The 57,671-nt window shown below is 70.7% G+C and carries 43 protein-coding genes, 2 tRNA genes and 1 other RNA gene (1 of these 46 cut by a window edge); 37 read left to right on the top strand and 9 right to left on the bottom strand.

The window, feature by feature from the left end:
* The first annotated feature begins 131 nt into the window (after positions 1-131).
* The 6 genes from BIV01_RS09185 (at position 132) to BIV01_RS09210 (ending at position 8,373) form a co-directional block, all read left to right on the top strand.
* Positions 132-2,357: an adenylate/guanylate cyclase domain-containing protein gene (locus BIV01_RS09185; protein ID WP_083413905.1), complete on the top strand. Its 2,226-nt coding sequence runs from the start codon at positions 132-134 to the stop codon at positions 2,355-2,357.
* On the top strand, positions 2,354-3,787 hold the full coding sequence (locus BIV01_RS09190; RefSeq protein WP_070418391.1) for a mechanosensitive ion channel domain-containing protein: 1,434 nt from the start codon (positions 2,354-2,356) through the stop codon (positions 3,785-3,787). Before BIV01_RS09185 ends, BIV01_RS09190 begins: the two co-directional genes overlap by 4 nt.
* Before the next feature lie 10 nt (positions 3,788-3,797).
* Positions 3,798-5,162: a cystathionine beta-synthase gene (locus BIV01_RS09195; RefSeq protein WP_071302614.1), complete on the top strand. Its 1,365-nt coding sequence runs from the start codon at positions 3,798-3,800 to the stop codon at positions 5,160-5,162.
* Positions 5,163-5,209: 47 nt separating this feature from the next.
* Complete coding sequence (locus BIV01_RS09200) at positions 5,210-6,355, top strand: cystathionine gamma-synthase (protein WP_071302615.1); 1,146 nt, start codon at positions 5,210-5,212, stop codon at positions 6,353-6,355.
* Between the two features lie 73 nt (positions 6,356-6,428).
* Positions 6,429-7,817: an MFS transporter gene (locus BIV01_RS09205; protein ID WP_092386387.1), complete on the top strand. Its 1,389-nt coding sequence runs from the start codon at positions 6,429-6,431 to the stop codon at positions 7,815-7,817.
* Between the two features lie 10 nt (positions 7,818-7,827).
* A complete protein-coding gene (locus BIV01_RS09210; RefSeq protein WP_175473677.1) occupies positions 7,828-8,373 on the top strand; it encodes a sugar ABC transporter substrate-binding protein in 546 nt (181 codons plus the stop codon).
* 13 nt (positions 8,374-8,386) lie between these two features.
* Here the strand turns inward: BIV01_RS09210 and BIV01_RS09215 are convergent, their stop codons facing one another.
* Positions 8,387-8,968: a TetR/AcrR family transcriptional regulator gene (locus BIV01_RS09215; RefSeq protein ID WP_070418395.1), complete on the bottom strand. Its 582-nt coding sequence runs from the start codon at positions 8,966-8,968 to the stop codon at positions 8,387-8,389.
* Positions 8,969-9,239: 271 nt separating this feature from the next.
* Here BIV01_RS09215 and BIV01_RS09220 point away from each other — a divergent pair, with 271 nt between their 5' ends.
* Complete coding sequence (locus BIV01_RS09220; RefSeq protein ID WP_071302655.1) at positions 9,240-10,496, top strand: multidrug effflux MFS transporter; 1,257 nt, start codon at positions 9,240-9,242, stop codon at positions 10,494-10,496.
* A 62-nt stretch (positions 10,497-10,558) separates the two neighbouring features.
* On the top strand, positions 10,559-12,529 hold the full coding sequence (locus BIV01_RS09225; protein ID WP_071302656.1) for a helicase HerA-like domain-containing protein: 1,971 nt from the start codon (positions 10,559-10,561) through the stop codon (positions 12,527-12,529).
* Between the two features lie 3 nt (positions 12,530-12,532).
* Here BIV01_RS09225 and BIV01_RS09230 read toward each other — a convergent pair whose 3' ends face one another.
* Together BIV01_RS09230 and BIV01_RS09235 are read right to left on the bottom strand one after the other, a co-directional pair.
* On the bottom strand, positions 12,533-13,174 hold the full coding sequence (locus BIV01_RS09230) for a hypothetical protein (protein ID WP_071302616.1): 642 nt from the start codon (positions 13,172-13,174) through the stop codon (positions 12,533-12,535).
* Positions 13,175-13,483: 309 nt separating this feature from the next.
* Positions 13,484-13,571: transfer RNA gene (locus tag BIV01_RS09235), tRNA-Ser, on the bottom strand.
* Positions 13,572-13,691: 120 nt separating this feature from the next.
* Here BIV01_RS09235 and pta point away from each other — a divergent pair.
* Together pta and BIV01_RS09245 are read left to right on the top strand one after the other, a co-directional pair.
* A complete protein-coding gene (gene pta / locus BIV01_RS09240; protein ID WP_071302617.1) occupies positions 13,692-15,800 on the top strand; it encodes a phosphate acetyltransferase in 2,109 nt (702 codons plus the stop codon).
* A 52-nt stretch (positions 15,801-15,852) separates the two neighbouring features.
* Positions 15,853-17,049 (top strand): acetate/propionate family kinase, encoded by a 1,197-nt coding sequence (locus BIV01_RS09245; RefSeq protein WP_071302618.1) that lies wholly within the window; start codon positions 15,853-15,855, stop codon positions 17,047-17,049.
* 100 nt (positions 17,050-17,149) lie between these two features.
* Here the strand turns inward: BIV01_RS09245 and BIV01_RS09250 are convergent, their stop codons facing one another.
* A complete protein-coding gene (locus BIV01_RS09250; protein ID WP_071302619.1) occupies positions 17,150-17,824 on the bottom strand; it encodes an SDR family oxidoreductase in 675 nt (224 codons plus the stop codon).
* Positions 17,825-17,861: 37 nt separating this feature from the next.
* On the opposite strand from BIV01_RS09250, the gene ffs reads away from it, so the two are divergent.
* The 13 genes from ffs to BIV01_RS09315 all read left to right on the top strand — a co-directional run bounded on the left by ffs (position 17,862) and on the right by BIV01_RS09315 (position 39,695).
* Positions 17,862-17,958, top strand: an RNA gene (gene ffs, locus BIV01_RS09255) — signal recognition particle sRNA small type.
* Between the two features lie 310 nt (positions 17,959-18,268).
* Positions 18,269-25,690 (top strand): choice-of-anchor G family protein, encoded by a 7,422-nt coding sequence (locus BIV01_RS09260; protein WP_175473678.1) that lies wholly within the window; start codon positions 18,269-18,271, stop codon positions 25,688-25,690.
* Between the two features lie 142 nt (positions 25,691-25,832).
* Positions 25,833-28,721 carry a DNA polymerase III subunit gamma and tau gene (locus BIV01_RS09265; protein WP_071302621.1) on the top strand — a complete coding sequence of 963 codons (2,889 nt, stop codon included), beginning with the start codon at positions 25,833-25,835 and terminating at the stop codon, positions 28,719-28,721.
* Positions 28,721-29,320, top strand: coding sequence for a recombination mediator RecR (gene recR / locus BIV01_RS09270; RefSeq protein WP_070418402.1), 600 nt, complete (start codon positions 28,721-28,723; stop codon positions 29,318-29,320). The genes BIV01_RS09265 and recR overlap by 1 nt, the downstream gene beginning before the upstream one ends.
* Before the next feature lie 131 nt (positions 29,321-29,451).
* A complete protein-coding gene (locus BIV01_RS09275) occupies positions 29,452-30,717 on the top strand; it encodes an aspartate kinase (protein WP_070418403.1) in 1,266 nt (421 codons plus the stop codon).
* A 17-nt stretch (positions 30,718-30,734) separates the two neighbouring features.
* Complete coding sequence (locus tag BIV01_RS09280) at positions 30,735-31,787, top strand: aspartate-semialdehyde dehydrogenase (protein ID WP_071302622.1); 1,053 nt, start codon at positions 30,735-30,737, stop codon at positions 31,785-31,787.
* Positions 31,788-31,880: 93 nt separating this feature from the next.
* A complete protein-coding gene (locus BIV01_RS09285) occupies positions 31,881-33,368 on the top strand; it encodes a malate:quinone oxidoreductase (RefSeq protein WP_139199280.1) in 1,488 nt (495 codons plus the stop codon).
* Positions 33,369-33,414: 46 nt separating this feature from the next.
* Positions 33,415-34,578, top strand: a complete 1,164-nt coding sequence (locus tag BIV01_RS09290) for an Rv2578c family radical SAM protein (protein WP_071302623.1) — start codon at positions 33,415-33,417, stop codon at positions 34,576-34,578.
* Positions 34,579-34,748: 170 nt separating this feature from the next.
* Positions 34,749-35,972 carry a sensor histidine kinase gene (locus BIV01_RS09295; RefSeq protein WP_070418406.1) on the top strand — a complete coding sequence of 408 codons (1,224 nt, stop codon included), beginning with the start codon at positions 34,749-34,751 and terminating at the stop codon, positions 35,970-35,972.
* Positions 35,969-37,207 carry a hypothetical protein gene (locus tag BIV01_RS09300; protein WP_071302624.1) on the top strand — a complete coding sequence of 413 codons (1,239 nt, stop codon included), beginning with the start codon at positions 35,969-35,971 and terminating at the stop codon, positions 37,205-37,207. Before BIV01_RS09295 ends, BIV01_RS09300 begins: the two co-directional genes overlap by 4 nt.
* Complete coding sequence (locus BIV01_RS09305; protein WP_229086463.1) at positions 37,194-37,895, top strand: response regulator transcription factor; 702 nt, start codon at positions 37,194-37,196, stop codon at positions 37,893-37,895. The genes BIV01_RS09300 and BIV01_RS09305 overlap by 14 nt, the downstream gene beginning before the upstream one ends.
* Entirely contained in the window at positions 37,895-38,521 is a 627-nt protein-coding gene (locus tag BIV01_RS09310; protein WP_071295952.1) for a thymidine kinase, read from the top strand. The genes BIV01_RS09305 and BIV01_RS09310 overlap by 1 nt, the downstream gene beginning before the upstream one ends.
* A gap of 130 nt (positions 38,522-38,651) precedes the next feature.
* Positions 38,652-39,695 carry an LLM class flavin-dependent oxidoreductase gene (locus BIV01_RS09315; protein WP_071302625.1) on the top strand — a complete coding sequence of 348 codons (1,044 nt, stop codon included), beginning with the start codon at positions 38,652-38,654 and terminating at the stop codon, positions 39,693-39,695.
* A 179-nt stretch (positions 39,696-39,874) separates the two neighbouring features.
* Here BIV01_RS09315 and BIV01_RS09320 read toward each other — a convergent pair.
* From BIV01_RS09320 to BIV01_RS09330, 3 genes are all read right to left on the bottom strand, one after another.
* Positions 39,875-39,948, bottom strand: a tRNA-Pro gene (locus BIV01_RS09320).
* A 94-nt stretch (positions 39,949-40,042) separates the two neighbouring features.
* Entirely contained in the window at positions 40,043-40,999 is a 957-nt protein-coding gene (locus tag BIV01_RS09325; protein ID WP_070418410.1) for a metallophosphoesterase, read from the bottom strand.
* Positions 40,996-43,557 carry a transglycosylase domain-containing protein gene (locus BIV01_RS09330; RefSeq protein WP_071302626.1) on the bottom strand — a complete coding sequence of 854 codons (2,562 nt, stop codon included), beginning with the start codon at positions 43,555-43,557 and terminating at the stop codon, positions 40,996-40,998. Before BIV01_RS09330 ends, BIV01_RS09325 begins: the two co-directional genes overlap by 4 nt.
* A 50-nt stretch (positions 43,558-43,607) precedes the next feature.
* Between BIV01_RS09330 and BIV01_RS19745 the strand changes: the two genes are divergently transcribed.
* Entirely contained in the window at positions 43,608-43,766 is a 159-nt protein-coding gene (locus BIV01_RS19745; RefSeq protein ID WP_022907077.1) for a hypothetical protein, read from the top strand.
* Entirely contained in the window at positions 43,763-44,224 is a 462-nt protein-coding gene (locus BIV01_RS09335) for a RidA family protein (RefSeq protein ID WP_071302627.1), read from the top strand. The genes BIV01_RS19745 and BIV01_RS09335 overlap by 4 nt, the downstream gene beginning before the upstream one ends.
* Positions 44,225-44,302: 78 nt before the next feature.
* Here BIV01_RS09335 and acs read toward each other — a convergent pair whose 3' ends face one another.
* On the bottom strand, positions 44,303-46,291 hold the full coding sequence (acs, locus tag BIV01_RS09340; RefSeq protein ID WP_071302628.1) for an acetate--CoA ligase: 1,989 nt from the start codon (positions 46,289-46,291) through the stop codon (positions 44,303-44,305).
* A gap of 604 nt (positions 46,292-46,895) precedes the next feature.
* Here acs and BIV01_RS09345 point away from each other — a divergent pair.
* The 3 genes from BIV01_RS09345 (at position 46,896) to BIV01_RS09355 (ending at position 48,590) form a co-directional block, all read left to right on the top strand.
* The gene (locus BIV01_RS09345; RefSeq protein ID WP_071302629.1) at positions 46,896-47,522 is read left to right on the top strand and encodes an ATPase, T2SS/T4P/T4SS family; all 627 of its coding nucleotides are present in this window, start codon (positions 46,896-46,898) and stop codon (positions 47,520-47,522) included.
* Between the two features lie 98 nt (positions 47,523-47,620).
* Positions 47,621-48,109: a hypothetical protein gene (locus BIV01_RS09350; RefSeq protein ID WP_071302630.1), complete on the top strand. Its 489-nt coding sequence runs from the start codon at positions 47,621-47,623 to the stop codon at positions 48,107-48,109.
* Positions 48,096-48,590 (top strand): hypothetical protein, encoded by a 495-nt coding sequence (locus BIV01_RS09355; protein ID WP_071302631.1) that lies wholly within the window; start codon positions 48,096-48,098, stop codon positions 48,588-48,590. Before BIV01_RS09350 ends, BIV01_RS09355 begins: the two co-directional genes overlap by 14 nt.
* A gap of 50 nt (positions 48,591-48,640) precedes the next feature.
* Here the strand turns inward: BIV01_RS09355 and BIV01_RS09360 are convergent, their stop codons facing one another.
* Entirely contained in the window at positions 48,641-49,783 is a 1,143-nt protein-coding gene (locus tag BIV01_RS09360) for a toll/interleukin-1 receptor domain-containing protein (protein ID WP_071302632.1), read from the bottom strand.
* Positions 49,784-49,868: 85 nt separating this feature from the next.
* Between BIV01_RS09360 and BIV01_RS09365 the strand changes: the two genes are divergently transcribed.
* The 9 genes from BIV01_RS09365 to topA form a co-directional block, all read left to right on the top strand.
* Complete coding sequence (locus tag BIV01_RS09365) at positions 49,869-50,387, top strand: hypothetical protein (RefSeq protein WP_071302633.1); 519 nt, start codon at positions 49,869-49,871, stop codon at positions 50,385-50,387.
* On the top strand, positions 50,384-50,884 hold the full coding sequence (locus BIV01_RS19325; protein ID WP_139199281.1) for a hypothetical protein: 501 nt from the start codon (positions 50,384-50,386) through the stop codon (positions 50,882-50,884). Before BIV01_RS09365 ends, BIV01_RS19325 begins: the two co-directional genes overlap by 4 nt.
* 137 nt (positions 50,885-51,021) lie before the next feature.
* A complete protein-coding gene (locus tag BIV01_RS18960; protein WP_083413911.1) occupies positions 51,022-52,683 on the top strand; it encodes an AAA family ATPase in 1,662 nt (553 codons plus the stop codon).
* On the top strand, positions 52,680-53,507 hold the full coding sequence (locus BIV01_RS19330) for an HNH endonuclease (RefSeq protein WP_139199282.1): 828 nt from the start codon (positions 52,680-52,682) through the stop codon (positions 53,505-53,507). The genes BIV01_RS18960 and BIV01_RS19330 overlap by 4 nt, the downstream gene beginning before the upstream one ends.
* Before the next feature lie 135 nt (positions 53,508-53,642).
* Positions 53,643-53,903 (top strand): hypothetical protein, encoded by a 261-nt coding sequence (locus BIV01_RS19335; RefSeq protein WP_139199283.1) that lies wholly within the window; start codon positions 53,643-53,645, stop codon positions 53,901-53,903.
* Positions 53,900-55,510 carry a recombinase family protein gene (locus BIV01_RS09380; RefSeq protein WP_071302636.1) on the top strand — a complete coding sequence of 537 codons (1,611 nt, stop codon included), beginning with the start codon at positions 53,900-53,902 and terminating at the stop codon, positions 55,508-55,510. The genes BIV01_RS19335 and BIV01_RS09380 overlap by 4 nt, the downstream gene beginning before the upstream one ends.
* Complete coding sequence (locus BIV01_RS20230) at positions 55,510-55,572, top strand: hypothetical protein (RefSeq protein ID WP_254791814.1); 63 nt, start codon at positions 55,510-55,512, stop codon at positions 55,570-55,572. The genes BIV01_RS09380 and BIV01_RS20230 overlap by 1 nt, the downstream gene beginning before the upstream one ends.
* A gap of 49 nt (positions 55,573-55,621) precedes the next feature.
* Positions 55,622-55,927 (top strand): TadE family type IV pilus minor pilin, encoded by a 306-nt coding sequence (locus tag BIV01_RS09385; RefSeq protein WP_071302637.1) that lies wholly within the window; start codon positions 55,622-55,624, stop codon positions 55,925-55,927.
* A 440-nt stretch (positions 55,928-56,367) separates the two neighbouring features.
* Positions 56,368-57,671: the 5' end (the start) of a type I DNA topoisomerase gene (gene topA, locus BIV01_RS09390; protein ID WP_071302658.1), read on the top strand. It continues 1,489 nt past the right edge of the window; only the first 1,304 of its 2,793 coding nucleotides appear in the window; it begins with the start codon at positions 56,368-56,370; its stop codon lies off the right edge, out of view.

Below are 57,671 nucleotides of genomic sequence, written 5' to 3' on the forward strand. Positions count from 1 at the left end.
CGCGCCTCCCGTCCGTCGCCGGGTCGCGACCACGGCGTTTTCCGGTCGACCCGACGGACACGAACGATGCTCGTGTGGTAGCTGTGAAGGAACCACACGCAAGCGCACCGTGCCCCTGAGCGGAGTCTGAAGTGACAGCTGTCCCACCGACGTCCGACCCCATCCCGCCCACGGGCCCGATCGCCCCCGATGCACCACGCGTCGTCGAGGACGCGCCCCGCAAGAAGGGGAAGTTCCGCGCGTTCCTCACGAGCGGCTCCCTCGACATCCAGTCCAAGCTCCTCGTGATGCTCCTCGCGGTGAGCATCGTGGCGGCGCTGGTCGTGGGTGTCGTCGGCTACCTGAACGGCCGGAGCTCGCTCGAGGCCGCGGCGTTCAACCAGGTGACCTCGCTGCGCGAGGCGAGGATCACCGAACTGCAGCGCTCCTTCGGCCAGTTCACCCAGACGGTCGTCGCGCAGACCCGCAACGAGAGCGTCATCGGCGCGACGAAGGCGTTCGAGTCGGGGTGGGACGACCTGCAGTCGCGGCCGGTGTCCGACGACGACCACACGAAGGTCGAGGACTGGTACCGGGACTCCTTCGTCCCGCAGCTCGACGACCGCAACGGCGGCACCGCCAACCCGGACCAGTTCGCGCCGACCGAGGACCCGCAGGCCTACCTGCAGGCGCGGTACACGGCGCCGTTCACCGACTACGACAAGGCCATCGACCAGGACGACGCCGGTGACGGCAGTGCGTGGTCGGCGGCGCACGCCGAGTACCAGCCGTACTTCAAGCAGGCGGTCGAGGCCGCCGGGTACGAGGACCTCCTGCTCATGAACACCGACGGGGACGTCGTGTACTCGGCGTACTCCGGCGCGGACCTCGGCACGGACCTCGAGAGCGGGCCCTACCGCGACTCGAACCTCGCGACCGGGTACCAGCAGGCACTGCAGCTGACGAGCTCGGACGACTTCGTGGTGACGGACTTCGCGCGGTACGTGCCGAGCCTCAACGTCCCGACGCTCTGGGTGATGTCGCCGGTGGGGGAGGACGGCAAGATCATCGGGGTGATGGCCGTCCAGGTGCCGGTCGACCTCATCACGCAGGTCATGACGGGCAACGAGCAGTGGAAGGACGACGGCCTCGGGGACACCGGGGAGTCGTACCTCGTCGGTGCCGACCACCTCATGCGGTCGTACCCGCGCCAGCTCATCGAGCACCCGAAGCAGTACCAGCGCGACGTCGTCGCTGCCGGGACGGCGCCGTCGACCGCGGCCCGCCAGGTCGCGGTGAAGGGCTCCGTGCTCCTGCAGGAGGTGAACACCACCCCGGTGACACGGGCGCTGCAGGGGAAATCCGGGACGGTGATCTCGACGGACTACCGCGGGAAGGAAGTGCTCGCGGCGTACGCGCCGCTCGAGGTCGACGGGCTCCGCTGGGTCGTCGTGGCGCAGATGGACACCGCCGAGGCGTTCGCCCCGGTGAACGACTTCGCCCGCAACATCGGCCTCGCGCTCGTCGGCATCATCGTCCTCGTCAGCCTGCTGTCCCTGCTGCTGGCCCAGGTGTTCGTCCGGCCGATCCGGCGGTTGCAGACCGCGGTGAACCGGGTGTCGTCCGGCGACCTCGGCGTCGAGGTGCAGACGAAGGCCGGCGACGAGATCGGCGACCTCGGACTCGCGTTCAACGACATGAGCCGCAGCCTGCAGGTGAAGCAGGACCTGCTCGACGAGCAGCGGCGGCAGAACGACACCCTGCTGCTGACACTCATGCCGGAGGAGGTCGCCCGTCGCTACAAGCAGGGCGACGAGACGATCGCGGCCGACCACCAGGACGTCGCCGTCGTCTACGCGGACATCATCGGGTTCGACGAGTTCGCCGCCGGCCTCACCGCCGAGGAGTCCCTGTCCCTCGTCAACGACGTCTGGCGCTCCCTCGACGAGGCGGCCACCCGCCACGGCGTCGAGCGGGTGCGCACGACCCGGAGCGGGTACCTCGCCAGCTGCGGCCTGAGCGTGCCGCGCGTGGACAACGTCCGCCGTGTCGTCGACTGGGCCGAGGAGGCGCAGGGCGTGCTCGAGCGCTTCAACGCGCAGCACGGATCGAAGATCGGCTTGCGCGCCGGCATCGACACCGGCCAGGTCACGAGCGGGCTCGTCGGCCGCTCGAGCATCGTCTACGACATGTGGGGCGACGCCGTCAGCCTGGCGTACCGGGTGCAGGGGATCGCCCCCGCGCCGGGCGTGTACGCGACGCAGCGCGTGGTCGACAAGCTCGGCGACCGCGGGGGCGTGCAGGACGCCGGCGAGGTGCAGACGCAGGCCGGCCCGCAGCGGGTCTGGAAGCTCGAGCGCACCGGAGCGGCGTCGTGACCGCGTTCTGGGAGCAGCCGTGGTTCTGGCCGGCGATCAGCGTCATCGTCGGCCTGCCGCTGCTGCTGCTCGTCCTCACCGAGCTGCAGTCGAACCTCGAGCGACGCGGCAACTCGCTGCACAAGGTGGTCGGACTGCTGCGGAACGCCGTGGTGCCGATCATCGCGATCCTCGTCCTGTCCGTCCAGGTCACCGACGCGGTCGACCCGGGCAAGCCCGTGGTGAACCAGATCATCGGCACCGTGCTCGGGTTCCTCGTGATCGTGTTCGTCCTGAACGGGCTGAACATCGTCCTGTTCACGAACGCCCGCAAGGGCACCTGGCGCGAGAAGATCCCGTCGATCTTCGTGGACATCGCCCGCATCGTGCTCATCGCGCTCGGGCTGGCGCTGGTGTTCAAGATCGTCTGGGGTGCGGACGTCGGCGGGATCTTCACCGCGCTCGGTGTCGGCTCGCTCGTCATCGGCCTCGCGCTGCAGTCCGCCGTCGGCCCGGTGATCGCCGGGCTGTTCCTGCTGTTCGAGCAGCCGTTCCGGCTGGGGGACTGGCTCGACGCCGGTGGCGTGCGCGGCCGGGTGGTCGAGGTGAACTGGCGGTCGGTGCACATCGACACGGGCGCCGGGATCCTCATCATGCCGAACTCCTCGTTGGCGGGGGCGTCGTTCACGAACCTCAGCCGGACAGGAGGCACGTTCCCGGTCGCCACGGACGTCACGTTCACGACGGACGACCCTCCGGCAGCGGTGGTCGCCCTGCTGCAGCGGGTCGCGTCCGGCCTGCCCCAGCGGTACCCCGGCACGCAGCCGGTGGCGGTGCCGACCGGCGGATCGTCGTACACCGTGTCCTTCGAGGTCCGCGGACCGTCGCAGGAGGGCGACGCGCTCGCCCAGTTCCGGATGTGGCTCTGGTACGCCGCCCGGCGCGCAGGGCTCGGCCTCGACGGCGACACGACCGACGACTTCGTCACCGACGAGCGTCGGGACGCCGCCCTGGCGTCGATCGCGCCCACGCTGTACCTGACGGGCGACGACGGGGCCGCGCTGGCACCGCTCGTCCGGCTCGAGCGGTACGCCGCGGGCGAGACGATCGTCACGGCCGGCACGGTGCCGGACGCGGTCCGGTTCGTCCTGTCCGGCAGCGTCGACCTGCGCGTCCCGTTCGAGGACGCCGAGTTGCCGGCGACACGCGTCGAGACCGGCGACTACCTCGGGCAGACGGCGTTGACCCGGGAGGCGCTGCTCACCACCGCCGTCGCGCTCACCGAGGTCGCGGTGCTGGTCGTGCCCGCCACCGCGCTCGACCAGATCGTGCGCGGCACGCCGGCGCTCGCCCGGGACATGGGGGAGGTGATCGACCGCCGCCGGCAGGAGGTCTCCGCGGCGGTGTCCGCCCACGTCGCATCCCAGCGGAAGACGGTGTCCGCCGCCTAGACTCGACCGCGTGCGTTACGCGAACTCCGTGGTCGACCTCGTCGGCGACACCCCGCTCGTCAAGCTCAACCGGGTGACCGAGGGGGTGCGCGCGACCGTCCTCGTGAAGGTCGAGTACCTCAACCCCGGTGGGTCGTCGAAGGACCGGATCGCCACCCGGATCATCGACGCGGCCGAGGCCTCCGGCGACCTGGGCCCGGGCGGCACCATCGTCGAGCCGACCTCCGGCAACACCGGCGTGGGCCTCGCGCTCGTCGCCCAGCAGCGCGGCTACCGCTGCGTGTTCGTCCTGCCCGACAAGGTCGGCGAGGACAAGCGGAACGTGCTCACCGCGTACGGCGCCGAGATCGTCGTCACGCCGACGGCCGTCCCGCCCGAGCACCCGGAGTCGTACTACTCGGTGTCCGACCGGCTGGTGCGCGAGATCCCGGGCGCCTACAAGCCGAACCAGTACGCCAACCCGAACGGCCCGCGCAGCCACTACGAGACCACCGGTCCGGAGATCTGGCGCGACACCGATCAGCGCATCACGCACTTCGTCGCGGGCGTGGGCACCGGCGGCACGATCTCCGGCACCGGACGCTTCCTGAAGGAGGCCTCGGACGGCCGTGTCCGCATCGTCGGTGCCGACCCCGAGGGCTCCGTCTACTCGGGCGGCACCGGTCGCCCCTACCTGGTCGAGGGCGTCGGCGAGGACTTCTGGCCGACCGCGTACGACCCCGGGGTCCCCGACGAGATCATCGCCGTGTCGGACGCCGACTCGTTCGCGATGACCCGTCGGCTCGCCCGCGAAGAGGGCCTGCTCGTCGGTGGCTCGAGCGGCATGGCGGTCGTCGCCGCGCTCCGCGCCGCCCGCGACCTCACCGAGGACGACGTGGTCGTGGTGCTCCTGCCGGACGGCGGCCGCGGCTACCTCGGCAAGATCTTCAACGACCGGTGGATGCGCTCCTACGGCTTCGCCGAGACCGACGACGAGCGCACGGTGGGGTCGCTCATCGCGGGCAAGGACGGCCGGCTGCCCGACCTCGTCCACGCCCACCCGGCGGACACCGTGCGCGAGGTCGTCGACATCATGACGAAGTACGGCGTCTCGCAGATGCCCGTGCTCAGCGCCGAACCGCCCGTCGTCATCGGCGAGGTCGTCGGCGCGGTGGCGGAGAAGGACCTGCTCGAGCAGGTCTTCACCGGCGCCGCGAAGATGACGGACGCGCTGTCCGGGTTCGTGGGCGACCCGCTCCCGCTCATCGGTGTCGGCGAGTCGGTCTCGTCGGCGCGACGTGCGCTCGAGTCGGCGGACGCCCTGCTCGTCGTCGAGGACGGCAAGCCCGTCACCGTGCTGACCCGCCACGACCTGCTCGCCTACCTGTCCGAGTGACCCGCGTCCCGCGTGACGCCCCCGACCCAACGAGGAACGAAGCCCGCATGACCGAGTTCAGCACCCGCGCCGTCCACGCCGGCCAGGAGCCCGACGGCCCCACCGGCGCCGTCATCCCCCCGATCCACCTCACGTCGACGTACGTGCAGGACGGTGTCGGCGGCATGCGGAACGGCTACGAGTACTCGCGCGCCGGCAACCCGACGCGCGACTCGCTGCAGACCCTCCTGGCGGACCTCGACGGCGGCGTCGCGGCGTACTCGTTCGCGTCCGGGCTCGCCGCCGAGGACGCCCTGCTGCGCGCCACGCTCGTCCCCGGTGCCCGCGTGGTGATGGGCAACGACGTGTACGGCGGGACCCACCGCCTGGTCAGCCGGCTGCACGTGCCGTGGGGCGTCGAGCTCGTGGTCGTCGACATGAGCGACACCGACCGTGTCCGCGCCGCGCTCGAGGGTGCTCCGGCGCAGACCGTCCTCTGGGTCGAGACCCCGACGAACCCGCTCATGAAGATCGCCGACATCGCCGCGCTCGCCGAGATCGGCCACGCGGCCGGTGCCGTGGTCGTCGTCGACAACACCTTCGCGTCGCCGTACCTGCAGCAGCCGCTGTCGCTGGGCGCCGACGTCGTCGTGTACTCGACGACGAAGTACCTCGGCGGCCACTCCGACGTCGTCGGCGGCGCCGTGGTGCTCGCCGACGAGGAGCTCGCCGCGAAGGTGCAGTTCCTGCAGTTCGGCGCCGGGGCGATCTCGTCGCCGTTCGACGCGTTCCTCACCACGCGCGGCATCAAGACCCTCGCCGTCCGGATGGAGCGGCACTCGCGGAACGCCCAGGCGGTGGCCGAGGCACTGGTCGGTGCTCCGGGTGTCGAGCGCGTGTACTACCCGGGGCTCGCCGAGCACCCCGGCCACGAGGTCGCGGCACGCCAGATGCGCGGCTTCGGGGGCATGCTCTCGGTCGCGTTGCGCGGTGGGCCCGAGGCGGCGCGTCGTTTCGCGGAGTCGACCGAGGTGTTCGCGCTCGCCGAGTCGCTCGGCGGGGTCGAGTCGCTCATCGGGTACCCGTCCGAGATGACGCACGCGTCGGTGAAGGGCACGGAGCTGGCGGTGCCGGAGAACGTCGTGCGCCTGTCCGTCGGCATCGAGGACGCCGGCGACCTCGTGGCGGACCTGCAGCAGGCGCTCGCGCGCTGACCCGCTCGACGGCGGTGGCGGGCCCGACCTCGGCGGCCCGCCCGGCGTCGGTGGGCGGCCCTACGATGATCGGGTGAGCACCGCGGCGACGAGGACCAGTCTGTTCAGCGGACCGTACGCCCTCGCCACCGTCGGGATGGTCGCGATCGTCGCGGTCGCGGCGTTCCAGAACCTGGCGATGACGACCGTCATGCCGGAGATCAGCCGCGACCTCGACGGCGAGACCCTCTACGCGCTGGCGTTCGCCGCACCCCTGGCCGCCGGCGTGCCGGGCATGGTCCTCGCGGGCAACTGGACCGACCGCGCGGGTGGACGCATCGTGGCGTGGGTGTCGGCCGGCCTCTTCGCCGTCGGCACCGCCGTCGTCATGCTGGCCCCGACCATGGAGGTCTTCCTCGTCGGCCGGCTCGTCGAGGGCTTCGGTGCCGGCGCGATCGACGTCGTGCTCTACGTCCTCGTCGCCCGGATCTTCCCCGCCGACCTGCACGGCCCGGTGTTCGCCGGGTTCGCCGCCGCGTGGGTGGTGCCGGCGCTCGTCGGTCCGGCGCTCGCGGGCATCGTCACCGACGTCTGGAACTGGCACTGGGTGTTCGCCGGTGCACTCGTCATCGCGGTCGGCGCGTTCTCGCTGCTCGTCCCCACCCTCGGCCGGCTGCACCCACCCGCACCCGAGCTCCGTCCGGCGTGGCAGCGGTCCCGGATCGGCTGGTCGGTCGCCGCCGCGGTGGCGATCCTGCTGCTCAACGTCGCCCCGGACCTCGGCGCGTGGGCGCGGGTCGCCGCCGTGCTCATCGGCCTCGTCGGGACGTGGTTCGCACTCCGCCCGCTGCTGCCCGCCGGCACCTTCCGCGCCGCCCCCGGGCTGCCGTCGGTGATCCTGCTGCGGGGGCTCGTCGCCGCCTCGTTCTTCGGCAGCGAGGCGTACGTGCCGTTCCTGCTGCAGGCGAAGGACGGCCTGTCCGCCTCGGCAGCGGGGCTCGCGCTGACGGTCGCGGCGCTCAGCTGGGCCGGGTCGAGCTGGCTGCACGGACGGCTGGGCGAGGAACGGCTCACCGCGACCCGGACCTTCGCGATCGGGCTCGCGCTCGTGCTCGTCAGCCTGCTCACGGCGCTGACGGTCGCCACGTTCGGCCTGCCGTGGTGGCTGCTCGTGGTCGGGTGGTTCGTCGGCGGCGCGGGCATGGGGGCGATCTACCCGCGCACCTCGATGCTGACGCTGCGCTTCTCCGGCGAGGGCGACGACGGGTTCGCGAGCTCGGCCCTGACCATCGCCGACGCCTCGGGCAGCGTGATCGGGCTCGCCGTCACCGGGCTGCTGTTCATCGGGACGGGCGGTGCCGACGCCGCGGTGTCGTTCCCGCTCGTGTTCGGCGGCATGACCCTGATCGCGGTGCTCGCCGTCGCCGCGGTCCGTCGCCTCGGCCCCGTCCCGGCACCGTCCGTCGTCGCGGTGGGCGGGTAGCGTGGCGGTCGTGCTCCTCCGCGTCGTCACCGCCACCGTCGTCATCGGTGCGGCCCTCGCCCTGGCCGGCTGTCAGGGCACGACGTCGGCCGCGCCCACGCCGGTGCAGAGCACGGACCTGACCAGCTCCGACGGCGGGTTCGACCGGCACGCGGTCATCGGCGTGGTCCTCGAACCCGGGCAGGACACGCTCGGCGCAGACCTGCGGTCCGGACTGGCCGACGCCGGCTTCGACCCGGACGTCCGCGTCGCACCGGCCGACGGCTCCGCCGCCGCGCAGCGCACCGCGGTGGACCAGCTCGTCCGTACGGGCGCGAAGGCGTTGCTCGTGCGGGCGGTCGACGCCTCGGCGCTGACCGGGGTCATCCAGACGGCGCACGACGCCGGTGTCGTCGTGGTGTCGCTGGGGGACCCGCTGCCGACGAGCGGCACGGGCGGCGACGGCGTCTCCGCGGACTACCGGGTGCCGGCCGGCGACGACCAGGCCGACCTCGTCAGCGGGGCCGTCGACGTGGTCGAGTCGCTCCAGCGCGGCGAGAAGCCCACGACCGACTGACGTCCGAGGGCGGTCAGCGCCACCACGACGGGAACGACAGCACGATCGTGTCGACCAGTGCCTTCCGCGACCGTCGCGGTCCGGCGAGCCAGGCCTCGATCGCGCCGACGAAGCCCTGCGCCACGAAGCCCGCGGCGACGTCGTCGAGGAGTTCCGGCCGGTGCTCGCGCTCGAGCGTCCGGATGTGCTGCTCGCTCGACACCGTGAAGTGCTCCACGAGGAGTCGGTGCAGCGACGCGTCGTTCGGGTCCGGCAGCGCCTTGCCGTAGATCTCGCGGTGCGCGACGACGTGCTCGACGACGGCGTTGATGCCGCGTCGGGTGATCGTCGCGAACTCGTCGACGCCGGCACCCCGGGCGAACGCCGCGCGTCGGACCTCGGCGTCGTCCTCGCGGATGCGGTCGAGCTCCGGCGTGAGGACGTCGGCGAGCAACGACCCGGGGGAGACCGCGTGCGAGTAGAACGTGGCGCGGTTGATGCCGGCCGCCCGGGTGACGTCGGCGACCGTGATCTCGGACACCGGCCGGTCGGCGGCCAGTCGCAGGATTGCCTCGCGCAGGGCAGCGGTCGTGTGCAGGATGCGGGCATCCACCATGACGCCACCCCCTTCTGATCCGGTTCCGTCCCGCCGGTGTTCCGGCGGAACGGGCGGGACGACGTCCGCCGGCGGTCGACCGGCGGCGAGCAGTCCGACGGTACCGCATGTGCCGCGTCCGATCGGGGCGGGAGCCGTGGCAACACGCGGGAGAACGCCCCGGACTGCTGCGGTGGTGCTCGGGGGACCCGTAGGATGGTTCCGCGGACGAATCGATTCGATCGACGCCGCGATCACCTCCCCACCCCTCACCGTCGAAGGACTCCTGCTCGTGACCGCGCCCGCCACCACCGGTTCGCTCCGTGTCGTCCTGCACCCGGGAGACGCGCTCTCCCGCCGGCAGCGACTCGTCTACGTCTTCGTCCTGGGCGCCCTCACCGCGCTCGGACCGTTCACGATCGACCTCTACCTGCCGGCGTTCCCGTCGCTCAAGGACGAGTTCGGCATCACCGACGGGGCGGTGCAGCTCACCCTCACCGCGACGACGCTCGGCTTCGCGGCCGGACAGCTGCTGGTCGGCCCGTGGAGCGACAAGGTCGGTCGCCGGCTCCCGCTCATCATCGCGACGAGCCTGCACGTCGCAGCATCGCTCGGAGCCGCACTGGCACCGAACGTCGAGGTGCTGGCGATCTTCCGCGTCCTGCAGGGCATGGGTGCAGCGGCCGGTGGCGTCGTGGCGATGGCGACCGTGCGCGACCTGTTCGGCGGCAAGCCGCTCGTGCGGATGCTGTCCCGCCTCGCGATGGTGAACGGCCTGGCGCCCATCCTCGCCCCGCTCATCGGCTCGCAGATGCTCCGGTTCGTGAGCTGGCACGGGATCTTCGTCTTCCTCGCCTGCTACGGCGCCGCTGTCGTGCTCGCCGCGGTCCTGCTCATCGTCGAGACGCTCCCGCCGGCACGTCGGCACGAGGCCGGACACTCCACCATCGGGCAGCGGTACCGGGCGCTCTTCTCCGACCGCGTCTTCGTCGGGGTCGCGCTCATCGGGGCGATGGTCTTCAGCGGGCTCTTCTCGTACCTCAGCGCGTCACCGTTCCTGTTCCAGGGCCTGTACGGGCTCGACGCGCAGCAGTACGGTCTGCTCTTCGCGGTGAACTCGGTCGGCGTCGTCGTCGGCGTGCAGGTCTCCGCGCGACTGGCGCAGCGCGTCGGTCCGCAGTGGATCCTCGCGTGCTCGACCGCGACCCTGTTCCTCGCCGCCGTCGCGATCATGGTGCTCGACCAGCTCGGCGCCGGACTCGTCGGGGTGCTCGTGCCGCTCTGGTTCTTCATCGCCGCGTGCGGCTTCTCGTTCCCGCTCGTCCAGGTGATCGGACTCGCCGCCCACGGCAAGGAGGCCGGCACCGCCGCCTCGCTCCTCGGCGCGCTGAACTTCGGCGTGGCGGGGATCATCTCGCCCGTGGTCGGGTGGATCGGCATCACCACGGCGACCCCGATGGCAGTGGTGATGGCGTGCACGTCGGCCGTCGCGATCGTGCTGCTCTGGGCGGTCGTCCGACCGAGGACGGTCCCGGCGCTCACGCACTGACCGTCGCACGGTGCCACGGCACGCGCCGGACAGGAGCGTCCGGCCGTTCGTATGCTGTGGACATGAGCGACGTGGTGGCGCAGGCACGGGCAGCGGCCGAGGCAGCGAAGCAGGCGGCCGACGAGGCCCGGCGCCTCGCGGACGAGGCGGTGCAGCGGGCGGAGGAACTCGCCGCCGCGGTGGCGCAGGGCCAGGAGGCGCGGCTCGAGCCCGACGCGGAGCCGGCGGTCGTCGACGCCCCGGCCCCGGCGGTGGACGCGACCGCCCCGGCGGGCGAGCCGACGTCGACGACCGGCACCGTGCCTCCCGAGCCGACCACGGGCGAGGGGCCGCTCGGCGCGGACGCCGTCGCGGCGATCCGCGCCGGCTACGAGGTCGAGGGCAGCGCGCTGCAGCTCGGTGCCCTCGTGAACGGCGCCGCGGTGCCCGACGTGCAGGTCCGGATCCCGCTCGGCATGCTCAACCGACACGGTCTCGTCGCGGGCGCGACCGGCACGGGCAAGACGCGCACGCTGCAGGTCCTCGCCGAGCAGATCGCCGCGAACGGGGTGCCCGTCTTCGCCGCCGACATCAAGGGCGACCTGTCCGGGCTGGCGGTCGCGGGCACGCCGAACGACAAGCTCCTCGCGCGCACCGCCGGGATCGGCCAGGAGTGGCGCGCGGTGGCGAGCGAGGCGGAGCTCTACTCGCTCGGCGGGCAGGGGACCGGCGTGCCGATCCGTGCGACCGTGTCCGGGTTCGGACCGCTCCTGCTGTCGAAGGTGCTCGGGCTGAACGACACGCAGGAGTCCTCCCTCGGGCTCGTGTTCCACTACGCGGAGCGGGCGGGGCTGCCGCTCGTCGACCTGTCCGACCTGCGGAGCGTGCTGACCTTCCTCGTGAGCGACCAGGGCAAGGCGGAGCTCGCCGAGCTCGGCGGGCTGTCGAAGCAGACCGCCGGGGTGATCCTCCGCGAGCTGATCACCTTCGCCGACAAGGGCGCCGACCAGTTCTTCGGCGAGACGGAGATCGACACGACCGTGTTCCTCCGCACCGCCGCCGACGGCCGGGGGATCGTCAGCCTGCTCGAGGTGCCCGGCGTGCAGGACCAGCCCGAGGTCTTCTCGACGTTCCTGATGTGGCTCCTCGCCGACCTCTTCAACGAGCTCCCCGAGGTGGGCGACCAGGACAAGCCGAAGCTCGTGTTCTTCTTCGACGAGGCGCACCTGCTCTTCAGCGGGGCGTCGGCGGACTTCCTCGAGCAGATCGTCCGCACGGTCCGGCTCATCCGTTCGAAGGGTGTCGGGATCTTCTTCGTCACGCAGACCCCGAAGGACGTCCCGAACGACGTGCTCGCCCAGCTCGGCTCGCGGATCCAGCACCAGCTGCGGGCGCACACCCCCGACGACGCGAAGGCACTCCGCGCGACGGTGTCGACCTACCCGACGAGCGACTACGACCTCGGGGAGGTGCTGACCTCGCTCGCCACCGGTGAGGCGATCGTCACCGTGATGAACGAGAAGGGCGCGCCGACGCCGGTGGCCTGGACGCGCCTGCGAGCCCCCGAGGGCTCGATGGACCCGATGCCCGCGGCCGAGATGACGGCGCGGGTGCAGGCATCGCCGCTCCTGCCCACCTACGGCACGCGGCTCGATCCCGACTCGGCGTACGAGATGCTCGCCCGCCGGATGGAGGCCGCCGCTGCGGACGCGGCTGCCGCGGACGCCGAGAAGGCCGCGGCGACCGCTGCCGCCGAGGCGGAGAAGGAGGCGGCCCGCGCCGCTGCCGCCGCAGCGAAGGAGGCCGCGGCGAAGGAGAAGACCGAGGCGCGCGAACGGGCCGCGGCGCAGAAGGAGTACGAGCGGGCGCAGCGGGAGTTCGAGCGAGCCGAACGGGCGGCCGATGCGCGGCGGTCGGGGCGGACGTCGTCCCGGACGACGACGTCACGGAAGGCGGACGACCCGCTGTCGGACCTGCTCGGGTCCGGGCTGGGCAGGACGATCGCCAAGGAGGTCGTGCAGGGGATCTTCTCGACCCTGCGCCGCCGTCGCTGAGGGTCAGCCGAGGAGGCCGGTGGTCTCGACCACGAGCAGCCCGGCGACCGCGAGGACCGCCACCGCACCGACGGCGACGTACGCCCCGCGCTGCTCGTACCAGGACCGGCTCGCCGGGTAGCGCCGCACGAACTCGCGGATCGACATCGGCCGGGTCTCGTCGGTGACCTGCACGCCGAGGGCGTCCACGATGCTGTCGATGCCGGCGTCGCTCCAGGTGTCGGCGCGGAGGCGGAACAGGTGGGCGCCGGCGGCGTCGAGCGCGATGAGCTCGCGCGTCGTGCGCTCGACCGCGCTGCCGTACGTGGTGGCGAGGACCAGGCTGTGGACGCGGTCGCGGCCCACCCGACGGTTCTGCGTGAGGACGCCGCGCACCGTGATCGCCACCGGGTCGATGCCGATGAACGCGGTGCCGAGGCGCACGAAGACGACGGCGACGGCGGCCGCGAGCAGGATGACCGCACCCGTGACGACCGGCCAGAGGCGCATCGGGAGCGAGACCCAGACGAGGGCGACGGCGAGGGGGACGGCCGAGAAGACGACGCTCAGGATCGTCGAGCGCACGAGCGAGCGACGCGGCCGGAGGACCACGTCGTACACGGTCGCGCTCGGCCGAGCTGCTGCCGGCGCCGTCAGGTCCCCCACGTGGACTCCTCGTCCCTCGGGTGCCCGGGCAGCGTTCGACGCTCGCCCGGGGAGCGCGCCCCTGCCGCTCCGTGCACCGTGTCCGACCCGTCCCGGGGCCGTCCTTTGGGTCAGTCTAGGCGACCGACGGGTATCGGGGACAGCCCGTTCCACCCCTCGGCATCGTTTCCCGGCCAGTCCATGGCGAACGGGGTTCGGCGGGGTCCGCCGGGTGGGGGACCGTCCTGTCCGGAGTGCGCCGGAGTGCTCCGGAGTGCTCCGTACGACGAACGCCCCGGGAACCGATCGGTGCCCGGGGCGTTCGTGCTCTGGCGGAGAATGGGGGATTCGAACCCCCGAGGGCTTGCACCCAACACGCTTTCCAAGCGTGCGCCATAGGCCACTAGGCGAATTCTCCTGGCGCCGTCTTCCGACGACGACACCCAATGGTACAGGTTCTCCGGAGTGCTCACGACCGCGTGTCGGAAGTGCCGGGGCTCCCAGATGTCGTGCCGTGTGCGCCGACTACCCTGGACGCGTGTCGACCCGCATCTACATCACGTCAGCAGAAGGACACACGGGCAAGAGCACCGTCGCCCTCGGTGTCCTCGAGACCCTCGCACGCTCGGTCGGACGGGTCGGGGTGTTCCGACCGGTCGCCCGCTCCGTCGACGAGCCGGACTACGTGCTCGAGCTCCTGCTGCAGCACACCGCGGTCGGCATCTCCTACGACGACGCGGTCGGCGTCACCTACGACGACGTGCACGCCGACCCGGACGCCGCGCTCGCGACGATCGTCACCCGCTTCGCCCAGGTCGAGCGGCAGTGCGACGCGGTCGTGGTGCTCGGGTCGGACTACACCGACGTCGGCAGCCCGACGGAGCTGTCGTTCAACGCCAAGGTCGCGGTCAACCTGGGCGCTCCGGTGCTGCTCGTGCTCGGCGGCCGCGACGCCGCCGAACGCGGTGCCCGCACCCCCGAGGACATGGCCCAGGTCGCCGACGTCACGACGAGCGAGCTCCGCGCCGCGCACGCCCAGCTGTTCGGCATCGTCGTGAACCGTGCCGACCCCGATGCCCTGCCGTCGGTCGTGTCGAGCGTCCGGCAGGCCGTCAGCGACGACCACCCCGACCTGCCCGTGTGGGCCATCCCCGAGGACCGCGTCCTCGTCGCCCCGACCGTCCGAGCCCTGCTCGAGGCCACCGGGGCGACCCTGGTGCGCGGCGACGAAGCGCTGCTCGACCGCGAGGCCCTCGGCACCGTCGTCGCCGGCATGAGCATGGAGAACGTCCTGCCGCGCCTGATCGAGGGCGGGATCGTCGTCGTCCCGGGGGACCGCAGCGACGTCCTCATCGCGACGCTCCTCGCGAACCAGTCCGAGACCTTCCCGAGCCTCGCCGGGGTGATCCTCAACGGCGGGTTCGAGACGGCACCGCAGATCTCCCGCCTGCTCGAGGGGCTGTCGAGCTCGCTGCCGATCGCGCAGAACGACCTCGGCACCTACGACACCGCGCTCCGCATCACCCAGACCCGCGGACGGCTCGCGGCGGACTCGCCCCGCAAGGCCGACCTCGCGCTCGCGCTGTTCGAGCAGCACGTCGACGCCGACGCCCTGCGCGACCGCCTGCAGCTCACGCCCTCCGGGGTCGTGACGCCGCTCATGTTCGAGCACGGACTGCTCGACCGGGCCCGCGGGTACGGCAAGCGCATCGTCCTGCCCGAGGGCGAGGACGACCGCATCCTCCGCGCCGCGTCCACGCTCCTGCAGCGCCAGGTGTGCGAGCTCACGATCCTCGGCGACCCCGCCGCGATCCGGACCCGGGCGACCGAGCTCGGCCTCGACCTCGACGCCGCACAGCTCGTCTCCCCGTTCGACCCCGAGCTCCGTGAGCGCTTCGCCGAGGAGTACACCCGCCTCCGGGCGCACAAGGGCATGTCGATCGAGCTCGCCCGCGACACCGTGACCGACGTGTCCTACTTCGGCACGATGATGGTGCAGCTCGGGCTCGCCGACGGCATGGTCTCCGGCGCGAAGCACACGACGGCGCACACGATCCGGCCGTCGTTCGAGATCATCAAGACCCGGCCGGACACCTCGATCGTGTCGAGCGTCTTCCTGATGGCCCTCGCCGACCGGGTCCTCGTCTACGGCGACTGCGCGGTCATCCCCGACCCCACGAGCGAGCAGCTCGCGGACATCGCGATCTCGTCCGCCGAGACCGCGACGCAGTTCGGCATCGACCCGCGCGTGGCGATGCTCAGCTACTCGACGGGCGACAGCGGCTCGGGAGCGGACGTCGACAAGGTCCGCGCCGGCACCGCCTTCGTGCGCGAGCGCCGCCCGGACCTGCTCGTCGAGGGGCCGATCCAGTACGACGCCGCCGCCGACCCGACGGTCGCGTCGACGAAGATGCCGGACTCGCCCGTCGCGGGTCGCGCCACGGTGTTCATCTTCCCTGACCTCAACACGGGCAACAACACGTACAAGGCCGTGCAGCGCTCGGCCGGTGCCGTGGCGATCGGCCCGGTCCTGCAGGGCCTGCGCAAGCCGATCAACGACCTCTCCCGCGGCGCGCTCGTCGGCGACATCGTCAACACCGTCGCGATCACCGCGATCCAGGCCGGCACCGCGACCGACGCGGGCTGACCCGCGCGACCCGCACCGCGCCTCCCGTCCGACCGAGAAAGTGACCCATCCCGTGACCGCAGCCCTCGTCGTGAACTCCGGATCGAGTTCGTTCAAGTACCAGCTCATCGAGCTCGAGGGGGAGCGCACGCTCGCCTCCGGGCTCGTCGAACGCATCGGCGAGTCGACGGGGGCGTGGAAGCACACCAACGCGCTCACGGGGGAGTCCTCGTCGAACGACTCGACCCCGGTGGCCGACCACGCGGCCGGCTTCCAGGCCATGATCGACGCCTTCGCGAAGGTCGGGCCGTCTTTCGACGAGCACCCGCCCGCCGTGGTCGGCCACCGCGTCGTGCACGGCGGCACCACCTTCGACCGGGCCACCGTGGTGACGGACGAGGTCGAGCGGCAGATCGAGGAGCTGAACAGCCTCGCGCCGCTGCACAACCCGGCGAACCTCGAGGGGATCCGCGCCGCGAAGCAGGTCTTCTCGGACGTGCCGCAGGTCGCCGTGTTCGACACCGCGTTCCACCAGACGATGCCGCCGCACGCCTACACGTACGCGATCCCGGCGGACCTCGCCGCGAAGTACGCGATCCGCCGCTACGGCATGCACGGGACGAGCCACAAGTACGTGTCCGAGCAGGCGGCAGACTTCCTCGGCCGTCCGCTCGCCGAGCTCAAGACGATCGTGCTGCACCTCGGCAACGGGGCGTCCGCCGCGGCGATCGACGGGGGACGCTCGATCGAGACCTCGATGGGGCTCACCCCGCTCGAGGGCCTCGTGATGGGCACCCGCTCCGGAGACCTCGACCCCGCGGTCCTCATCCACCTCCACCGCGAGGCCGGGCTCTCCTTCGACGAGCTCGACACCATGCTCAACAAGGAGTCCGGGCTGCTCGGCCTGACCGGCAACGGGGACATGCGCGACGTGCAGGACGCGGCGCTGCACGGCGACGAGGTGGCCGAGGCAGCGCTCGCCGTGTACCGGCACCGGATCCGTCGGTACGTCGGCGCCTACACGGCGCAGCTCGGCGGGCTGGACGCGGTGGTCTTCACCGCGGGGGTCGGCGAGAACAACGCGCTGCTGCGCCGGCGCGTGCTCGCCGGGCTCGAGCACCTGGGCATCGAGATCGATGCGGACCGCAACGAGTTGGCATCTCGGGAGGCGCGGCTCATCTCCACGGACACGTCGCGCGTCGCGGTGCTCGTGATCCCCACGAACGAGGAACTGGAGATCGCCCGGCAGTCGGCTGCGGTCGCGCTCTGACGCGCGGCGCCGCGATCGAACCACGAATCCGACGTCGAACCAGCATCGTCGCCCGGTTCGATGTCGGATCCGTGGTTCGACGCCGCTGCCGGGGTTGTCGTCAGCCGAGCGACGCGACCGCGGCGGGGATCGGGGTGTCGCCGCTCGTGACCTCGAACTGCACGCCGACCGCGGTGTCGTCGAGGAGCGCGTGGAGCACCACCGCCGCGACGTCCGAGCGCGGGATCGTGCCGCGGGGGACCGTGGCGCCGACGTCGACCGTGCCCTGGGGCGGCGTGTCGAGCAGACCCCCGGGTCGGACGATCGTCCAGCGGAGGCTCCGGGCCCGCAGGTTCGCGTCCGCCTCGGCCTTCGCGCGGAGGTACACCTGGAAGACGTCGGCCTCGGACCGGGCGGGCACGACCGCACGCTCCGGGTCGTACGAGTCCGCCGCCATCGCCGAGATCATCACGTAGCGGCGGATGCCGGCGCGCTCGGCCGCGTCCGCCAGGAGGATCGCCCCGTCCCGGTCGACCGAGAGCTTCCGCTCGGCGCCGCTCCCCGGACCGGCCCCGGCGGCGAACACCACCGCGTCGACCCCGCGGAGCCGGAGCCCGAGTTCGTCGTCGTCGAGCTGCTCGAGGTCCGCGACGATCGCCCGTCCGCCCTGCTGCTCCACGTCGGTGACGTGCGCGGGGTTGCGGACGATGGCGACGGCGTCGTGGCCGGCGTCGGTGATCTGGCGGGCGAGGAGGAGGGCGATCTGGCCGTGGCCTCCGGCGATGGCGATCTTCATGTGTCCGATCTTGCCCGTCGCGTCCGGTAGACTTCTCGGCGGCTCCTCACGTGACGCCATCCAGGCCAACTCCCCCAGGGCGGAAACGCAGCAAGGGTAACCGGGCTCTGGCGGGTGCGTGAGGAGTCTTTTCGTGCGCCCGGTGTCTCTTTCGTAACGGGTTGCGGACAGCAACCTGATCGTGTGCAAAGATCGCCCTCAGGAACCCCCAACCAGGGCTCCTGACCCTCCACCGCCTCACCAGCGGGGGAGTTCCGGATCAGGTGGCGAGCGCGCTCGCCAGGAAAAGAGACACGCATGCGCAGGCACGTGTCGCTGCGGGGTACCCGTGTACCCACGACGGCGGGCGACTGGACACGACGGATCTTCGGTGCTGGCGGCCGAGCTCGACGACGAGCATCGGACGATCGGCGTCTCCTCCTGCGCGGCGGCGTCATCGCCACGGTGACGGCGCTCCTCGCCGCCACCGTGGCGATCCAACCCGCTGCGGCTGCACAGACCGACGTCTCCGAGGCCGAGGGGCTCCTGCTCAGCGGCTCGGGCATCGTGGACGTCGACGGCATCGCCCAGCTCGGCGGCGCCTACTCCGCACGCGGTGCGACGACCGGCGGCGGGACGACGAACCAGCCGCTCAACGTCGAGGCCCTGAACACCGTGGGGGTGGACCTCGGCAACGACATCGACCTGCTCGGGGCGAACGGCATCCTCACCCTCGGGGTGGCCGGCCAGTACGCGACGACCTCGGCGAACGGTGCGACGGCGTCCTCCGGCCTCCTGACGAACGACGGCGGCATCGGCGTCGGGACCGGGATCGGCACCGGGGCGTCGACGCTCGACCTCAACCCGCTCTTCAGCCGGGTCGGTGCCGACACGACGGTGCTCTCGAACGCGCAGCTGCGTGTCGGGGCGCTCGCCTCGACCCTGTCCGCGACGCGCGGCGCGACGGTCAGCACCACGAGCGACTACCGGATCGCCGGAGCCGACCTCACGCTGACGAGCCCCGCCGTCCAGGGGCTGACGACCTCGCTCCGCGACGAGCTCCGCACGGTGTCGGGTTCGGTGAACGGCGTCTTCGGCACCGGGGGAGCGCTGCAGGGCACCACCGCAGCGGTGTCCGGCCAGATCCAGACGCTCCTCCGCCAGGCGCTGCTCGGCACGGTGAACGTGAGCGGCACCACCATCACCGCGAACGTGAACCTCAACCTCGACGGCACCCTCACCCAGGTCCTCCAGCAGCCGCTGACGGACGGCGCCGTGACGATCGTCCCGGCGACCGGCACGATCACGGTGGACCTCGACAAGCTCACGGCCCTCAACGGCCAGCCCGCGAACACCCCGGTGCTGACGACGGTCGCCGTGAACTCGATCAACCAGAGCATCGCCACGATCCTCGGCACGCAGCTGCCCACCACGCTGCAGACGGCGGTCGTCAACACGATCAACTCCACCGCGGTGCGCGTGAACATCGCCACCAACGCCACCGTCCTCGGGCAGTCGGCGGCCGCGATCGGTCTGCAGGTCGACACGACCCTCGGCGCGCTGGCCGGCACCGCGACGGCGAACCCGACCGTCACCGCATCGGGGAGTCTCGTCGGCCTGCCGCTGCCCCTCGGCACCGTGCTCGCGCCGGTCGTCTCCGGCATCGTCGTCCCGACCCTGCAGACCGCGCTCCGGCCGATCATCGGCGGGACCGCCCTCACGCAGCTCGGCACCACCCTGACCACCACGACCACAGCCGTGGCGACGCTGCTGTCGCCGGTCGTCCTGCTCCTCCGCCAGGTCGTCGACCTCACCGTCAACGCGCAGGACACCACGACCGGGTTCCGCGACGGCCGCGGGTACGACCCCGGCTCGCGGAGCGTGCACGCCCTGCGGCTGTCGATCCTGCCGGGGGCGAACGTCGCCACCGTCGACCTCGCCACGTCGACCGTGCGGGCCTCGGCCTTCGTCGCGCCGACGATCACGGCCCCGACCGCGAACCAGGTGTTCAGCGTGCCGACGGCGTCCTCCACCCGCAGCGTCACCGTCAGCGGCGCCGGCGAACCCGGAGCCACGATCGCCGTGACCCTCGGCGGCGGCCGGACGGGCACCGCGACCGTGGCGGCCAACGGGACGTGGAGCACCTCGGTGGCGAACGTGCCCACCGGCTCGTACACGGCGACCGCGACCCAGACCGTCGGGGGAGAAGCGGCGGGCTCGGCCACGCAGCAGTTCTCCGTCGTCGCGCAGCAGGCCCTGACCATCTCGACGCCGACCGCGGGGCAGACCTTCACGACCACCGGCACCACCGCGCCGGTGACCCTGACCGGCACCGCGACCGCGAACGCCCGCATCGACGTCGACCTCGGCGGCGGCCTCACCGCGACCGGCACGGCGAACGCGAGCGGCGCGTGGAGCATCACGGTGCCGAACGTCCCGATCGGCGAACCGACCGCGAGCGTGACGCAGACCGTCGGGGACACCACCTCGGCGCCCGTGACGCGGGCCTTCCGGGTCGTCGCCGCAGCCGGCCTCACGGTCGACAGCCCGACGGCCGGCCAGGACTTCCCGCTCGCCGGAACCACCCGCGACGTGCCGTTCTCCGGTTCGGCGCAGCCCGGCGCCCGGGTCGACGTCGACCTCGGTGGCGGCCGCACGGCCACGACCACAGCGAACGCCGGCGGTACCTGGTCGACGACGGTGGCGGGTGTCCCCGCGGGGTCGTACTCCGCCCAGGTGACGCAGACCGTCGGGTCCTCGACGAGTGCCCCCGTGACACGTGCCTTCACGGTCACGGCCGCCCCGGCGCTGACGATCGACGCACCCGAGGACGGCAGCACGATCACCGTCGCGGACCCGACCTCGACCACGCCCGTCACGGTGTCCGGCACCGCCGCACCGAACGCGCAGGTCACGGTCGGCATCGGCGGGTCCTTCACCGCGACGGTGACCGCGACCGGCGGCGGCGACTGGGAGGCGACCTTCCAGGGCGTCCCGGTCGGCGACCGAACCGCGACCGCGCGGCAGACCGTGGGCGGGACGACCTCCGGCCCCGTGACGAGCGACTTCACCGTCGCCGCCGGTGACCCGATCGCGATCACCGCCCCGGCACCCGGTGCCACCGTCACCGTGCTCGACGCGGACACGACGACCGACCTCGACGTGACCGGCACCGCCGAGCCCGGCGCCGACGTCGCGATCTCGCTCGGCGGCGGGCTGACCGCCACCGCGACCGCGAACGGCGACGGGGACTGGACCGCCACGGTCCAGGACGTCCCGGTCGGCCGGTACACGATCCAGGCGACGCAGACCGTGGGCGGGACCACCTCGCCGGCGGTCCGCCAGGTCGTGACGGTCGTCGCCGGCGCGGCGCTCGCCGTGACCTCGCCGACCCAGGACAGCACGACCGACGTCGCGACCGACGACTCGACGATCGACGTCCTCGTCTCGGGCACCGCGCAGCCGGGCGCCGGCATCAGCGTCGTCCTCGACGGGACGGGCGACCCGGTCACCACGACCGCCGGCGACGACGGTGCGTGGTCGGTGACGCTGCCGGACGTCGGCACGGGCGACCACACCGCGAGCGTCACGCAGACGGTCGGCGGGCAGACGTCCGCAGCCGTCGACCGGGACTTCGCGATCGCGGTCGGCGACGACCTGGTGATCGAGTCACCGACGGACGCGCAGGAGGTCCCCGCGGGAGCGGGCGGCCAGATCGGCGTCGTCGTGCGCGGCACCGCCGAGCCGGGTGCGAGCGTGCGGGTCACGGTCGACGACGGCGACCCGGTCGACGTGGTCGCCGACGGCTCCGGCAACTGGGCGACCGACCCGACGCAGCTCGGCATCGGCGACCACACCGTCACCGCCGTGCAGACCGTGAACGGCACGACCGGACCCACGGTGACCCGCGACTTCACCGTCGTGCCGGGGACTGCCGTCGCGATCGACTCGCCGGCCGTCGGTTCGCGCGTCGTCGTCGTCGACGGCGACTCGACCGCGACCGTCCCGATCTCCGGCACCTCGGAGCCGGACGCGGACATCACGGTCTCGCTCGGCCCGGACACGCAGTTCACCACCACGGCCGACGGCGACGGCGTGTGGAGCGTCGACGCCACCGGTCTCGCACCCACCGGCACGTACACGGTGAACGCGAGCCAGAGCGTCGAGGGCGTGGTCACCACCGCGATCCCGACCACGTTCCAGGTCGTCACGGCCGCGCAGCTCGCGATCACCACCCCCGGCACGGCGCCGATCACGGTCGCGGGCGACGACGTCCGACGTGACGTGACGGTCTCCGGCACCGGCCAGCCCGGCGCCGCGGTGACCGCGAGCACGACCGGCGAGGACGACCAGCGGACGACGGTCGCCCCGGACGGCACCTGGTCGGTGACCTTCCCGGACCTCGCCGTCGGCGAGCACCCGGTGTCGGTGACGCAGACGCTGCCCGGCACGGTCTCGTCCCCGGCGGTCTCCGACCCGGCGACGCGCACCGTCACGATCGAGGCCGCGGACGCGGTCACGGTGACGACCCCGGCCGCCGACGCCGTGCTGCTCGTCCCGGACGCCGACGCGACGCGTGACGTCACGGTCACCGGGACGGCCGAGCCGAACGCTCCGGTCACGGTGCGACTCGGCGACGACGAGGCGACCACCACCGCGGACGGCGACGGCGACTGGACCGTCACGTTCGGCGGGGTCGGTGTCGGTGACCCGACGCTCACCGCGACCCAGACGGTCGGCGGGACCAGCGCCTCCAGTCCGGCACAGACCGTCACCGTCCGTGCCGGGACCGCGCTCTCCCTGACCGCTCCGACGAACGGCGCCGTCCTGACGGTCGCCGACGCGGCCGGCACGGCCGACGTGCGGGCCGCGGGACGGGCACAGGGCGGGGCCACCGTCACGGTGACGCTGTCGAACGGCGACTCCGACGAGGTGACCGCCGCTGCCGACGGCGCCTGGGAGACGACGTTCGCGGACGTCCCGGTCGGCGACTACACGGTCCGCGCGACGCAGGTCGTCGGCGGGCAGACGTCGGCACCCGTCACCGCGGCGGTGTCGGTCCGCGCCGGTGCGCCGCTCACGGTGACGACCCCGGCCGGGGCCACCTCCGTGACGGTGGCCGACGACGACGCCACGACCGACGTGCGGTTCGCCGGCACCGGCCAGCCCGGGGCGACCGTCACGGTCGACCTCGGTGACGGCGGGACCGCGACGGCACGGGTCGACGACGACGGGGACTGGGCCACGACGGTCGAGGACGTGCCCACCGGTTCGTGGACGGCGGAGGTCACCCAGGCCGTGAACGGGACGACGAGCGCGGCGGTCGCACGACCGGTGTCCGTCGTCGCCGCGGCCGACCTGACCGTCCGCCAGCCCGGCGAGGACCCGATCACCGTCGCGGACGGCGACGCCACCACCACGGTGACGATCGCCGGTGACGCCCAGCCGGGCGCCACCGTCACGGTCACCGTCGACGACCGCGACCCCGTCGAGGTCACCGCCGGTGACGACGGCGCGTGGAGCGTCGACGTGCCGGACCTCGGCGTCGGCACGCACGACGTCAGCGTCACGCAGACGGTCGACGGGTCCACGTCCACCACCCCGGTCGAGTCGGCCTTCGAGATCGAGGCCGGAGCCCCGGTCGAGATCGCCGAACCGACGGCAGGCCAGGAGTACACCGTCGCCGGCGAGGGCGCGACCACCACGGTCGACGTCAGCGGGACGGCGGAGCCCGGTGCGACCGTCGTGGTCGACCTCGGCGGCGGACGCAGCGAGTCCACCACCGCGGACACCGACGGCGACTGGAGCGTCTCGGTGCCCGACGTGCCCGCGGGCACCCCGACGGTCAGCGTCACGCAGCGGATCGGTGACACCGTCTCCGCCCCGGTCACCGTCGGCGTCCGGGTGCTCGTCGCGGACCCGATCACGATCGCCACCCCGGCGAACGGGTCGACCGTGCGCGTCGCGCAGCAGGACTCGATCGCGACCGTGACCGCGAACGGCGCCGCAGAGCCGCTGGCCACCGTCCGGGTGGCGGTCGACGGGGGCGACCCCCGGACCGTGACGGCGACCGCCGCCGGCACCTGGTCGGTCGACCTCGAGGGCCTCGGCACCGGCGAGCACACCGTCCGTGCCACCCAGACGGTCGCGGGATCGACCTCGGCGCCGGTCTCGACGACCTTCACGGTCGCCGCGGGTGCAGCGCTGACCGTCGACACGCCGGCGGACGGCGACACCGTGACCGTGCCGGCCGGCACCACGACCGCGAGCGTCCCGGTCAGCGGCCAGGGGCAGCCCGGCGGCACCGTGCGGATCGTGACCGACGACGGCGACCCCGTCCAGGTCCCGGTCGGCCCGGACGGCCGCTGGTCGACCGAGCTCACCGGTCTCGACGCCGGCGACCACACGATCGTCGTCACGCAGGTCGTGAACGGCACGACGTCGTCGCCGATCGAGCGCGACCTGACGGTGGAGGTCGCCGCGGTGGACGCGATCGTCGTCACCTCCCCGGAGAACGGCACCGCCTACCGCGTGCTCGGCGGCACCACGGACGTCCGGGTCACCGGTGTCTCCGCCCCGAACGCGGCCGTCTCGGTCCGCGTCGACGGCGGGACCCCGGTCACGACGACGGCGGACGGCGACGGCGAGTGGGCCGTCACCGTGCCGGACGTCGGCACCGGCCCGCACACGATCGCCGCCGCGCAGACGGTCGGTGGGACGACGACGAACGCCCCGCAGGTCGGGTTCTCCGTCGCCGCGGCCGCACCGGTCCGGGTCACCAGCCCGACCGACGGCCAGGTCGTCCCGACCACCGGTGCCACGACGTCGATCCCGGTCAGCGGCACCGCCGAGCCGGGCGCCACGGTCTCCGTCGACATCGACGGCCGGACCGCGACGACGACCGCGGGTGGAGACGGTTCGTGGACCGTCACCGTCACCCGGGTCCCACCGGGCACCCACACCGTGTCGGTCACCGAGACCGTCGGCGGCGTGACCTCCGACCCGGTGACGAGCACCGTGCGGGTCGTGGTCGCCCAGCCGACCGACGTGACCATCACGAGCCCGGTCCCCGGCCAGCTCATCCCCGCGACGGGCACCGGTGACACCGGCAGCTTCACAGTGACCGGGCACGCCACACCGGGAGCGCTCGTCACGGTGCGCCTGTCGAACGGGCAGGTCCGCACCACGACCGCGGACGCCGACGGCGACTGGAGCGTCACGTTCGACCGCGTCCCCGAGGGGGAGTGGACCATCGAGGCGTCGCAGTCCGTGAACGGCACGACGACGGTCTCGCAGCCGGTCCCGATCGTGGTCGACGCGGTGGAGCCGCTCGCGGTCACCTCGCCCACGCCGGGCGCGCACCAGACGGCTTCGGCCGCCGGGACCGTCGACTGGCGGGTCACCGGGACCGCCGAGCCGGGAGCGACCGTCACGGTCGTCGCCGACGACGGCACGCCCGTCACGACGACGGCGGCCGAGGACGGCACCTGGTCGGTCGTCCTGCGACTCGCGGTGGGGCAGCACACCATCCACGTGACGCAGACGGTGGCGGGTGCGACGTCGGCCGTGCAGTCGGTCGCGGTCGTGGTCGACGCCGCGGTGCCGGGTGGCCCCGGAACGCCTGGGACACCCGGGACGCCCGGGACGCCCGGGACGCCCGGGACGCCCGGGACGCCCGGGACGCCCGGGACGCCGGGCGCGCCCGGGGCCGGCGGCAACGCGTCCGGGAACGGGAGCGGGACCGGTTCCGGGTCCGGTGGGCTCGCCTTCACCGGCGCCGACGTGGCCCCGCTCGCCGGGGCAGCGGGTGGCCTGGTGGTGCTCGGCTTCCTCCTGCTGGGCCTGTCGCGGCTCGCCCGCGGCCTCCGCCGCCGCGGACGCGTCTGAGTCCGTCGCACGCACGAACCGCGCCTCCCGTCCCGTCGTCTGCACGGACGGGAGGCGCGGTTCGTCACGTGCCCGCCGCCCACTTCTCACAGGTGGTCCGGTCCGACCATCGGGTGTCGGTCGTCCCGGCTACCCTTGGGGCGTGGTCACCGCCCTGTATCGCCGTTACCGGCCCGAGAACTTCGCCGAGCTGATCGGACAGTCGCAGGTCACCGATCCCCTCCGGACGGCCCTGCGCACGAACCGGGTCAACCACGCCTACCTGTTCAGCGGCCCGCGCGGCTGCGGCAAGACGACGTCCGCGCGCATCCTCGCGCGCTGCCTGAACTGCGCCGAGGGCCCCACCGACACCCCGTGCGGCGTCTGCCCGAGCTGCGTCGAACTGGCACGCGGCGGCGGGGGATCGCTCGACGTGATCGAGATCGACGCCGCCAGCCACAACGGCGTCGACGACGCCCGTGACCTGCGCGACCGCGCCGTGTTCGCCCCGGCACGCGACCGCTACAAGATCTTCATCCTCGACGAGGCGCACATGGTGACGCCGCAGGGCTTCAACGCGCTGCTCAAGCTGGTCGAGGAGCCGCCGGAGCACGTCAAGTTCATCTTCGCGACGACCGAGCCCGAGAAGGTCATCGGCACGATCCGCTCGCGCACCCACCACTACCCGTTCCGCCTCGTCCCGCCGGCCGCGATGCTCGAGTACGTCGAGCAGCTCTGCCAGCAGGAATCGGTCTCGGTCGCGCCCGGCGTGCTGCCCCTGGTCGTCCGCGCCGGCGGCGGTTCCGTCCGTGACACCCTGTCCCTGCTCGACCAGCTCATGGCCGGCAGCGAGTACGGGGCGATCGCGTACGAGCGGGCCGTCGCGCTCCTCGGCTACACCGACGCCGCACTGCTCGACGACGTGGTCGACGCGCTCGCCGTGGCCGACCCGGCATCGGCGTTCGCCGCCATCGACCGGGTCGTGCAGACCGGGCAGGATCCTCGTCGCTTCGTCGAGGACCTCCTCGAGCGCCTCCGTGACCTCATCGTCGTGGCCGCGACCAACGAGAGCGCCGCGGCCGTCCTCCGGGGCGTCTCACCGGAAGAGCTCGACACGATGACCCGGCAGGCCGGCGTCTTCGGTGCGACCGGGCTCTCGCGTGCGGCGGACATCGCGAACCGTGCGCTGACGGACATGACCGGGGCGACCTCGCCGCGGCTGCACCTCGAACTCATGACCGCGCGGATGCTCGTGCCCGAGGCCGACGACACCCAGCGCGGTGCCCTCGCCCGGGTCGAGCGACTCGAGCGACGCATCGGTGTCGGGGACGCCGGCGGGCACCAGGCCGGGCCGGAGTCGCTCCCGGCCGCGGGGTCGACCACCGCCCCCGCGCCGAGCACGCAGCCGGCCGCACCCGCTCCTCGGGCGGCCCAGGCCCCCGCGGCTCCCGCCCAGACCCAGACCCAGGCCCAGACGCCGGCTCCTGCTCCGGCCACCGCCGAACCGGCCGCCACCCCGGCCCCGACGTCGACCGACCCCGGTGCCACCGCTCGGGATGCCGCTGCCTCGTGGGCCGCCGCGGTGCCGAGTGCACCCGAGGCGCCGTCGAACGGACCCGGGTCCACGCCGACGCCCGCCGCGGGCGCTGCGAACGCGTCCTCGACCGGCCAGGGCGCGGCTGCGGGCGACGAGCCGGCCGTGCGTCCCATCGGCGCGGTCGGGTTCCAGCAGCTCCGCGACTCCTGGCCGCAGATCGTCGAGCACGTCCAGCGGCAGAAGCGTTCGGCGTGGTCCGTGGTCGTCACGGCGCAGGTCACGGCGCTGCGCGACGACGTCCTCACCCTCACGTTCCCGAGCCAGCAGGACGTCGCCTCGTTCAAGGAGATGTCCGACCCGAACGCCAGCGTCAGCGAGCTCCTGCGGGCAGCGATCGTCGACGTGCTCGGGCTCCGTGTGAAGTTCGTCGCCCGTGGTCCCGGTGGGCCGGGGCAGCAGCGACCGCCGCAGCAGCCCGGGGCCCAGCCGCCGCAGGGGGCCGCGCAGCCGACGCCGAGTGCCGCGCCTGCCCCTGACGCTGCGGGTGCTGCCGGTGCTGCGGGGGCTGCACGGCCCGGTGCCGACCGGTCCGCCGAGACGGCTCCGGCCGCTCCCGCGCGTCCGGAGCCGACGACGTCCGAGCCGCACGGGTCCGCCGAGCAGCCGGCGGCGGGGAACTCCGCCGACCGGTCCGCTGCCCCGGAGTCCGGCGGGGGAGCATCCGCCACCGGAGCATCCTCGGCGGCCGAGTCCGCCGCGCGCGAGACGGCAGCGTCGGAGCACGCGGCACCGGCACCGGCACCGGCTCCGGCACGGCCGGACGCGGCGCCCGCGCAGGGAGACCAGCGCCCGACGCAGTCCCGCCCTGCACCCGCCCCCGCCTCGGAGCCCACCGGCGCCCCGGAGCCCGCCCCCGCCTCGGAGCCCACCGGCGCCCCGGTCACCGAATGGGCCGTCGCCACGATCCCCGCCGCGGATCCCACCGCCGGGGCCGAGCGCTCGTGGTCGGCACCGTTCGGCACCACCGACACCGGTGAGCCCGTCGCTCCCGTCCCGACCACGTCCGACCCGACGGTGGACGCGGCCCTCGCGGCACAGCTGCGCCCCGCGTCCTCGCTGGGCACCCCCGCACCGCAGGCGACCCCGTCGACGCAGGCCGCGCCTCCCGGCAGTCCGGACACCGACGTCGACCGTGGCCCGGGCGCCGCACCGTCCACCGGTCCGGCCGCCGCACCGGGCGGCAGCCCGGACGTCCCCGTCGACGACTACCCGCTCGACGACGACCCGTACGGCGACGGCGACCCCTACCCGGACTCGCAGCACTCCGCCGCACCGCAGCAGCCCGCCGCCCCCGCGCCGAGCCAGCAGCGCCCGGCGCCGGCCCAGCGCCCCGCCGCACCCGCCCCGCAGGTCCGCCGGACCCCCGTCGCGGGCCGCTACGGCGAGGCCGTCGTCCGTGAGATCCTGAACGCCCAGTTCATCGAGGAGACCTCCCTCCACGAGGAAGGCGCCTGATGTACGACGGCATCGTGCAGGACCTCATCGACGAGTTCGGTCGCCTCCCCGGCATCGGACCGAAGTCGGCGCAGCGCATCGCGTTCCACATCCTCCAGACCGAGTCGTTCGACCCCACCCGGCTGTCCGAGCTCCTGGCGGACGTCAAGGAGCGGGTCCGCTTCTGCGAGATCTGCGGCAACGTCACCGAGAACGTGCAGTGCAGCATCTGCCGTGACCCGCGTCGGTCGCCGGCGGTCATCTGCGTCGTCGAAGAGGCGAAGGACGTCGCCGCGATCGAACGGACGCGCGAGTTCCGCGGGCTGTACCACGTGCTCGGCGGCGCGATCAGCCCGATCGACGGCATCGGCCCGGACGACCTGCGCATCCAGCAGCTCATGACGCGACTGGCGGACGGCACGGTGGACGAGGTCATCATCGCCACCGACCCCAACCTCGAGGGCGAGGCCACGGCGACGTACCTCAGCCGACTGCTCGTCCCGATGGGCATCCGCACGACCCGCCTGGCGTCCGGGCTGCCCGTCGGCGGCGACCTCGAGTACGCCGACGAGGTCACGCTCGGCCGCGCGTTCGAGGGCCGTCGGGTCGTCGGCGGCTGACCTGCCGGAGCCGAGCAGCGCGCAGGATCCTTGCGTCTGCACCGGCTCTGACGCAACATCCTCGAAACACCGACTACCATCATGAGACCGCGTGACAGTCGCGGAACCGTCGTCCCCGGGAGTACCAACCAGTGGCCTTGATCGTGCAGAAGTTCGGTGGATCGTCCGTCGCGGACGCCGAGAGCATCAAGCGCGTGGCGAAGCGGATCGTCCAGACGAAGAAGGCCGGCAACGACGTCGTCGTGGCCGTCTCGGCGATGGGCGACACCACCGACGAGCTCGTCGACCTCGCGCACTCCGTGACGCCGATCCCCGCCGGACGTGAACTCGACATGCTCCTCACCGCGGGGGAGCGCATCTCGATGGCGCTCCTGGCGATGGCGATCAAGAGCCTCGGGGTCGAGGCGTCGTCGTACACGGGCAGTCAGGCCGGCATGCTCACCGACGCCCAGCACGGCAAGGCCCGCATCGTCGACGTCACCCCGAAGCGCGTGCGCGAGGCACTCGACGCCGGGCACGTCGCGATCGTCGCCGGGTTCCAGGGCTTCAACCGCACGACCGGCGAGATCACCACGCTCGGCCGCGGCGGTTCGGACACGACGGCCGTCGCCCTCGCCGCGGCGCTCGACGCCGACATCTGCGAGATCTACACCGACGTGGACGGCATCTTCACCGCCGACCCGCGCGTGGTGCCGAAGGCCAAGAAGGTCGACCGCATCACCAGCGAGGAGATGCTCGAACTCGCAGCCTCCGGTGCGAAGGTCCTCTACATCCGTGCCGTCGAGTACGCCCGTCGGCACGGCGTCACCCTGCACGTCCGCTCCTCCTTCAGCAACGCCGAGGGAACCATCGTCTACAACCCTGCAGAGGGGGAAACCGTGGAAGAACCGATCATCACCGGCATCGCCGGAGACCTCTCCGAGGGCAAGATCACCGTCGTCGGCGTGCCCGACACCCCGGGCAAGGCGGCGGAGATCTTCACGATCGTCGCCCGCGCCGGTGCGAACATCGACATGATCGTGCAGAACGTGTCCGAGGCCGTCACCGGGCGGACCGACATCTCGTTCACGCTGCCGAAGGACCAGGGCCAGGGCGTCCTGACCGCGCTCGAGGTCGCGAAGGCCGACATCGGCTACGAGGGCATCCAGTACGACGACCAGATCGGCAAGCTCGCCCTGGTCGGCGCCGGCATGCGCACGAACGCGGGCGTCTCGGCGGCGCTCTTCCGCGCCCTGCACGAGGCGTCGATCAACATCGAGATGATCTCCACGTCGGAGATCCGCATCTCGGTCGTCACCCGTGCCGACACCCTCAACGAGGCCATGCGCGTGGTGCACAACGCGTTCGGCCTCGACGCCGACTCCGAGGCCGTCGTCTACGCCGGCACCGGCCGCTGACCCGTCAGGAGCACCGCATGAGCACCCTCACCGTCGCCGTCGTCGGCGCCACCGGCCAGGTCGGCGCCGTGATGCGCCGCCTGCTCGAGGAACGCGCGTTCCCGGCCGAGCACGTCCGGTTCTTCGCGAGCGCCCGGTCCGCCGGCACCACGCTGCCGTTCCGCGGCGAGCAGATCGTCGTCGAGGACTCCGAGACCGCCGACCCGTCGGGCATCGACATCGCGCTGTTCTCGGCCGGTGCCACCGCCTCGCGGGCACTCGCGCCGAAGTTCGCCGCCGCGGGCGCCCTCGTCGTCGACAACTCCAGCGCCTGGCGCATGGACCCGGACGTCCCCCTCGTCGTGAGCGAGGTGAACCCGCACGCCATCGACGATGCGCCGAAGGGCATCATCGCGAACCCGAACTGCACGACGATGGCGATCATGCCGGTCCTCAAGGTGCTCGACACCGAGGCCGGCCTCCGTCGCCTCGTCGCCACCACCTACCAGGCGGTCTCGGGTTCCGGGCTCGCCGGCGTCGAGGAGCTGCTCGGCCAGGCGCGGGCAGCGCTCGAGCAGGACACCGCGGCGCTCACGCACGACGGCTCCGCCGTGACCTTCCCCGACCCGGTCAAGTACGTCCGCCCGATCGCGTTCGACGTCATCCCGCTCGCGGGCAGCATCGTCGACGACGGGCTGGGCGAGACCGACGAGGAGAAGAAGCTCCGCAACGAGAGCCGGAAGATCCTCGAGCTGCCCGATCTGCTCGTCGCCGGGACGTGCGTCCGCGTGCCCGTCTTCACGGGCCACTCCATCTCGGTCAACGCCGAGTTCGAGCGCCCGCTGTCGCCCGAGCGTGCGACCGAGATCCTCGCCGACGCACCCGGGGTCGAGCTCGCCGACGTCCCGACGCCGCTGCAGGCCGCCGGGCAGGACCCGTCCTTCGTCGGCCGCATCCGCGCGGACCAGTCCGCGCCAGAGGGACACGGCCTCGCGCTCTTCGTCAGCAACGACAACCTCCGCAAGGGCGCCGCGCTGAACGCGGTGCAGATCGCCGAGGCGATCGTCGCGCGCCGGACGGTCGCCGCGTAACCCTGTGCGATCCAGGAGGCGCGGTGCCAGCTGGCACCGCGCCTCCTGGCGTTCCCGGCCCGGCTTGTCAGCCGACGCCGCTAGCATTGTCGGGTGGCAGTGAAGCAGGTGGACCCCATCGACGTCGTCCTGGTCGGGGGAGGGATCATGAGCGCCACCCTCGGCGCCATCATCCACCGGCTCGAACCCACCTGGAAGATCCGCGTCTACGAGCGCCTCGGCACCGTCGCGCAGGAGAGCTCGAACCCGTGGAACAACGCCGGGACGGGCCACTCCGCGCTCTGCGAGCTGAACTACACGCCGGAACTGTCGGACGGCCGTGTCGACATCAGCAAGGCCGTGACCGTCAACGAACAGTTCCAGGTCTCGCGCCAGTTCTGGGCCCACCTCGTCGAGACCGGTGACCTGCCGGAACCGTCGAACTTCATCAACCCCACGCCGCACATCTCGTTCGTGTGGGGTGCCGACAACGTCGAGTACATGCGCAAGCGGTACGAGGCGATGCAGGACCACCCGCTCTTCGCCGGGCTCGAGTTCTCCGACGACCCGCAGCAGATCCGGAAGTGGGCGCCCGCGCTCATCCCGGGTCGGAAGAAGGACCAGCCGATCGCGGCGACGTACTCCGCCGCCGGGTCCGACGTGGACTTCGGGTCGCTCACCCGGCAGCTCTTCGACCAGCTCGAGATCGACGGTGTCGAGTTCGAGCCGTCGCACCAGGTCACGAAGCTCACGCGTTCGACCGTCAGCGAGGGCTGGGTGCTCGACGTCCGCAACGAGATCGGTCGGTCGACCCAGCGCATCGCGGCGAAGTTCGTCTTCGTCGGCGCCGGGGGCGGGGCCCTCCACCTGCTGCAGAAGTCCGGCATCCCGGAGATCCGCGGGTACGGCGGGTTCCCGGTCTCCGGCGAGTTCCTCCGCACCGACGACCCCGAGGTCGTCCAGAAGCACTCGGCGAAGGTCTACGGCAAGGCCAGCGTCGGCGCACCGCCGATGTCCGTCCCGCACCTCGACACCCGGATCGTCGACGGCAACGCCTCGCTCATGTTCGGGCCGTACGCGGGCTTCAGCCCGAAGTTCCTCAAGCAGGGCTCGCTCTTCGACCTCGTGAAGTCGATCCGGCCGCACAACCTCCGGCCGATGCTGAGCGTCGCGTTCTCCAACTTCGACCTCGTGCGCTACCTGATCGGGCAGCTCCTCGCCTCGAAGCAGACGAAGTTCGACGCCCTGCGCGACTTCATGCCGAGCGCCGAGCCGGGCAACTGGCACCGGATCACCGCCGGACAGCGCGTGCAGGTCATCAAGCCCGACAAGGACAAGGGCGGCGTCCTGCAGTTCGGCACCGAGGTCATCACGTCGGCCGACGGCTCGATCGCCGGCCTGCTCGGTGCGAGCCCGGGGGCGTCCACCGCGGTGCCGATCATGCTCGGCCTGCTCCGGAAGTGCTTCCCGGACCGCTGGGACCGCTGGGAATCCGCGGTCCGCGTGATGGTGCCCACCTACGGGCAGGACCTCGGGTCCGACGCGGAGCTCGCCGACGCGACGCTCGAGCGCACGGCGAAGCTGCTCGGACTCCACCACTGAGTCGACCCCGCTTGCATGTCGTTCGAACGTGTGTTCGAATGACTGCATGCGGTGGAGTGGGCAGGCGATCGATGCCTCGCGGAGCGATGCGCTCCCCGGGCTCGAGTCGAACAGCGGGTTCGTCCGGAGCGTGACGACGCCGGAGTTCGCGGGTGTCACCTTCCACGAGGTCCTGGCCAAGAGCGCGCTGAACCGCGTCCCGAGCGCGGACGGCAGCGGGACGTACGGGTGGACGATCAACCCGTACCGGGGCTGCAGCCACGCGTGCGTGTACTGCTTCGCCCGCCCGACGCACACCTACCTCGAGTTCGACGGGGGAGCGGACTTCGACCAGCAGATCGTCGTGAAGACCAACGTGGCCGACGTCCTGCACCGCGAGCTCACGAAGCCGAGCTGGGACCGCCACCCGGTCGCGCTCGGCACGAACACCGACCCGTACCAGCGGGCCGAGGGCAAGTACCGGCTGATGCCCGGTGTGATCCGTGCCCTGGCCGACTCGGGCACGCCGTTCAGCATCCTGACGAAGGGCACCCTGCTGCGCCGCGACATCCCGTTGCTGGTCGAGGCCGCGCGGTCGGTGCCGGTCGACCTGGCGATGTCGATCGCGGTCTACGACGACGAACTCCAGCAGCAGGTCGAGCCAGGCACCCCGACGACGGCGGCGCGCCTGGCGACGGTCCGGGCCATCCGTGACGCGGGCCTGACGTGCTCCGTGTTCCTCATGCCCGTCCTGCCGTACATCACCGACACCCGGGCCCACCTCGACGACGCCGTCGGGCGAGCCGCGGCCGCTGGGGCGTCAAGCGTCATGTACTCCGCACTCCACCTGCGTCCCGGCGTGAAGCCCTGGTGGTTCGCGTGGCTCCAGCGCACCCGGCCGGACCTCGTCGAGCGGTACCGGTCGATGTACCTCGACAACACCTTCGCGCCGAAGGACTACCGGCGCTGGTTGTCCGAGCGGGTCCGTCCGATCCTGCGCGCGCACGGCATGGGGCTCGGCCACGTCGATCCGGCGACGGGCTCGATGGGGTTCTCGAACCGGCTGAGCGACCCCGGGGCAGCGCCCGCGACGCCGGCGGGAGCGATCTCCGGGCCGTCGCCGTTCGAGGAGCAGTCCCGTCCGACGTCCTCGCCGCTCAAGCGCGCCGATCCGGGGTTCGACCAGCGCCTGGTCCCACGCGCTGCACCGGTCGTGCCGACGCTCTTCTGACGGGCCTCGGGCACGAGGGCGTCGGTCCGCGTTCGGGGGACACCGGGAACACCCGTGTGCCGGTATCATCGAGCGGGTCGCCGATCACTCCGACAATCGGGGTACACGGTCGCACCAACCGTGGTTGGATCGTGGGCGGCGTTCCCCCACGTCCGGAAGGACCCCCACCCGTGCTCGGCATCCCCACGCACCTCGCTCCGCGAGTGAACGCGTGGTCGACCGTGCGGGCCTTCCACGCCGCGGCGATCGGTTCGCTCGCCGCCGCCGCGATCGCCCTGGTGCTCTACCGCCTGGCCGAACCGGACGTACGGGTGATCGGTGCCGTGCTGGCGCTGGTCCCGATGCTCGGCATGATCGCCGTCCACGTGCAGTTCGGCACGTGGCGGTCGGCCGTCGCGTTCCTCGTCGTCGGCGGGGTGTGCGCGTGGTGGTTCGCCGTGGTCGTGCAACGCGAGGTCCCCGCAGGGTGGGTCGCCTCGTACCTGCTCTCCCTGTCGATCATCCCGCTCGTGCTGGTGGGCGGTGCCGGCGCGGTCGCGGGGCGGGTGGCACTGTGGTCGATCGCCGGGTTCCTGGTCGGTCGGGTCGCGACGTCGATCGCGATCGCGCAGGCGGGCGGTCCCACGCACCCCCTCGTGCTCGCGTGGGTGACGCTCGCGTTCGTCATCGCCCTCGTGCTCATCACGAGCCGCAACACCGCCCGCTCCGAGCGTGTGCAGCCCGAGCTGCTCCGTTCTGCGCGCGAGGAGCACGTCTCCGCGTACCGCGCCGGGGTCGAGGCCGAGGCGGCGGCCATCCTGCACGACACGGTCCTCAACCACCTCGGTGCGATCGCCCTCGCGCCCGACGGCCCGATGGACCCGCAGCTCGCCCGCACGGTCGAGGCGGACGTCGCGATGCTCACGGGCAAGGAGTGGCTGGCGCCGGGGGCCCGCCCGGCCCGTGCCGAACCCGGTGCCGCAGTGCGCGCGTTCGAGCAGATGGTCGACGACCACCGGGCGCTCGGACTCACGGTGACCGTCACCGGTGACCCCGCGGCCCTCGTCCGGTTGGACCAGGCGGCGATGACGGCGATCCTCCGTGCCGTCGGCCAGTGCCTGGCGAACGTCCGGAAGCACGCGGGAACCGACGCGGCCGAGGTGAGCGTGTTCGACGACGGGGTGGCGTGCACGGTCATGGTGGTCGACGACGGGCGCGGTTTCGACGAGTCCACGACGAGCCCCGACCGGATGGGTCTGCGCGGGTCCGTGCGGGAGCGGATCGGCCGGGTCGGCGGCGACGTCCAGGTGTGGTCGTCGCCGGGCTCGGGGACGAGCGTCATGATGTCCGTGCCGTACGGTGCGGTCACCGGGACGACCCCGGTGCCGAACGCCGGGTCCGAGGTCGGTCGGTGACGCGCCCCGGTCCCGCCCGCGACGCCGGCCGCACCGCGCAGCAGTACGACCCGCTCGGCGCGATGGGGTCCCGCCCGCTGGCGATCGTGCTCGGCGCCTGCGGTGTGCTGTGGGCGCTGTTCGTGTCCGTCTTCGACCGGGACGTCGTCGGCAGCCCCACCCTGAGCGCCCTCACCGTGCTGCTCGTCGCGGCCTCCGGAGCGGTCGTGTTCGTCGCGTCGAGTCCGTTCCGCGCACCGTTCCCGCGCTGGGCCTTCGTGGTGCACGTGTTGCTCCTCGCCGCGGCGACGATCACGAGCGTCGCCGCCCAGTGGGGCCCGGACCGCAGCGCACTGAACGACTTCATGTCCCTGCTCGCCGCGACCGGCATCGTCATGACGGCGCCGTACCGACCCTGGACGGACCTGGCCCTGGGCGGCCTGCTGCTCGCGGTCATCACCGGGGTCTCGTGGGGCATCGTGGCGTGGGCGTTCCCGCACCACGTCCCGATCGGGGTCGCGGCGTTCCTGGCGGCAGCGCCGACGCTCGTGCTCACCGCGGCCTCGGCGGTGTTCGCGTGGACGTTCGCCGGGCTCGCCGAGCGCGTGCAGATCCGTGCCGGGTCCTACTCGGTCGAGCGTGCGGAGCGCGACGGCATCGACGCCAGCGTGCAGCAGGACCGCTCGACGATCCTCGCCCGCGACGTCGCACCCTTCTTCGCCGAGCTCCGCACGCGCGAGGTCATCACCGACGCCGACCGCGCCCGGGCCCGGTCGATCGCCGACGGCATCCGGCGCTCGATGGTGGCCGACGCCGACCGGACCTGGTTCGAGCAGGCCGTCCGCACCGACGGTGGCACCGACGCCGTCGTCGACGACCCCGACGGGCTCATCGCCACCCTCGACGCCGACCAGCGCACGGTGGTCCGGACGTTCCTGCGGGCCGCACTGCGTGCCTCCACGGTCGACCCCGCCGGGTTCCGCGCCACGATCCGACAGACGGGGACGGACGACGGGGCGATCGGCGACTCGGACGGAGGCGCAGGCGGCGACGAGCGGACCACCGGCACCGCGCAGCCGCCCGCGACCGGCCGCGGCGTGACCGTCGCGATCGACCTCGCCGTCGCCGATTCCGACGTCGGCATCCACCGCACCTTCGACCCCTACTTCGCGGTCCTCCGCGTGACGTTCCCCGATCTGGACGTCGCGGTCCGACCCTCCGCCCTCGCACTAAGGTTCTCGTATGACCAGCACTGACCCGAGCCGGATCACGGATGGTGCGCCCGCCGTCCCGAACCCGGGGACACGACGCGTGCGGCTGGCGATCCTCGACGACCACGAGGTGCTGTTGGACAGCCTGTCGAGCTGGATCGCGGTGAACGCGTTCGACTTCGACCTCGCGCTGACGGCCCACACGTGGCTCGAGATGGTGCACAGCGAGAACTTCCCGACCGACCTGGTGTTCCTCGACTTCCAGCTCAAGGAACCGGTCTCGATCGAGGCCCGCGTGCGCACCTGCCGTGCCGCCGGGGCCAAGGTCATCGTCCTGTCGAGCGTCGACAGCCGAGAGTCCCGCGACCGTGCGCTCGCCGCCGGCGCCGCCGCCTTCCTGTCGAAGTCGCTCCCCATGCGCGAGGTCATGGACGTCGCGCGCGAGATCATGGGCGTCGCGCGGGACACCCCGCCGCAGCGCGACTGGCGGCCGCTGCCGACCGGGGCGAACGCGCACCAGCGGCCGAAGCTCAGCCACGGCGAAGAGGAAGCGCTGCGCCTGTACGTGTCGGGCTACTCGACGAACGAGGTCGCCGCGCAGATGAACGTGCAGTACGAGACCGCGAAGACCTACCTGCGCCGCGTGCGCGAGAAGTACAGCAAGGTCGGCCGGCCCGCGTCCAAGAAGTCCGACCTCATCCGTCGTGCGGCCGAGGACGGGTTCCTCGCGTAGTGGCGAAGCTCTACTTCCGCTACGGCGCCATGAACAGCGGCAAGAGCACCGGGCTCCTGCAGGCGGCCTACAACTACGAGGAACGCGGTCACCGGGTCCTCCTCGCGAAGCCGTCGGTCGACACCAAGGGCGACCGTGAGATCGTCTCGCGGCTCGGGGTGACCCGCACCGTCGACATCGTGTTCACGCCCGACGCCGACGTCCGCGCGGCGGTCACCGAGGCCGGTGCCACCGACCCCGAGTCCGACCGGCTCGACGGCATGGTCCGGCCGGTCAGCTGCGTGCTCGTCGACGAGGCGCAGTTCCTCACGCCCCGCCAGGTCGACGACCTGCTGCGCATCGCGGTCCTCGACGAGGTCCCGGTCATCACGTACGGCATCCGGACGGACTTCCGCACCGAGGCGTTCCCCGGCAGCGCCCGCCTGCTCGAGGTCGCGCACTCGCTCGAGGAACTCAAGACGATCTGCCGCTGCGGCCGCAAGGCGGTCTTCAACGCCCGCAAGGTCGACGGACGGTTCGTCTTCGACGGATCGCAGGTCGCGATCGACGGCGTGGACGTCACCTACGAGTCGCTGTGCGCCAACTGCTACCTCACGGAGTCCGGCGGACGCCTCGACGGCGACTGACGGGTCCGCCGGCCCGCCTCGTGCAGACGCGACCGTCTGCCGGACTGGAGGCGTGGGTCGGCGCCGACCCGCGCCTCCAGGCCCGCACGCGGTACGGAATGCACGTCGGCCGGGTGGCGTTGGCGACTGCATGAGCGACGCATCCGTGCACCTGTCCGTCCTCGACCTGGCGACCCGCGAGTACGGCCAGTCCAACACCGAAGCCCTGCAGGGCTCCATCGACATGGCGGTGCACGCCGAGAAGCTCGGCTACGAGCGCTTCTGGGTCGCCGAGCACCACGGCATGCCGGGGATCACCTCCTCCGCACCGGCGGTGCTGCTCAGCGCCGTGGGTGCCGCGACGTCCACCATCCGGATCGGTTCCGGCGGTGTCATGCTCCCGAACCACGCGCCGCTCGTCATCGCCGAGCAGTTCGGCACGCTCCGCGCACTCTACGGCGACCGGGTCGACCTCGGCCTCGGGCGTGCCCCGGGCACCGACGGCGCGACCGCGATGGCGCTGCGCCGCACGGACCGGCTCGACGTCGACGACTTCCCCGACCGGCTGGCCGACCTGATCGGCTTCTTCACCGGGATGGACCCCTCGAACCCCCTCGCCAGGATCCAAGCGGTGCCGGGCTACGGCGACGTGCCGGAGTTCTGGCTGCTCGGGTCCTCCGGGTACAGCGCGCAGGTCGCCGGTGCCCTCGGCGTCTCGTTCGCCTTCGCGCACCACTTCGCGTCGGACAACACCGAGGCCGCGCTCGCGCTCTACCGTGACTCCTTCCGGCCGTCGCGCTTCCGGCAGACCCCGAACGCGCTGATCGGGGTGCAGGTCGTCACCGACGAGGACCCCGCCGTGATCGACGAGCAGAGTGCCCCGGGCATGATCTCGTTCATCCGGATGCGGCAGGGCGCGAAGCCCGAGCCGGTGTCCATGGAGGAGGCCCGCGCGTACGAGTTCAGCGACCTCGAGCGGCGGTTCATCCAGGCACGGACCGAGCGTCAGGCGTACGGCACCGCGGACGAGGTCGCGGCGAAGATCAACGCCCTCGTGGCCTCGACCGGGGCGAACGGCGTGATCGTCGCGCCGGGGGCTGCCCAGGCGCGGTACCGGCACCAGGCGCTCGACGTGGTGGCGGGGCTGCACGCGGAGGGGCGGCTCGTGGCTGCGGGGGAGGGCGCGTCGGTCTGACGCGCCCGGGCGGGCGCTTGCCCGCGGCCACTTCGTGAGCAGAAAAGGTCGGGTCGCCGCACGCCACCCGACCATTTCTGCTCACGAACGCGCGAGCGCCCCCGGCCGACACCCCACGCAAAGCAGAAGGCCCTGGTTCCGGAGAACCAGGGCCTTCTTCGTACTGTCTCAACACAGTGTCGGGGTGACAGGATTTGAACCTGCGACCTCCTCGTCCCGAACGAGGCGCGCTACCAAGCTGCGCCACACCCCGCGGTGTGGTCACTCCGTACCGGAGCAACCCCAGAAGTCTATCCGATGATCGGGGGTGGTCGTGACCATCCGGCGAACTCCCGGGCGCGTCGTGTTCAGTCCGTGCGGGCGGTCAGGGTGACCACGACGGCCTCGGGTCGGCAGGCGAAGCGGACCGGCGCGTAGATCGACGTGCCGAGGCCCGCAGAGACCTCGAGCCACGACCAGTGCCCACGGTGCTGCCACTTGTGCAGCCCGCTGACGTACCGACGCGGCAGGTCGCAGTTCGTGACGAGCGCGCCGACACCGGGGACCTGGACCTGTCCGCCGTGGGTGTGCCCGGCGAAGATGACGTCGGCGCCCTGGGTGACGAAGGCGTCGAGCACCCGGCGGTACGGCGCGTGGGTGATGCCGAGGGCGACGGGGGAGGGGCCGTCCTCGTCCTCCGACCAGGGCACGTCGCCGCGCATCTCGTCGACGTTGGTCGGCAGCAGGTCGAGTCGGTCCCAGTCGCGGTGGGCGTCGGACGTCCCGAACAGCTCGAACCGCGACCCGCGGAGTTCGATGGCGTGTGCCTGGTCGTTCACGTCCAGCCAGCCGAGGGACTCGAAGAACGCCGTCTGCCGGTCGATGTCGAGCTCGACCGGGCGGGTGCCGTGCTTGTGGGTGCTCGGGCCGCCGAAGTACTTGAGCGGGTTGCGCGGCGTCGGCCCGTAGAAGTCGTTCGACCCGTACGCGAACGCCCCGGGGACGCCGCGGAACGGCTCGAGCGCGTACTCCACCGCGGCGTTGGCCGTGGGGTGCCCGAGGTTGTCGCCGGTGTTGACGATGAAGTCGGGCTCGACGAGGCTCAGGTCACGCAGCCACTGCTGCTTGTCGGCCTGCCACGGCGCCATGTGGATGTCGGACAGGTGCAGCACGGTGACGTCGCGCGACCCCGGCGGGAGCACCGGGATGGTCTCCCACCGGATGCCGAACCGACGTCGCTCGACGAGCGTGCCCCAGGCCGCCGACGCGGCACCGACGGCCGCGCCCGCTGCGATGACCCCCAGCGCAGCGCGACCGCGACTCACTTGCAGTCCTTGGGCGCCTTGCCGTTCTTGTCGCCGTAGAGGGTCAGCGTCACCGCGGAGTCCTTGCTCGCCGCGGCGTGCACGCCCGGGTCGACCGAGGCCACACGGCACGTCTTGCCGGCGCCGCCCTTGACGTACGAGTCGGAGATGCTCACGTTCGAGAACCCGAGCTCGTTGAGCTTCGATCGCGCCGTGTCCAGCGTTGCTCCGGCGATCGCGGGCATGACGATCTGCGAGCCGTCGGAGGTGTAGACGGTGACGCTCGAACCGCTCGAGAGCAGCGAGTTGGCCGACGGCGAGGTCGAGGAGACGGTGCCGGCCTTCGCGGAGCCCGGCTGCGCGCCGCCGTCCACGTAGGTGAACCCGGCGCCGCCGATCGCGGCCTTCGCCTCGGCAGCGGTCTTGCCGGTCACGTCCGGGACGGCCTTCGCGTTGCCGCGCAGGGCCGAGGACGACGGGTCCGTGAAGGCACCGGCCGGGTACAGCGCGTTCATCGGGGTCTGCGCCTGCCGCCAGACGTCCGCACGGGCGCTCGCGTAGGTGCCGCTGACACCGTTGCCGTAGTGACGGAGGTTGTTCTTGCCACCGTCGGTGTTGCCCTGCCAGTAGGCCGTGGCGACGCGGGTGCTCGACCCGACGAGCCAGATCTGGTCGGCGTCGTCGGTGGTGCCCGTCTTGCCGAACAGCTGGGTGCCGTCGTACGTCTGTGCGCCGACCGCGGTACCGCCGGAGATCGTGCCCTTCATCGCGTACACCGCGGTCTGCGCGACGGAGGGGTCGAGGACCTGCTTGCAGGCCTTCGGCTGGCCGCCGAGGCTCTTGCCCTCGGCGTTGGTGACGTTGTCGATCGCGATGGGCTCGCAGAAGGTGCCGTTGTTGGCGACACCGGCGTACGCGGCGGCCATCGTCAGCGGCGCGATGTTGTTCGTGCCGAGGATGGAGGACGGGTACGAGTTGAGCTCGGTCTTGTCGTCACCGGAGTGCACGCCGAGGTCCTGCGCGGTCTGCTTGATGTCGCAGAGGTCGAGCTTGGCGGCCATCGAGGCGAACGCTGCGTTCACCGACAGCGCGGTCGCACGGGCGACGGTGTAGTTGCCGTTCTCACCCGCGGAGTCGTTCTTCGGCGCCCAGTTCGTGTAGCTCGGTTCGCCACAGTGCTGCCAGACGGCGGTGTTGTGCGGCGTCCCGTTCACGGTCTCGTTGAGGCCGTGGCCGGCCTTGAGCCACTGCAGCAGCGTGAAGAGCTTGTAGGTCGACCCGACCTGGAAGCCGATGCCGCCGCCGTACTTCTTGTCGACGCTGTAGTTGATCGACGTCGACGTCGGCGGGGACTGTAGTGACTGGTCGTAGTCCTTGTTCTGCGCCATCGTCAGGATGCGACCCGTGCCGACCTCGACCGAGTCGAGCGCTGCGCCGAGCTTGAAGTTCGTCTCGGCCTTGTTGTCGTAGGTGTTGAGCACCTGCTTCTGCTGCGCGTTGGCGTCGATGTCGAGCGTCGTCTGGATCTTGTAGCCGCCGTTGCGCCAGGCGGCGTCGCGCTCCTTCTGGGTGGCGCCGAGCTGCGACATCTCCTTGACGACCTGCACGGCGTAGTCGCAGAAGAACTGCGAGCCGTCGCCGACCGAGGCCTTGCAGCCCTGGGACGGCTGCGTCAGGTGGACGTAGTCCTTCGGGTTCGACTTGACGGCTTCGTCGTACTCGGCCTTCGTCAGGTGCTTCTGCGCGTACATCGACTTGAGGATGACGTTGCGGCGAGCGACGTTGGCGTCGTAGTACTTCGGGTTCGACAGGTTGCGCGTGTTCGGCGACTGCACGATCGCGAGGATCGAGGCGGCCTCGGCCGGGGTCAGGTCGGTCGCGCTCTTGTTGTAGTAGTGCTGCGCGGCGGCCTGCACGCCGTAGGTCTGGTCGCCGAAGTACGCGATGTTGAGGTACCCGGTGAGGATCTCCTTGTGGGTGTACTTCTTCGCGAGCCCGATCGCGAGCTTCATCTCCTCGAGCTTGCGGGGGATGGTCTGCTCGACCGCGTCGTTGTACGCCTTCAGACGCTCTTCCGGAGTGGTGAGCTCGAGCGCCTGGTTCATCTTGATGTTGCGGACGAGCTGCATGGTCAGCGTCGACCCACCGCCCGACTCGCCGAGGCCGCCCGCGAGGGAGCCCACGCCCGCACGGACGAGCGAGGTCATGTCGACGCCGCCGTGGTCGTAGAAGCGCTTGTCCTCGCCGTCGATCGCCGCGTTCTTCAGCTGGTCGCTGATCTGGTCGAACTTCAGCTCCTGACGGTTCTGGTCGTAGACCGTCGCGAAGTGCACGCTCTTGCCGCCCTGGTACGCGTACAGCTCGTTGCGCTGCGGGAGGTCACCGATCTCGATGTACTCCGGCAGGGACTCGAACACGCCGATCGTCGACGTCGTCGTGACACCGGCGACCGCGATGGCCGGGGTGACACCGATCGTGACGAGCAGACCGGCGAGCACGCTGAAACCGACGAAACCGACGAAGGCGCCGACTGCAGAGACGGGCTTGGTCCGCGAGGCAGACGTCTTCTGGGCAGACATAGGATGCAGCCTAAACGACACCGCCGACTGAAAGGCTGGCAAGGATCTCCATGACTCGCTGGGAATACCTCACGACCCCGTTGATCATCCACAACACCACCGCCATCCTCAACAACTTCGGTGACGAGGGGTGGGAACTCGTCCAGGTCGTCACCGGCCCCGAGGGCGGACTCGTCGCCTACCTGAAGCGCCCGAAGGCCGACGCATGACCGTCGCGGACCGGCTCGCCGAGCTCGGGCTGACCCTGCCCGCGGTCGCGGCCCCCGTCGCGGCCTACGTGCCCGCCGTCGTCACCGGCCGGTACGTCTACACGGCCGGTCAGCTGCCGTTCGTGGACGGTTCGCTGCCGGTCACCGGCAAGGTGGGCGGCACGGTCGACGCCGAGACCGCCACGGCCCAGGCGCGGGTGGCGGCACTCAACGCCCTCGCCGCTGTCGAGTCGGTCGCCGGTTCGCTCGACCGGGTCGCCCGGGTCGTCAAGGTCACGGTGTTCGTCGCGTCCGACGCGTCCTTCACCGGGCAGCCCGGCGTCGCGAACGGCGCGTCGACGCTCGTCGGCGACGTGTTCGGTGACGCCGGCGTCCACGCGCGGAGCGCGGTGGGCGTCGCCGTGCTCCCGCTGGACGCGCCGGTCGAGGTCGAGCTGGTGGTGGAGCTCACCGACTGACGGACCGTCAGCAGCGCACGGCACGCGAGCCGCGCCTCCAGTCCGATCGGACAGGAGGCGCGGCTCGCGTCGTTCCTGCTACATGAGTTCCGAGATGGTCGCCATGATCGTCGGGTCCGCCAACGTGGTCGTGTCGCCGATGCGACGGCCCTCGGCCGCGTCGCGGAGCAGGCGACGCATGATCTTGCCGGAGCGTGTCTTCGGCAGCTCGGGCACGATCACCACCTGCCGGGGCTTCGCGATGGCGCCGATCCGCTTGCCCACCCAGTTCCGGAGCTCCGCGGCGGCGGACTCGCGGTCGACGTCGGCCGCCGCCTCCGACGTGAGGATGACGTAGGCCACGACCGCCTGCCCGGTGGTCTCGTCGGCGGCACCGACGACCGCGGCCTCGGCCACGCCCTCGTGCCCGACGAGGGCCGACTCGATCTCGGCCGTCGACAGGCGGTGTCCCGACACGTTCATGACGTCGTCGACCCGACCCTGGATCCAGATGTCGCCCTGGCCGTCGAGTCGGGCGCCGTCGCCCGCGAAGTACCGACCGGGGAACCGTGACCAGTAGGTCTCGACGAAGCGGTCCGGGTCGCCCCAGATGCCGCGCGCCATCGACGGCCACGGTTCGGTGATGGTGAGGTAGCCGCTCTCGCCGGGGTCGGCGCGGTGGCCGTCGTCGTCGACGATCTCGGCGACGATGCCGGGCAGCGGTGTCTGGGCGGCACCGGGCTTGAGCTTCGTGACGCCGGGCAGCGCGGAGATCATGATCGCGCCGGTCTCGGTCTGCCACCACGTGTCGACGATGGGCGTGCGGTCGTGGCCGATGACCTGGCGGTACCAGTTCCACGCCTCGGGGTTGATCGGTTCGCCGACGCTGCCGAGCAGGCGGAGGGTCTCGAGGCTCCGGGCCTCCGGGACCGCGCGGCCGGCCTTCATCGCGGCGCGGACCGCGGTCGGCGCGGTGTAGAGGACCGTGACGCCGTACGCGTCGACGATGTCCCACCAGCGGCCGGGCTTCGGCTCGTCGGGGGTGCCCTCGTAGAGCACCTGCGTGACGCCGTTCGCGAGGGGGCCGTAGACGACGTAGGAGTGCCCGGTGATCCAGCCGATGTCGGCGGTGCACCAGTAGACGTCCTTCTCCGGGTGCATGTCGAACACGTTCTTGTGCGTGTACGCCGCCTGGGTCAGGTACCCGCCGGAGGTGTGCACGATGCCCTTCGGCTTCCCGGTCGTGCCCGAGGTGTAGAGGATGAAGAGGGGCGTCTCGGCGGGGAAGGCCTGCGCCTCGTGGGTGGGGTCCGCCTTCGCCAGTTCGTCGTGCCACCAGAGGTCGCGCTCGTTCCAGGCGATGTCGTTGCCGCCGCGCTTGACGACGAGGACGTGCTCGACGCTGTCGGTGCCCTCGCCCTCGAGTGCCTCGTCGACCGCGGGCTTGAGTGCGGAGACCGCGCCACGGCGCCAGCCGCCGTCGGCCGTGACGACGAGCTTCGCGCCGGCGTCCCCGATGCGGGCGCGGAGGCTCTCGGCGCTGAAGCCACCGAACACGACCGAGTGCACGGCGCCGATGCGGGCGACGGCGAGCATCGTGACGACGGCCTCGGGGATGAGGGGGAGGTAGACGACGACGCGGTCGCCCTGCCCGACGCCGAGGTCGGTGAGCATGTTCGCGGCGCGCTGCACGTCGGCGGTCAGCTCGGCGTAGGTGATGCGTCGGGTGTCCCCGGGAGCGCCCTCGAAGTGGATCGCCACCCGGTCGCCGTTGCCCGCGCGGACGTGCCGGTCGAGGCAGTTCTCGGCGACGTTGAGCGTGCCGTCGGCGAACCACTTCGCGAACGGGGCTCCGGACCAGTCGAGGGTCTGGGTGAACGGCGTCCGCCAGTCGAGGAGCGCGCGGGACTGGTCCGCCCAGAACGCCTCGCGGTCGGCGGAGGCGGCCTCGTGCAGGTCCTCGTGTGCGACGGCGTCGGCGACGAACTCCGGCGACGGGGGGAACGTGGCGTCTCGGCCTGCGTCCGGGGTGTCCGGGCTGCCGGGGGCTCCGTCGTTGCGGGGGTCGGTCTGGGTCGGAGCGGACATCGATGTCCTTTCGCGTCGTTGCGGCAGGGGTGCAGTCGGAGACTACCCCTCGGCATGGGCGCGGGTCGGCGGGGGCGCATGCGGCCGTGGTGGTCCTGTTCGCTCTGGGCGTGCACCGCGGCACGCCCAGAAGTCGATCCGGGGGTTGCTTCCCGAGGCCGATCATGGGGTACAGTAGTTCCCGCTGGACTCGTTTCCGGCGGCAACGGTTCGGATTCCCCCCAATCCACCGATGTCAAGGCGGCACCTGTTCCCCCCAACCGGTGCCGCCTCTTCTCGTTTCCGGGCCGGTTCGTCCGACGGATGACCGCGCTCGTGGTCGGTGACACGCGTCGATCCGCGCGGGCATGCCGAAGCGTGGACAGACCTGTCCATGCTCCTGCATGGAACGGTGCGTCGGGTTGTTCGACACGTGTTGCACAAACGAACTCGGCCCCGCTCGGCGGGCCGTAGCGTGCGGGTGTCCCGACGCTGGGACACCGAGTGGGGTACGGCATTGCGTGCCGGGGTACAAAACGGTCCGTTGCTCGCCAAGCGGGTAGCTCTCCACAGAAGGTGCAGGGGACCGCCGAACGGCGACGGCCGTTCCCTACTCTCTGGTCGCATGCACCGACACCGTGCCGACACCCCGTTCCTGCCCGGCGCCACGCGACCGATCCGGAGTCGGGACGTCGTCGCCGCCGAGTTCGAGGAGCTCGCCGCGCTCGTCGGCGACGCGGGCGTCACCGACGTGCTCGTGGTCGGCGGCCGCGGGACGTGGGTCGACCGGGGACGCGGGCTCGAACGAGCCGGACCCGAGCTGCCCGAACGGCGGGTGCGGGAACTCGCGACCGAACTCGTGGCACGGGGCGGGCGGCACGTCGACGAGACCACGCCCTGCGTCGACGTCCGGCACGGCGACGGCATCCGCGTGCACGTCGTGCTCGCACCCGTGTCCGTCGGCGGGACCGCGGTCTCGATCCGACTGCCCGCACCGACCCGGCCGACCCTGCAGTCGCTCGAGGCGCTCGGAGCGTTCGCGCGCGTCCCTCGATCGGTCCTCGAGCGAGCGGTCGACGAGCGCCGCAACGTGCTCGTCACCGGCGCGACCGGGAGCGGCAAGACCACCATGCTCGCCGCGATGCTGGCGGCCGTCCCGCCCGACGAGCGGATCGTCACCGTCGAGGACGTCGCCGAACTCCGGATCGACCACCCGCACGTCAGCGTCTCGGTGCCGCACGGGAGAAGCTGAGGGAAGCGATCCCTGCCCGCGCCGGGGACGGGACCCCTCCGGCTCAGGAGAAGGCCACCGAGGCCCTCCGGGGGCTGCGCCCGACCGACGCCGATACGGTGGCCCTAATCGGCAACGAGTGGGCCAAGATCGAGGCCCGCCTTAACGCCGGTCATAACCTGACCAAGATGATCGAGTCGGCCGACCGGGAGACTCTCGCGGCGATCGTGGACCGCATGCCTACCCGGCTGATCGTGACTTCACCCCAGCCCGATGACGCCATCGCCGAGATCGAGGGGCTGGCGGTCGAACGGCTCGCGTCGATGGGGGACCCGACTGCGCTCGCCGCAGTTGAGGCGAGCAGCGCCGAGCAACTGGGTGACGCCTGGGCCGCGGTCCTAGAACAGGCGGTCTCCCAGCACTCGGTATCCGCCACCACGTCGACTTTGCTCTACAACGCCGACGTCGAAGAGTGGCGTGCCACCGTCGGGCAGACGCCGGACGACGACCACCTGCTCGAAAAGGCGATCCGAGACGTGTCCGCGAACCTCGACTTCGGCGGCTCGCCCCTGCTGAACGCCTCGGGAGGTCCCGATGGCACTCGATGAGTCCAAGCGCCGCAGCATCGTGGCGATGATCGAGGAAGGCACAGGCCGAAACGAGATCTCCCGATCGGTCGGTGTGGCCGCGTCCACGGTTTCAAACGTCGCGAAGCAGGCGAGTCTGACCTTCGACCGCCGGCAGACCGCGGTGGCCGCCGTGGCACAGGCGACGGATGCGAAAGAGCGTCGTCAGTCGCTCGGTGCGCGAATGCTCGGCGATCTGGAGGAAGCCCGCCTCCGGCTGGCGAGGGAGCCTAACGCGCGGGGGTTCCAGGCGGCAGCGCAGGGGCTCGATGCCCTTGCGAGGGCGTACGGCAACATCGCGAAGATCGATGGCCCCGACACGACCGCGAACGACGAGGCGGTGTCGATTCTCGGACGTCTCCAGATCGACCTGCAGGCCGTCGTCGCGACCTCTGGGTGGGGGACGGGAGGTCCTGACGGGCCGTCTCCAGCCGACCCCCCGATCGTCGGTGATTCGAGCTAGGCCGACCATGCAAGAGTGGGGAGGCGCCGAGCGGTGGCCTCCCCACTGCGCTAGTCCGACTCCTGCGTGTCCCAGCCGAGCGAGTCGATTTCGCCAACCCACCCATGAATGACGTCGACCCCTTCTCGCATCAGAATAAGTCCATTCTGAATTGCCTGAACCGGCCTCTTCATGTCTCGCGACAGCTTTCGAAGGGGCAGCACGGATTCAAGAAAGCCCTCGGTCATTGTCGCAGTCGACTGGGACTCCGCATCAAGGGCACGCAGACTCTCAAAGTAGGTTTCAAACGCCGCCCGGCTTTCCGGCTCTCCCTCGACCTCTTGATTGGCTCGCTCGATAATCAGATGTACGCCGCGGTCCACCGACGCAAGCTTCGAGGTGAACTCCTCGCCGTGCGCCTGAAGAGCATCCGCGGGCTCCTGCAGGCGCGTCGCTATTCCGCGGAGCAACGTCAAGCGACCTGCGAAGGTCTTGGTATGCGGGCCCCCCTCGGTGAGTTCAGCTGACCCCTCCTCCGCGACCTGCCCAAGAGCCGCGATGTCAGCCGACATCGCCTCAACGGAGGCCACCCACTCGGGCATGGACAGCTCCATGTCAGCAAGCTGCTCGATGAGACCGAGCCCGTCGTCCTCATCTTCATCTTCATCTTCTGCCGAGATTGCCGCATCCGCGAGGTCGAGTTCATCAACCGCAGCGTTAACCGCAACGATGCGCGCCGCGAGCTGCGCCACGGCAGTAGTATATTCGGCCGACTCGCGTGGCGCGTGGCGCAAGATCGTCCACGGCACCCACTGGAAGTCCACGATCATGTCCATCACGTCGTCACGCTTTGACGCATCTGCAAGTGCTGGCACGTCGACCCATAGGATCGGCATGATGAGTTCCTTCACCCCGAGGGCGGTGGCTCTCTCGGCGAAACGCGTAAGCTCTCGGCGGCACTCAACGCTCTTGAAGAAACGCGGAGTGATGACCGGCACAAAAAACGCGGCGGACGTAATGGCCGTGTCGATCCGAGATCGCCAGGAATCGCCCCAGTCGAGGTCGTCCCGGTCCAAGAACAGCTCGACCGACTCCGCGGTCTGCATCTCGTACTCGGCCTTGATGTCGCGGGCGAGCTGGGCGATTCGTCCGTGCGACGCCTCATCATCAGCGTGCACGTAGGACCAGAACCCGCTGGCGCTTCCACTTGTCATGCTCGCAGACTAGAGCAGACCGCCGACGTGGACGCCGACCAGTCGATCCTCGCGCGCGAGCGCTGGCGAGCCCTATGCTGAACTCGTGGGAGCGGCGGACAATGGCGGGGACCGGAGCGTGGTCCGCGTCCGCGGCTACGAACTGAAGCTCGGGCGTCGCACCGGGGTGGCAGCAGCGCTGGCGCTCGCGCTCGTAGCCATGGGCCTGATCCTCTCGCCCAACAATTTGACCGCGGGTGTCATCACCGGTGTGTCTGGAGTGGTCGGCGCTTTCCTGGGAGTCCTGATCGACGTCAAGCCGGTTGCACGCTCGAACCGGGCCGAAGCAGCCGGTGCAGTACGTAAGTTGAATGAAACGGTACGAGCCGTCGAAGACGTCCAGACCACGCTTCAGCAGCTTGCTGAGCTCCAGATGAATGTCAGGGTCAGCCTAGGGATCGTCAGCGCTCAGAGTGACTTGGAGGGCGTACGGACAGCCCTCTATGAGTCCATGGGCGAATGGGAACTTATCTCGCCCGGCGCGGGCGACGCAGTGAAGCGCACGCGTTCTGCTGGCAGCGACATGTTGCGAAAAATGACCGAAGAGCAGGGGAAGACATCGTGACTGACGACAAAGACCTGGCGGCGGCGCCAGCGGCGTCCAACATCACCGGCAGCGTGGCCCAGATTGTCAGCGATCGGGAACTGATATTGAATCGCGGCAGCGAGAACGGTGTCCGCGAGGGTATGTACTTCGCGGTCCTTGATCCTGGATTTCGAGGCGTCACCGACCCAGAAACGGGCGAATCGTTAGGCGACTTTCGGGTGGTCAAGGTGACAGTCCGAGCCGTCGAAGTGGCACCTCGCCTGACTCTTGCGCGGACTTTCCGTACTCGAACGGTGAACGTAGGCGGCACGAACGCCTCGTTCGGATCGCTCAGCACAGTTGCTGCGGCCCTTAGCGCGCCGCGGTACATCGAGCAGGTTGAGCGCCTCGTCCTCGATGAGAACGCGCGGCGGCCGATCGAGCCTGAGGAAAGTGTCGTGGATCGAGGCGACCCCTTCGAAGAGATCACGGCCGCGGACGCCGAGGATGTCAAGACGGTAACAGTCTTCAAATAGAGTTAGGTTTCCTTCGGGGACCTGGGGTCAGCGAAGAAACCTGTCACTTGTCACGGGGAGGTTCGGGAGCGACGAACCCTCATACGAGGCAACTGGCGCGTCCGGCACGTTCAACCCGACCTTGTGAGGGCGGTTCAATGTACTTCAGATTAATAACAGCCTCAAAGTTCGAGGTTGACGACAGCTGGTCATTGCCTGTGGTCGTCCTCCAGCCTTTGAGCTGGAACGACTGGTGGCGCTGGAAAACCCTATATTTCGCTTCCTTGGTCGACGCCCAGGGGAACATTCACGATCTTGGTTCCGTAAAGATTGCTGACCTAGAGGCGACATACGAAGAAGCCACGGACGGTACTGGCGGTACGCGGACGTTCCTAGAAGAGAGTTTCGAGGAGCTGCCGAAGGGTTATGCTTCACTAGGGCAAGACGAGACTTACTATCAGGCTCTGTGGAGGCTTCTCGGTAAAGCTGAGATGCGTTTGACGTTGCGAGCCATGAAGGACCTCGCCATTGACCGAGAGCGGTTCCAGAAGAGGATCGGCTCTCCCACTGTCTCGCGATCTTTAGCGCGGTCTGTTCCTTTTCAGACGGTAGAGCAGACGTTCGCAAACATCGCGTTCAATGGTGATCCAAAGCGATCGTTCAGCTTCACTTTTACTAAGCCATCCCAAAACCCCTTTGAGCGCAATGCGCCCATTGTTCTGGAGTTCGACGTCGAGCCAGGCTCGACGCCTCCGACCAATGTGCACGTCCTAATTGGTCGCAATGGCTCCGGCAAGACAACATTGCTGCAATCAATGACACGTGCGCTCTTGGGAACTGGTGTCGCCAAAGAGCAGGACGGAGCACTCTCCACTAGTACGGGTGCCCCGCATGCAGGGATAGCAAACGTAGTGTACGTCGCGTTCAGCGCTTTCGACGATCTTGCGGTTCCCGTGCACGACAGTCCGTCTCAGTGGGCCGTGCCGTATTCCTTCATCGGGCTGCAGGCGCTTCCGAGAAAGGATCAGCAGCGGATCGACGAGGCCACCGGCAAGGCCATCAGAGAGAATCGCGCCGAGCCCACAGTGTCGGCCTATTCCGTTCCACTGCCGCGACGTACTCGGCGGCCGATGGAGTTGGCGCATGGCTTCGCGAAGAGTGCCGCCGAAGTTGTCACCAAGTCTCCGGAACGATGGAGGTCAGCTCTCAAGAACCTGGAGTCCGATCCGAATTTCAAAGACGCGGCTGTTTCGGATTTAGCAGACGAGGGACGATTGACCAGCGCCGAAGCTCGTTCCGATTTTGAGGAACGAGCTGCGAAGCTCTTTAGGCGACTAAGCTCTGGTCACAAGATCGTACTTTTGACCACCACGAGGCTCGTCGAGACAGTAACTGCTGAGACGCTCGTGATTCTCGATGAGCCAGAAGCGCACCTGCATCCGCCTTTGCTCTCTGCTTTCACTCGCGCGTTATCTGACCTGATGCAACAGCAGAATGGCTTGGCAATAATCGCGACTCATTCGCCGGTGATTCTTCAAGAGGTTCCTGTTCGCTGTGTCCGTCGGGTTCAGAGATCAGGTAAGTCACAGAGAATCGAGCGAGTGGAGATCGAATCGTTTGGTGAAAATATTGGTACCTTAACGAACGCAGTCTTTGGCCTAGAGGTGCGCGATTCTGGTTTTCACAAGATGATTCTTGAGCTAGCGTCCGAGAGTGGCGGGTACGACGCGGTTGTGGAGCAGTTCAAGGGTGAGCTTGGGTTCGAAGCCCGCGCTCTGCTTCACTCGTGGTTTGCTCGTCGGGAGAGTGACCTCGGGTGAGAAGCATTGCAAAACCGGATCTCGATATCCGGCGTGTGCTGGATGAGCTGGGATCCGGTTTGGAGGTGAAGAATCTCCGGCGGCTTGAATCGGAACTCGTCGAAGGCGAGGAGGAGTTTACTTCAAATGCGATCGGCGGTGATTTTCGGCTCACCGCTCAGAAGCATCCGTCAATTGATCCTCCGGATGAAGACGACGTTCAGTGGGCGTGGAAAAACAGATTCTCGTCCGGTGTCGGTCGGGATATGTACGACGCGTTGAAGTCGGGGGCAGGCTCTCGCTGTCCGTCATGTCTCCACGGTCGGGTGCATGACCTTGACCACTTCCTGCCGAAATCCAAATACCCTCGATTGGCCTTGGTCCCGCTTAACCTGGTACCTATCTGTAGCGATTGTAACGGCATCAAGCGCGCATACGTGGCGAAAAGCGCTGCCAATGAACCGATTCATCCTTACTTCGATGACCTTGGAGACGAGGAGTGGTTGGTTGCAACAGTGCTGGAGGCGCCAGGTGCCCCGCTGCAGTTCGAGGTCAGCCCACCAGCGGCGTGGAACGCCACGCTCGGAAGTCGGGTGGCGGAGCAGTTCAAGCGCTTGAAGTTGGGCGCGCTATATGCGGATCTTGCGTCGACCCTGATCGGTAACCTTGCTAGTGGTTTGGACACGCGATTCGCGGCGTCGGGCCCTGCGGGTGCAAAGCGATGGCTTGAAGAGATGCTTGGCACGTGGAAGGCATCGAATTCTGAACCGTATTCAATAGCGGCTCTTGCCGCGTGGTCGTCGAGCCCCTTTGTGTGGAACGGCGGTTGGCGGGTAGAGAGGTGAAGGGGTTGCTTCGAAATCGGCAAGCGTGCTTTGCGGGTTCGGCAAGCATGGCGCTTGTGTGACTGAGTGATCGACCCCCGGGGTTCCAGTGGCATGGCTCCGGGGGTCGAGCCGTATCCGTGGATTGACAACGCCATGAGTGCCACAGATATCAACCCAACCAACGAGGAAGAGGGCATTTCCACTGCGGAACTATGCTATGGCCTTTGGCATGAACGGTGGAACCCAGTTTGGATTTCCGAAGCCCGTGCAGAGGCGATCATCGACCTCGGCGTGACGCCGATCGACGGCGACTACGACGGGTACGAAGTCACCGCTGACGACTATGCGCGCATCCAGAGCGCTGTTCGCAATGCCCTGTGGACACGTCGTCGCGCGGAGCGGTCCGTGCGATGAAGGCGGCGATCTACACCCGAGTCAGCACCACTGACCAGGTGGACGGCACGTCGCTGGAAGAGCAGCGAACCATCTGCGAAGCCGCAGCCGTCGCCCACTCATGGGAAGTTACCGAGGTCTACTCCGACCGCGGTATCTCTGGTACTTCGCATACCCGCCCAGAGTGGCAACGGATGCTCGCGGATTGCCGGTCCGGCGAAATTCAAGCCGTTGTTGTGGCGAAACTCGATCGGTTCGCTCGCAAAGCAGCGGATGCAATTACTGAGACCGATCGATTCGGCGACCTGGGTGTCACGCTCGTGGTGGTCAAGGAGCAGATCGATATGTCCACCCCGGCTGGTCGGATGATGCGAACGATGCTCGCCGGGATCGCCGAAATGGAGCGTGACTTGATCGTGGACCGAACGACGAGGGGACAGCGTGCGAAGGCGCGCAACGGCGACTGGCCGGGCGGCAAACCCCCGTTTGGTTGGCGACTGGAGGGCAAGTCACGGGACGCCCGGCCGGTGCCGGACAAGCGCGAGCGCCAGGTGCTCGCGACGGCCTACGAACTCCTGGTGCAGAAGCGCCTCACCGCGGGGCAGGTGGCCGACCGGCTGAACGACGCAGGGCTGAACCCCCGGATCGCCGCCCGATGGAACTTCGACGTTCTTCGCCGCACCCTGGTGAACCCGACGCTCTACACGGGACGGAGCGTGTGGGGTGGCACCGCGACTGGCTCCATCTACAAGCGGTCGCATCACACCCGGTTGAAGCACGACGGCACCCCTCTCTACGGAGACCCGATCCCGCTGACCGTCCCTGATCCGCCGTTCACGAAGGCGCAGCACCAAGCCGTGATGCGGGCGTTCGCCCGGCGAAGCACCCGCGGGCAGTCCCCGGCCGCTGTGACTCAGATGCTCTCCATTCGTCTCTACGGTGAGTGCGGCAAGCCGTACCTCGGGGTGTCCCTCTCGGCCAAGGACTACGACGTCTACCGCTGCACCGGTCGCAGGCACATCAACGGGCCGGGGAAATGCCAGTGCCCGCAAGTTCAGGTGCAGGCGCTCGACGCCCGCGTCTGGGCCGAGGTCGAGCAGCTGCTCGGAGACCCGGACCGCCTTGAGGCCATGGCGCGTCAGTGGCTCGCCGTTCCTGAGGGCGGGTCCGACGATGACGTTGCCAGCGCAGTGGCAGGCATCGACCAGCAGATCGAGAAGCGCATTCGAGCACAGTCTCGTACGGCGGACGAACTGCTGCTGGCCGACGATCCTGCGCCGATTCGCGACGCGCTCCGAAAAGTTGCAAGTGAACTGGCGGAGTTGCAGCAACGGAAAGCGGCCTACGCCGCGCTTGCCGCCTCTGACCTGAAGCGAGCAGAGCGCCTCACAGACCTTGCAGACCTGGCGCGGCGCGCCCGTGGCCGTCTCGCGACGATGGGCCGCGAACAGCGTCGGGAGGTCATCGAGATCCTCGGTATCGAGGTCACGATGGCCGGACCGGTCCGCAAGTCCCAGCCGGAGTCGATCACGATCTCCGGACACGTCGATCCGCGGATGTTTGCGGAGAAACCCGCCGACGGGGCCCCCTCGCCGCCGTCGCGTTCGCCGGGGTTCTCGTCGCCGTGATGCGCTCCGGAGAAGTGCAGAGCATCTTCACGGAACTCGTCCGTGGTGCCCTGTCCCTCTGACCCGCGCACGGCTGACCCGCGCCCGGCGGCGGACGGGGAGCGCGGCACCGTGAGCGTCGAGTTCGCGGTCGTGCTCCCCGTCGTGGCCCTCGTCCTGACCTCGCTCGTCGCCGCGGTGCTCGTCGTCGACGGCCTCGGCCGCCTCCAGCTCGCGGCGGCCACGGCGGCACGAGCGTTCGGTCGCGGGGACGACGAGGCCGGGCGCGCCGCCCTCGAGCACCTCGCACCCGGGGCCGGCATGACGGTGCACCGCGACGGTGGCGTCGTCTGCGTCCGGGCAGCACGAGGGGCCGCGGGGCCGTTCGAGGCCGTCCCGCTCCGTGCCACGGGCTGCGCTGCGGAGGACGGACGGTGAACGAGCGCGGGTCCGCCGCGGTCCTCCTCTCGGCGGTCGTCGGCATCGTCCTCGTCGTCCTGACCGCGGCGCTCGCCGGAGCCGGACTGCGCGTGGCCACGATCCGCGCCCAGGCCGCTGCCGACGCCTCGGCGCTCGCGGCGGCGGCGGCCCTCGTCGGGCTCGTCCCGGGCGAACCCTGCTCCGTCGCGACGCGTGTGGCGGCGCGGAACCAGGCAGCCCTCGACACCTGCGGGACGGCTGCCTCCGCCGCGCGGGTCCGGGTCGTGGTCGGCGGCGGACCGTTCGCCGTGGGCGCAGTCGCAGTCGCCGGTCCGGCGGACGACCAGCCCGAACACTATGTGTATGGTGTGCCTGTCGGCCCCCGGTCATCGGTGCCCCGGTCGACCCGGACGCGCTCGTCGTCCAGGGCCGACGCGCACCATCGATCAAGGAGACACGTGCCAGGCACGAAGAAGCTCGTCATCGTCGAGAGCCCCGCGAAGGCCAAGACGATCGCGCAATACCTCGGTGACGGATACGAGGTCCAGGCGTCCGTCGGACACATCCGGGACCTCGTCGAGCCCAAGAACCTGCCGGCGGAGCTCAAGAAGGGCTCGCTCGGCAAGTTCTCGGTGGACGTCGACAACGGCTTCGAGCCCTACTACGTCGTCTCGGACGCGAAGAAGAAGACCGTCTCCGAGCTGAAGCGTGCGCTCAAGGAAGCCGACGAGCTCTACCTCGCAACTGATGAGGACCGCGAAGGCGAGGCCATCGCGTGGCACCTGCTGCAGGTCCTCAAGCCCAAGGTGCCGGTCAAGCGCATGGTCTTCCACGAGATCACGAAGGAGGCGATCCAGCGCGCGCAGGAAGCCACCCGTGAACTCGACACCGCGCTCGTCGACGCGCAGGAGACCCGCCGCATCCTCGACCGTCTCTACGGGTACGAGGTCTCGCCCGTGCTCTGGCGCAAGATCGGTCCGGGGCTCTCGGCCGGTCGTGTGCAGTCCGCTGCCACGCGTCTCGTCGTCGACCGTGAGCGCGAACGCCTCGCGTTCGTGTCCGCCAACTACTGGGACCTCAGTGCGCGCTTCGAGAAGGAGGGCGACGCCGCCTTCACCGCTCGACTCGCGCGCGTCCAGGGGACCCGGGTCGCCTCCGGTCGTGACTTCGACGACCGCGGTGCCCTGAAGGGCGAGGCCGTCCGCCTCGACGAAGCCGCCGCGGCCGCGCTCACCACCGTGCTCGAGCGTGCCGGTGACGCCACCGTCCGCAGCGTCGAGTCGAAGCCCTACACGCGCCGCCCGGCAGCACCGTTCACGACGTCGACCATGCAGCAGGAAGCGGCGCGCAAGCTCCGCCTCTCGCCGCGACAGACCGCCCGTGCGGCGCAGACGCTGTACGAGAACGGCTACATCACCTACATCCGTACGGACTCGGTCAACCTGTCGAAGCAGGCGCTCGACGCCGCTCGCAAACAGGCAGCGGACCTCTACGGCGCCGCGACCGTGCCGGACAAGCCGCGCGTCTACGCGAGCAAGAGCAAGAACGCGCAGGAAGCGCATGAGGCGATCCGCCCCGCCGGCGACACCTTCCGCACCCCGTCGCAGCTCGAGGGGACGCTGACCGGTGTCGAGTGGCGCCTCTACGACCTCATCTGGAAGCGCACCATCGCGTCGCAGATGGCGGACGCCAAGGGCTCCACGGCGTCGATCGTGCTCGGCATCTCCTCCGGGGAGTCCGTCGAGGGCATCCCGGCCACGGC

This window comes from Curtobacterium sp. MCBA15_013 (assembly GCF_001865095.1).
Taxonomy (GTDB): Bacteria; Actinomycetota; Actinomycetes; order Actinomycetales; family Microbacteriaceae; genus Curtobacterium.

Coding starts and splice junctions, on each gene's coding strand:
- BIV01_RS09200 (WP_071302615.1), top strand. CDS start 5,210: ATGACCGAGTTCAGCACCCGCGCCGTCCACGCCGGCCAGGAGCCCGAC.
- BIV01_RS09215 (WP_070418395.1), bottom strand. CDS start 8,968: ATGGTGGATGCCCGCATCCTGCACACGACCGCTGCCCTGCGCGAGGCA.
- BIV01_RS09225 (WP_071302656.1), top strand. CDS start 10,559: ATGAGCGACGTGGTGGCGCAGGCACGGGCAGCGGCCGAGGCAGCGAAG.
- BIV01_RS09250 (WP_071302619.1), bottom strand. CDS start 17,824: ATGAAGATCGCCATCGCCGGAGGCCACGGCCAGATCGCCCTCCTCCTC.
- recR (WP_070418402.1), top strand. CDS start 28,721: ATGTACGACGGCATCGTGCAGGACCTCATCGACGAGTTCGGTCGCCTC.
- BIV01_RS09280 (WP_071302622.1), top strand. CDS start 30,735: ATGAGCACCCTCACCGTCGCCGTCGTCGGCGCCACCGGCCAGGTCGGC.
- BIV01_RS09290 (WP_071302623.1), top strand. CDS start 33,415: ATGCGGTGGAGTGGGCAGGCGATCGATGCCTCGCGGAGCGATGCGCTC.
- BIV01_RS09305 (WP_229086463.1), top strand. CDS start 37,194: ATGACCAGCACTGACCCGAGCCGGATCACGGATGGTGCGCCCGCCGTC.
- BIV01_RS09315 (WP_071302625.1), top strand. CDS start 38,652: ATGAGCGACGCATCCGTGCACCTGTCCGTCCTCGACCTGGCGACCCGC.
- BIV01_RS09330 (WP_071302626.1), bottom strand. CDS start 43,557: ATGTCTGCCCAGAAGACGTCTGCCTCGCGGACCAAGCCCGTCTCTGCA.
- BIV01_RS19745 (WP_022907077.1), top strand. CDS start 43,608: ATGACTCGCTGGGAATACCTCACGACCCCGTTGATCATCCACAACACC.
- BIV01_RS09335 (WP_071302627.1), top strand. CDS start 43,763: ATGACCGTCGCGGACCGGCTCGCCGAGCTCGGGCTGACCCTGCCCGCG.
- acs (WP_071302628.1), bottom strand. CDS start 46,291: ATGTCCGCTCCGACCCAGACCGACCCCCGCAACGACGGAGCCCCCGGC.
- BIV01_RS09345 (WP_071302629.1), top strand. CDS start 46,896: ATGCACCGACACCGTGCCGACACCCCGTTCCTGCCCGGCGCCACGCGA.
- BIV01_RS09355 (WP_071302631.1), top strand. CDS start 48,096: ATGGCACTCGATGAGTCCAAGCGCCGCAGCATCGTGGCGATGATCGAG.
- BIV01_RS09360 (WP_071302632.1), bottom strand. CDS start 49,783: ATGACAAGTGGAAGCGCCAGCGGGTTCTGGTCCTACGTGCACGCTGAT.
- BIV01_RS18960 (WP_083413911.1), top strand. CDS start 51,022: ATGTACTTCAGATTAATAACAGCCTCAAAGTTCGAGGTTGACGACAGC.
- BIV01_RS19335 (WP_139199283.1), top strand. CDS start 53,643: ATGAGTGCCACAGATATCAACCCAACCAACGAGGAAGAGGGCATTTCC.
- BIV01_RS09380 (WP_071302636.1), top strand. CDS start 53,900: ATGAAGGCGGCGATCTACACCCGAGTCAGCACCACTGACCAGGTGGAC.